The organism is Denitromonas halophila (assembly GCF_007625155.1).
GTDB lineage: Bacteria > Pseudomonadota > Gammaproteobacteria > Burkholderiales > Rhodocyclaceae > Nitrogeniibacter > Nitrogeniibacter halophilus.
This window is the reverse complement of the sequence record NZ_VMNK01000003.1, coordinates 330,905-388,052: the sequence shown is the minus strand read 5'-3', so window position 1 is coordinate 388,052 and position 57,148 is coordinate 330,905. Positions and strand designations below refer to the sequence as shown.

The window sequence follows — 57,148 nt, the reverse complement described above, 5'->3', positions numbered from 1 at the left end:
CGGCCTGCGGCTGGGCCATGGCGTATGGGATCTCGTCTTCCGACGTCGATAACACTGACCGACCCCGAGGATAGGCACGTATGTGGCGTTTTCTGACTGCACCGTTTCGTGGCGTCTGGCGATTGATCGACGGCCTGCGTCGATTGTTGGCCAATCTGATCCTGCTCTTGCTGGTCACCGCCATCGCGCTGGCCTGGTGGTTGAGCCGCGGGCCCGACATCGCCGATGGCAGCGTGCTCTTCCTCGCGCCAGAAGGCCGGCTGGTCGAAGCCGCCACGCCGCCGGCGCCTGCCGACCTGTTGCAAGGCGGGCGCGGTGTGGGTGAAGTGGTGCTCGACGATGTGCTGGTCGCCATCCGTCGCGCCGCGACCGATTCGCGCATCCGCGCGCTGGTGATCGAAACCGACCGCCTCGGCCCGGCGCCGATCACCAAGCTGGCCGCGATACGCGACGAGATCGCCACCTTCAAGGCCAGTGGCAAGCCGGTCGTTGCCCGTGCCCGCCGCTACAACCAGGCGCAGTACTACCTGGCCACGGCCGCCGACCGCATCGTGCTCGCCCCCGACGGCTATGTGCTGATGCAGGGCCTGGCACGCTATGGCACCTACTACAAGCGCGCGCTCGACCAGCTCGGCGTGAAAGTTCAGGTGTTTCGCGCCGGCAAATACAAATCCTTCGTCGAGCCCTACACACGCAGTGACATGTCGCCCGAAGATCGGGCCGTGACCCGCGAGTTGCTCGATACGGTGTGGAGTCAGTTGCGCAGTGATGTGTCCGCCGCGCGCAAGATCGCGCCGGCGGTGGTGGACGATTACGTGATCGACTATCGCCGCTTGATGGCCGCGGCCGGTGGCGACACCGCGCGGATGGCCAAGGCGCAGGGCCTGGTCGACGACCTGATGGACGACAACGCCTGGGCGCGTTTCCAGCACACCGAGCTCGGGCTGGATCCGGTGCAGATTGCGGCTGCGCGTGTTGATATCGACGGCTATCTCGCCGCGACCCAGGGCTGGACGCCCGATGAGGGCGAGGCGATTGCCGTGCTGACGGCCCAAGGCGCCATCGTTGACGGCGACGGCCCGCCGGGCACAGTCGGCGGCGACCCCACCGTGGCCATGCTCCATGCCCTGCGTGACGACCCGCGGGTGCGCGCTGTGGTGGTGCGCATCGACAGCCCGGGCGGCAGCGCCTTTGCGTCCGAACAGATTCGGCTCGCCATGCAGTCGCTGCGCGACGCGGGCAAACCGGTGGTGGCCTCGATGAGCTCGGTCGCCGCCTCCGGCGGTTACTGGATCGCAACCGGCGCCGATGAGATCTGGGCCGCGCCGATGACGCTCACTGGCTCGATCGGCGTCTTCGGCCTGTTCCCCGATGTGTCCGCGCCGCTGCAGCGCCTGGGTCTGGATGTGGATGGCGTCGCCACCGCACCGCTCGCTGGCGCGCTCGACCCGCGTCGCCCGCTGTCGGACGACGCGAGTGCCGCGCTGCAGATGGGGGTTGATCACACCTATGATCGCTTTTTGCAACGCGTGGCCGACGCGCGCAACATCAGCGTTGATGCCGCCGATGCGGTGGCGCAGGGCCGGGTGTGGATGGGGCGCGAGGCCAAGGCGCGCGGGTTGGTCGATCAGCTCGGTGGCCTGGATCAGGCCGTGGCCGCCGCGGCGCGTCTCGCCGGGCTGAGCAGCTATCACAGGGTCGAGGCCAGCATACCGCTGCCGCTGCGTCTTCAGTTGCTTCAACAGCTGGTGCCCGAGCTGTCACCGGCCTCTGGTGCGGTGGGCGGGCAATGGCTCGCGCAGCTTCGTCGCGATGCGTTCGAGATGCTGAGCTGGAACGACCCCGATCATCTTTACGCGCATTGCCAATGCGCGCCGCTCGCACCGTGAAGCGTTTTGTTGCAGTTTGCCGGCCGATCAGGGGGTACTCTGATCGGCCATATGACGAAAAAGAGGTTGGGGTAATGGCGGCGAAATGGCTGGCGATTCTGAGTGTGTCTGTGTGGCTGGCGGCGTGTAGTTCTGCGCCACCCGCGTCGGTGGTGGAAGCACCGCCGCCCGATCCGGTCACTGGCGAGCCTGGGCAGATGGAGTTTGTCCTGAGCAGTGGTCGCTATCGTTGCGACGCCGGGCAGAGCGTCGATGTCTTCCGCAGCGCCGAAGACCGCAACCGCATCAATGTCGGCTGGCATGGCGAGTTGGTCGCGCTTGCGCGCAATCCCTCGGCCTCGGGCCTGCCGCGCTACGAGAGCGCGAGCAGTGATCTGGTATGGATTGATCTGCCGTGGAAGAGCGTGCTGCTCGACGACCGCAAGGGCAAACCGCTGGCGAGTGACTGCAAGCCGGTCTGACGCGCATCGGCGGACGCAAGGCTTTTTGTCGACGGCTGATCTCGAGGTATGCGTGAAAATGCCAAGCGTATAGATTGGCGGCCGCTCGGTATTCGATAGTTTAGAACTTCGGCATACTTGTTGGTGACGTGGTAATGACGATATCATTTGCGCTCATTTTATTCGAGCCGCCGACGTCGTCCCATGGAACTACGCCTTCCCCCCTCCGCCGGCTGGACACAGCATCGGCGGTTGATGCGCCTGACGACGCCCGCGGGCAACGATGTGCTGCTCGCCGAAACGGCGACCATCCACGAAGCCATCGGCCCGCTGAGCGAGCACAGCGGCCTGCGTATCGCGCTCACGGCGGTCAGTGAAGATGCCCACCTGGCACTCGACGCCTTGCTCGGCCAGCCGGCCCGACTCGATCTGCAAACCGCGCTGTCCCGCGTCGAAGCCCGCCCCTTTCATGGCCACATCACCGCCATCTCCAGGCTAGGCGCCAATGGGGGCTTCAGCCGCTATCGACTCATCATTGAGCCCTGGCTGGCCTTTCTTGCTCATCGCCAGGACAGCTTTATCTTCCAGCAGCGCAGTGTCATCGAGATTGTCGATGCCGTGTTCTCCCGCTGGGTGGGGCAGGGCTGCCTGAACCCCGCCTGGCGCTGGGATCTCGCCGACCCCGCGCGCTACCCCAAGCGCGGCACCACCACGCAGTACCAGGAAAGCGATCTGGCTTTCGTGCGTCGTTTGCTGGCCGAAGAGGGCCTGTTCTGCTGGTTCGAACACGCCGTCGATGACACCTCCGCCTTCGGCCAGCATACCCTCGTCATCAGCGACCACAACGCGGCCTTCACCGACAACCCGCAACCCGTGTTCCGCTTCACCCAGCCCGGCGCCACGATGCGCGACGACAGCGTCGACCGCTGGCATGGCATTCGCCGGCTGGATACCGCCGTGCTCGCCGCCGGCAGCTGGGACTACCGCAGCCTCGACCCCCGCGATCAGCACGACGAAAGCCGCATCGACAACGGCCACAGCCCAAGGTTGGCGGCAACCGACGACCCTGGCCAATACGCCTGGCAAGACCGTGCCCACGGCGAACGCATGCTGCGCGCCCAGCGCGAAGCGATCGACGCGCGCGCCAAACAGTTCCTCGGCCAGGGCACCGTGCGCACCGCCGCGCCAGCCAGCGCCTTCACCCTCGTCGAGCACGCCGAACATGAGTTCGACCCGCCCGAGTCGCGCCACTTCGTCATTACCGACATCATCCACTGCGCCCGCAACAATCTGGACGAGCACATTCCCGGCGGCGCCAGTGCGACCACCGATTCGGTCCTTTCAGGTACCGATGGCGGGTTGAAGCCCGCCCTACAAAAGGCTGCCGCTGCCCCGCAAGGGCACAAATCCGTCGGGCCGGATTCATCCGGCCGCACCGCCTCCGAACACAGCACACCCCCCGTCGAGCTCTATCGCAACCACTTCCGTGCCATCCGCAGCCACATCCCCTGGCGCCCCTTGATGGCCGACGGCCACGGCCGCCACATTCACCCGCGCCCCACCGTCTACGGCGCCCTCACCGCCGTCGTCGTCGGCCCCGGCACCCCCACGCACACCGATCGCGACGGGCGCATTCTTGTCCAGTTTCCTTGGCAGCGTGGCAGCCACAGTGCCAATCGCTTCGACAGCGCCGAGCACGACAACGCCCCCGCCAGCGACGCCCTCGGCGCCTGGGTGCGCGTCATGAGCCCCGCGGCTGGCGCCAACTGGGGCGGTCACTGGACGCCGCGACCCGGCCAGGAAGTGCTCGTCGCCTTCGACCACGGCAACATCGACCGCCCGGTCATCATCGGCGCGCTTTACAACGGCCAAGGCAACGACGACGCCCCCGGCAACCGGCTCGGCGCCGCCACCATGGCCGCCAGTGCCAACGCCCCCGCCTTCTTCGCCGGGCGAGCCGCCGAACCCCATCGCCACAACGCCAGCCTCTCCGGCCTCAAGACCCAACAACTGAGCGCGAGCCGCCACGGCCAGGGTGGCGCCAACCACCTCATCTTCGACGACACCCCCGGCGAGCCGCGCATCAGCCTGGGCAGCACCGAATACGCCAGCACCCTGAACCTTGGCCATCTCAAACAACAACACGACAATGCCCGCCTCAAAGACCGCGGCCACGGTGCCGAGCTGACCACCCACGCCGCCGTCGCCGTGCGCGCCGGCAGCGGCCTGCTCATCAGCGCCGATGCACGGCCGGGGGCCAGCGGCACGCATCTGGATAGCCGTGAGGCCCTGTCGCAGCATGAGGACGGCAAATCGCTCACCATCGCGCTCGCCGACGTGGCGGCCAAACAAAACGCCGCATTGGCCGGCGACGCAGCGGCAGACCAGCTCCCGGTCAGCGAAGGGCTCAGCCGTGGCATCGACACCCTCGGCGCCACGGCCACGCGCGGCTCAAGCGCCAATGGCGGGTTGAAACCCGCCCTACAGCCGGCCGCCACCGCGCCAGGAGCATCCGCCCACACCGTCGCGCAAGGCCACCCTTCCGTCGGGCCGGACTCATCCGGCCAATCAAGGACCGGCCATGCCAGCTTCAAAACCGTTGCCGGCGGCGAAGGCACCGTCCCCGCCTGGTCCGCCCCGCGCCTGCAATACAGCGCCCCGGCCGGCATCGCCCAACTCACCCCGGCCAGTGCCATCCTCGTTGCCGGCAAAACCCTCAGCCTCGCCGGCCAGGACATCAACCTCGTCGCCCAAGGCAATCACAGCCTCGCCGTCAAGGACGGCATCGCCCTGTTTACCGTCGGCAAGGCCGGCGGCAACAAACCCAACACCGAGACCGGTATCGCCCTGCACGCGGCCAGCGGCAAAGTCAGCGTACAAGCGCAAAGCGGCCAACTACGCGCCGCCGCCAACAAAACCGTCACGCTCGCCAGCACCGGCGCCAACCTCAAGGCCAGCGCCAAAACCCACCTTCTGGCCACCGCGGGCGGCGCGTATCTCAAGCTCGAAGGCGGCAACATCAGCCTCCATGCACCGGGGCCGGTCAAGCTCAAGGCGAGCATGAAGAATCTGACTGGACCGAAGTCGAGCAGTGTGGGCGGAAGCCTGCCGAAGGCGGGGGATTTGCGGGTATGTGCGGCGGTCGCTGCGCAGGCGGGCGCGTCGGGCGCTACGGCCATATAACGACATGAACCACATCACCGATATCACCTCCGAATCATTGTCGGCAAAGCTGACGAGTCAACTGGATCCCGTCGTACCCACCTTCGTGCTCGTCGATCCAATGTTGGGCGAGCCCTTGCCTGAGCTTGTCGAGGCGGCGAATGAATGCGCTGGTCTTGACGAACTCAATGGCATGCGCTCGAAGGCATGGCAGGGGGCGGTGTTCGCTCTGGTGCTCGACGAGACGATCGAACTCGAAGCGCATCGACATCCGTATCTCGTGAGTGTTGATCCAGTGACACAGGCGCTGCCAAACTCGGCGCGAATCGCATTCGAAGAGCGCGCGCGGGCATTGACGCAGGGGGCGGCGCCGTACCGGATCGGTGGCTGGTTGCAAAGCGCCCGGGATCCGCAAGTGCTGTGTGGAGAAATTGCGCGCTTGTGCCGCCTGTGCACCCAGGGCGGTGTTGCCCGGCCGGCGCGTTACCTTCGCATGGCGGACCGTCGTGTCCTGGCACTGCTCAGACATGTATTGGGTGAGCAGTCGATCGGATCACGGTTGCCCTCGCTGAGCCAGTGGGTCTGGCTCGACGACGCAGGGGAGCTCGAACGGCTTTCAAGGACAGAGCCCACGACCGACAAGGCGCTCGTCATACCGCCGGTGGCATGGTCGCGCCTTGCGCTTGGCATGGACATCCACCCGGTTCGTGCGCGCTGGATCGGCATGGCGTCGGATGCACGCACTGATTTCGATCGTGTTGAACGTGCCTTGGCTCATGCCGGGACGATGAGCATAAAGTGGCCCGCCAGATTTCAGGACAGCGCCGACCGTCAGGCGTGGGCGCTGCTTTATCTGCTGTTTGGCGACCTGTCGGGACAGCGGAGCATCGAAATGCTGCTCCGGCAAGGCGACCCCGCGCATCCCGAAGGGCCGGGCGAGCCGGCCGAAGCATTTCATCTGTTATTTGACGCCGCATTCGACGTGGCAGTGCGAATGCGTCTCGAAGCATCGCATTCGCCCACGCTGGAAGAGAACTCATGAGCAAGAACCCGACGTGCGAGGTCTGCGCCAAGAGCGGACTGTCGATTGCCCTGTTCCGGCCGTCGCCGGTCGCCAAGGAAATTGCGGTCGCGCCGGTGGTGGCAGACATGCTGCGCGACGCCGCCACCTTGGTTTCCGGTCTGCACCCCGGCATCTCGCCCACCACCGCCCGCCCCGTGCTGCGCCTGCTGCGCAAGGGCTACTTGCATGTTTACTTCGAAAAGCCCCTGTCGGCCGGCAGGCATTGGCAGATCTACCATGTCACCGATCAGGCCGAGCTGATCCCGCTCGAGATGGCCGACATGATCAACACGGCCGGCGAGGTGGTGTGCCAGCGACAAGGCCACAGCCAGGCGACGCTGCGCAGTCTGCACATTCCCCAGGCCCACAAGACGGGCAAGGTGTGGCTCGCCTTCAGTGCCAACTTGTGGTCGGACGCGATCAAGCAGCAAAACAAGGCCGACCCGGCGGTGATGCAATGCATCGACGTGCCGGCCATTCTCGGTGGTGAGCGCCCCGCCAACAGCTTCGATGCCGATGCGCCGTCACTCAATGCCTACGTGGCCGAGTGCGCCATCCCCAGGTTCAAGACGGCCAGGGGCGGTGCGCTGAGCCGCTTCCCGTTCGTCGCGCTGACCGACGCGGCCGGCAACGGACCGTCGGCGCAGGTCTCCGACTGGGCGAGCGCACTGAACAACATCGCCGCCGCCCACCCCAAGACGTCCGGCAAGCAATTTGGCCTGGTGCTGGCCGACCCGGTGGGCTTCGCCATCGAGCTGAACGATCTGCGCCTGCGCCGCTACTCGCTCGCACTGACCGAACTGGAAAAGCCTGACAACATCCACGCGCTTAACAGTTCCAACGCCCTCATGGGCCTCAAGTCGGTGATGCTCGATGGCAATCTGGCGCGCGGTTGGGATACCGTCGCTCAGGTCATGAGCGGGGGGCAGTTCAAGGACATCATGCGCGTGCGGCCCAACCCGCGCGGCTGGCCCGAGGGCACGCGCTGGGAGCCCCTGCCCGACACTCGCGAGAACCGCCTCAAGTACGGTCACGGCCAAGGCCGGGTGGTCTTCCCCGACCACGAAGAGCGCGCCGAGGCCTGGGCCCGCCGCCAAACCGAAGCCACCTGGTCGCGCATGAGCAAGTACTACGATGAGGAAAAACGCGCCGCGTGGATCGACACATTCGACAAACGGCTCGAAACAACCCACTTCAAGCCACTCGAAGCCTACGAACTGGACTGGCTGGGCGCCCGCCAGAGCCCGGCCTTCAAGCGCGTCTTCGAGCGCCATTACGACCCATCCGACCCCAACAACCCGCGCATGGCCCACCGCCCCGGCCTCATCTACGCCGCCGAGGTCGACGCCGCGCTCACCCCGCAGCCCTACACGCGGGGCAAGGCGCTGACGCAGTGGGTGGCCGAACTGCAAAAAGAAGCGGCCAACCCCGACGCCTTGCTGCTGCGGGCGCTGGTCGGCAACCAGGCCGAGATCATCGCCGCCAGTGACCAGGTGTATGCGCTCAAGGACGGCGCCGCCATCGGAGAACACCTGCACGAGAACCGCAACGACAAGCTCCTCGACCTGGGCAAGGGCGTCGTCCAGCAAGCGGCCGAAGGCAAGATGGGCGCCACCGCCGCCGCGCTCACCAAACGTTTCGGCTGGCTCGGCGACGCATTGGGCGGCTACGCCACCAGCATCGCCATGAGCGTCACCGGTGCCGCAGCCGCGCTCATCGACCCCAAGACCGCCTCGGCCATCGCCGCCGGGGCCAGCGGCCTGGCGCACTTGCCGATGGACTCGGCTGCCGGCAAAGCCCTGCTGCGCAAGGTCCAATCGATCCACATGGTGCGCCAGACGCTGGACATGGCATTGCAAGGGGTGGTGCAAGGCGGCGGGCTCAGAACGCCGGTGCTCATCCACCGAAGCATGCCCATCGACGAAGCCATGGACCTGCTGCGCGGGCGCGCGGACGCCGACATGGGCGTTTCGCGCAACCAACTCAAGCGACTCAAACGCGGCGGCCAGAAGAACATCACCATGAGCGTGCTGACCGACACCAAGACCCTGGCCGAGATGGGTGGTGACACAAAGGCCTTGATCGAACACGGCAATGGCGAGATCAAGCTCGGCGGTGCCTCGCGGGCGCAACAGGCGGGTGCGGCAGCCGCCACGGTGGTGCTCTCCGAAGAGAAGTTCATTGAACTTTATCAGGCGCAATCGCGCGCCGTGGCGCGCGCCTCGGCCGGCATCGGCGAAGCGTTCAGCGGCGCCAAGGCGGCGATGCGCAGCCTGGACGGGCGCCTGGCGCTGGGGGTGATCATCATCAATGCTGCCGGGGTGATGAGCAATCTGAACAACCTCGAAAATGCCAAAGACGCTATCGAGGTTCGCAACGCCTGGTACGGCATGGCCGATGCCAGCGCCGGGGTGACGGGCGGTTTGCTCGAGTTGTCGGGGGTGGTGACCAAAGCGGCGATGGAGGCGCGCAGCCGGGCGCCGATTGTGGTGGCGGAGAGCACCCCGCTCACGACCCTGGCCGGCCTTGCCTACTTCCTGGGGGCGATTGCGGGGGTGGTGAATGGGGTGTCGGCTTGGGCGAAGGCGGGGGATGCGGAAGGGCGGGGGGATGCAGAAGTCGCGTCTATGTATCGTGCGTCGTTTGTCTCGTTTGTTGGTATGGGAGGGGCATACACACTTTTATCGGCCGGCGTTGTGGCAGATCGCATGGTCGCCAGGGGCGCGGGCGGCGCGGCAGTCCGGGCCATTGCGATGCGATTTGGCGCGGAAGGTACAGCGGCCCTGTTTGGGATCTCCGTCAGTGGATGGGGCCTGATCCTGCTCGGGGCCGGGCTGATCTTCGAGGTGGGCGCGATCCTCATGACTCCAACACCCTTGCAGAACTGGATTCGGCGCACCTATTTCGGCACCGGCGGCGGCGATGGCGACCCCTTCGCCAAGGGCGACTGGCCGGCGGAGTATTCGGCGCTGATGGAAACGCTGAACGTGGCGACCGAGGCGGACACCAAGGTCCAGGACGGTAGTGCGGCGACACCAAGCTTGGATCCTGCACTGGAGAATTCCATTAACATCGCGCCATGACGACATTGAGACTCTATCGGCACGGGGAGCACCCGGAGCAGCAGATCACGGATGAACTGCCTGCAACGCCTGCGCAGCCTAAGAATAGCGCCAATTTTTCGGGCGTGGCAAAGCGCTTCGACAAGCATACCCGTGCCCATGAAAATGGGATGTCGATGGGGTGGGTGAAGCGGACGTACGCCGATGCATTTGAGTGTACGCGGGCTGGGGATGGGGTCCGTGGGCTGTTGTTCTTCTGGGGGTGTGTTGGTTTTTTTGGATTTGGGTCGATCGGCGTTCTAACTGTCAGCGATTTCTTGCGTACTGACGGGGTGTTTGATGTTGTCCTGCTTGTAGCGTTCGTGGCGCTATTCGTTGGCATGTCAATAATCTTTCCCCTCTGGTGTATCCGCCTAGAACTCTTCGCCCCCGAAGACCTCCCTGTCATCTTCGACCGCAAGCACCGCAAGGTGTACCAGATCACGCGCTACACCCAGCCCGGTCTCAAGGGCTTGTTCAGGCCCTGGCCGGCGGTGGCGCTTGAGTACGACTGGGATCTGGTCGATGCCCAACTGAACGTACAGACCGCCGTAGGGCCGGGTATCGCCAAGCGGCAGCACTCGCTGTGGTTCATCGTGCGCCGCAGTGTGGATGACGACACGCCGATTGACGCCTTTACGCTGGGCAATCCCTTCGCGTTGAACGAAGGGCTGGCGTCGGCCTTCTATGAGCACATCCGGCGCTTCATGGAAGAAGGCGGGCGGCATGTGGTGCGGGGGGAGCCGCTGGCGAAGGTATTGCGCCCCAAGACCGTCCGCGAAGGGATCGCACAGGTGTCCCCCTTGCGAGGCCGCTCGTTCTTCCGCTGGGTGAGAGAGGAGCCGTTCTACGCGTTCGTGCTCGCAGTCGCTTCGCCAGCCTATTTGATCATGCTGCCGCTGTGGGGCATCGGCAACTACCTCGCCTACAAAACCTCTATGCCCGTGCAATGGCCCCTTGAAGTGCGTGACGCGGTGGGTGAGCCGCTGACGTGAGTTGCCGCAACTCGTTCCATGCGGATTTACTGCACCGCGCCGGTATTGGCGTCATGCGTTGTGTTTCCAAGCCTCGCATGCCGCGGTCCCAAGGGTGTGTTCGTCGGCTATTCGAGATTCTCTGATTCGATGTCGGGAAGCAAGCATAGGTCTTTGCTACGCAAAAAGTCGGCAGGGCGCGCACGGAAACGGTTTGCGGCCGAACAAGCGGCAGAACTCGCAAGGGTAAAGGTAGAGCGTGCCGAATATGATGCCGTGCTTCCGACCATGAATGTGATCCTGCTTTGGTTCTGCTTATTCTTGCTGCCTGGGCTGGTATTCATAGTTGCCGCGCCTGTCTTTGCCCTTATTGTCGACTATCAACCAACCGATGAGGTGGACTACATTCCCGTGGCGTGGCTGGTCGGCTACTTTTTGCTTCTCCTTCTGGGGCTTCTCGGATACGCATTTCGCACTACGCATCGTTCCTTGGTTGCCGAGGCTTTCGGGTTCGCGTTGGTTGGACTGGTTGGCTATTCCGTGCTTTTTGGATCGTTCGGGGATGGTTTCTTTTATCGTCTCAATCGTGTCTCAGGCAGCAGTCCCGTTAAAGTGACCGTAAGAGCCACCACCGTGCGCGCACTGGGTTACAGTGCTTCAAAAGCGGGTGTCCTGTATCGTTATGAGGCGGAATTTGTTGCTGATACGGGGCGATTTCGTCGCTTCAAGGCGAGCGCATGGTCGAATCTGGTACAGCAAACATCAAGCTCGCGACCTCCGTGGAACGTTCGCCCTCCCTGGCGAGCAGACACAACGTACTGCACGACATCCTACAGAGGCTTGTTTGGCAAGCCCTGGATGACACGGCCGCATGTTTGCGATGATCTCGACCGGGATTTGCCGTGGTTTACCGGATGACATCCCGTGTCGTGCGTGGTCATGGACTTCAACGAGCGGCCAGCAGACTCGCCACCGGGCACTGCACGATTGCCTCCAGATCTGGGGGAGGGCGGAAGTAAGGCCGGCCTACCTATTGCCGGAACTGCGGCGATGGTAAGCCCTTTGCCAAGGGCGACTGGCCGGCGGAGTACTCGGCGCTGATGGAGACGCTGAATGTGGTGACCGAGGCGGATACCAAGGTCCAGGACGGCAGCGCGACGACACCAAGCTTGAATCCTGCTCTGGAGAAACCCATTAACATCGCGCCATGACGACATTGAGACTCTATCGGCACGGGGAGCACCACGAGCAGCAGGTGAGCGCGGATCTCCCTGAACCCGAAGCCCCGCCCAAGGAAGCCGCCAATTTCTCTGGCGTGGTCAAGCGCTTCGACAAACGCACCCGTGCGCACGAGAACGGGATGTCGATGGGGTGGGTAAAGCGGACGTATGCGGATGCGGTTGAGTACACGCGGACCGGGACGGGCGCGCGGGGGTTGGCGTTCTTTTGGGTGTGTGTGTCGGCGTTGATGTTGGGGGCTTTCTGCGTATATGGGCTGATTACCGCAGCAGAATTTGACGTTTGGTTTGGGTACGTCGGCATAGTCGTGTTGCTCGGCATGATGTTTGTTTCGGTTGTGGTTATCCCCCTCTGGGGCATCCGCCTAGAACTCTTCGCCCCCGAAGACCTCCCCGTCATCTTCGACCGCAAACACCGCAAGGTGTACCGGATCACGCGCTACACCCAGTCGGGCCTCAAGGGCTTGTTCAAGCCCTGGCCGACGGTGGCGCTCGAATACGACTGGGATCTGGTCGACGCCGAGTTGCATGTTCAGACCGCCGTGGGCCCCAATGTCGCCAAGCGGCAGCATTCGCTATGGTTCGTCGTGCGCCGCAGTGCCGAGGACGACACCCCCATCGACGCCTTTACGCTGGGCAATTCTCTTGTATTCAACGAAGGACTGGCATCGGCCTTCTATGAACACATCCGGCGCTTCATGGAAGAAGGTGGGCAGCATGTGGTGCGGGGCGAGCCGCTGGCCGTCGTTGGACGCCCTGAAACCATGTGGGAAGGTGTCAAGCAGGCGGCGCACTACAAAGGCGGCGGGTTCCGGCAGTGGTTCCGCGATGGCTCGCTCATCCCGTGGATGGTCATCCTGCTGTTCCCCGTCTTCGGCCCGATGATCTTCCTGTCCGGCATCGGCAACTACCTCGCCTACAAGACCTCTATGCCCGTTCAATGGCCTCGGGAAGTGCTCGATGCGGTGGGCGAGCCGCTGGCGGGGCAGGCGTAAGGCTGGCGCTGCGGGTCATGCCCTGGCTGTGTTTACCGACGCCAGGACGCTTCAAGACGCGCGGGTGTTAATCAAACACCGGCTGGCCGGGACCCCGCCGCTGCGCCAAGCTCCCGTACAGCCTCAGTCGAGGAACATCTCCAGCAGATCGTTGAGGAAGCGTTGGCCCTTGAGCGTCGGGCGCAGCGTGTCGCCGCTGACCTCGAGCAGGCCGCGCTCGCGCGCGGCGATCAGCTTGGCCTCGATGACATCGAGCGCAATGCCGGTGCGCGCTTCCATCAGGTCGGTGGGGATGCCGTCGATCAGGCGCAGGCCGTTCATCATGAATTCGAAGGGCAGGTCGGCCACGCCGATGCCTTGCTCGGTCTGCACGAAATCGCCATGGCCGTGCGCCGCCAGGTAGGCACCCGGATGTTTGTGGCGCATCTGGCGGACGACGCCGGTGTGGCTGGAGAGCTTGCTGTGGGCGCCGGCGCCGATGCCGAGGTAGTCGCCGAAGGTCCAGTAGTTGAGGTTATGCCGGCAGCGCTTGCCGGGCTGGGCAAAGGCCGAGGTTTCGTAGTGCTGGTAGCCGGCCTCGGCGAGCATCGTTTCAACGAGTTGCTGCATGTCGGCGGCGAGGTCGCCATCGGGCAGTTTGGCCGGCGGGCTGTGGTGGAAGGGCGTGTTGGGTTCGAGCGTGAGGTGGTAGCAGGACAGGTGCTGCGGGGCGAGCGCGATGGCGGTGCGCAGGTCGGCGGCGAGGTGGTCCAGGCTCTGGCCGGGCAGGGCGTACATGAGGTCGAAGTTGACCGACTCGAAGTGGGTCAGCGCCAGCTCGGCGGCCTTGTGCGCTTCGGCGCCGGCATGGATGCGGCCGAGCGCGCGCAGGTAGCGGTCTTCAAAGCTTTGAATGCCCAGCGACAGGCGATTGACGCCGGCGGCGCGGTAGCCGGCAAAGCGTGCGGCCTCGACGGTGCCGGGGTTGGCCTCCAGCGTGATCTCGGCCATCGGGTCGAGCGGCAGCAGCATGCGCACGGCGGTGAGCAGGCGGTCGAGCCCTTCGGCGCTGATCAGACTGGGCGTGCCGCCGCCGATGAAGATGCTGAGCACACGCCGGCCCCACACGTCGGGCAGCGCGGCTTCGAGGTCGGCGATCAGGGCATCGACATAGGCCGACTCGGGGATGCCGTCCTGGTGCACCGCATGCGAGTTGAAGTCGCAGTAGGGGCACTTGCGCACGCACCACGGGAAATGGATGTAGAGCGACAGCGGCGGCGGGGCGCTCAGCTGTGGCGTGGCCGGCGGGGTGGGGCGTTGCGGGCGCAGCGGGATGATGCGGCGTTCACTCACGGTTGTGCCTGCAGGGCCTGGATGCGTTCGAGCAGGTGTCGGCAGGCGTTGCCGCGGTGGCTGAGCATGTTCTTGAGCGCCGGGTCGAGTTCGGCGGCGCTTTGTTGCAGGTCGTCGAGCCAGAACAGCGGGTCGTAGCCGAAGCCGTGCGTGCCGCGCGGCGCGTCGAGGATGCGGCCGTGCCACTCGCCCTCGGCGATGATCGGCTGTGGGTCGTCGGCGCTGCGCACCAGGGCCAGCACGCACACGAAACGGGCGCGGCGGTCGTCCTCGCCGGTCAGATCGGCGATCAGGCGGTCGATGTTGCGGGCGTCGGATTTTGGTTCGCCGGCATAGCGCGCCGAGTGGATGCCGGGGGCGCCGCCCAGCGCGTCGACGCACAGGCCGGAGTCATCCGCCAGCGCGGGCAGGCCGGTGTGCTGTGCGGCGTGGCGGGCCTTGCCGAGCGAATTTTCGACGAAGGTGGCATAGGGCTCGTCGGCTTCGGGCACATCGAAGTCGGACTGCGGGCGGACGGTGATGCCCAGTGGCGCCAGCAGGGCCGTGAATTCGCGCAGCTTGCCGGCGTTGCCGCTGGCCAGAACGACGGTGTCAAACATGCTTAATCCTGTGCCAGCGCGTCGCGCTGGAGCGCGTTGAGTTCGGCGATGCCGGTGGTGGCCAGGTCGAGCAGGGCGTTGAGTTCGGCGCGGGTGAAGGCGTGGCCTTCGGCGGTGCCCTGCACTTCAACGAAATGGCCGCTGGCGGTCATCACCACGTTCATGTCGGTGTCGCAGGCCGAGTCTTCAGGGTAGTCCAGATCGAGCACCGGCACACCGTCAACCATGCCGACCGACACCGCAGCGACGAGTTCGCGCATCGGGTTGGTGGTGAGCAGGCCGCGGCGCACCAGGCCATCGAGCGCTTCGTGCACCGCGACGCAGGCACCGGTGATGGCGGCTGTGCGCGTGCCGCCGTCGGCTTGCAGCACGTCACAGTCGATGATCACCTGACGCTCGCCGAGGGCGTTCATGTCCACCACCGCGCGCAGGCTGCGGCCGATCAGGCGCTGGATCTCTTGCGTGCGGCCGCTTTGCTTGCCCTTGGCCGCTTCGCGGGCGCCGCGGGTGTGGGTGGCGCGCGGCAGCATGCCGTATTCGGCGGTCAGCCAGCCGGTGCCCTTGCCGCGCAAAAAGCCGGGAACGGACTCTTCGACGCTGGCGGTGCACAGCACACGGGTGTCGCCGAATTCGATCAGCACCGAGCCTTCGGCGTGTTTGGTAAAGCCTCGGGTAATGCGGATGTCGCGGAGTTGGTGGGGCTGTCGCTGGCTGGGACGCATGGGGCAAATCCTGTGTGAAAGGGGTGAGACGGCCGACGGCGGCAGCGGCGCGCACGCCGGCTGCCGGTGGGAGGCGCGGGCCTCAGTCGGAGGTGAATTTCTTGATGGCGACGTTGATTTCGGAGATGGCCTGTTCGATCTCGTCGTCGGTCAGATCCTGGGCGCCGCTGCCGGCGGTGCGCTCGAAGCTTTCCATTTGTGTGGTGAAGCTGCTGATCGCCATGGTCTGGGTGGACACGGTGTCGGGCAGGGTTTCGGCAAAGTCCTGCAGCCACAGCAGGCCGATCATCGACAGGTTGTCGGCATGCGCGCCGCCGCGCTCTTCGGCTTCATCGAGCAGTTTGGGGATGCTCTTCATGAGCGGCCTGCCGTCGAGCAGCCGCGCTTTGAGCGGCTCGGTGCCGACCGGGCCCCACACGCCGTCGGTGCACAGCGCGAGGATGTCGCCTGAAAACAGCGGTGTCGGGCGCGAGAACTCGACCTGCGGTGAGTGATTGCCGCCCAGGCAGCTGTAAATGCGGTTGCGTCCGGGGTGCACCGCGGCCCCTTCGGCGTCGATCAGGCCCTGGTCGAGCATCAGCTGCACGCGGGAGTGATCGCGGGTCTGCATCTCGACCTCGCCCTTGCGCAGCAGGTACAGGCGCGAGTCGCCGGCATGGGCCCAGTAGGCCTGGCCGTTCTGGATGAGGCAGGCGACCACCGTGGTGCGTGGTGCTTCGGGCAGGTATTTGTCGAAGGCGTAGTCGAGGATGGCGTGGTGCGCGTTGGTCATCACGTGCGACAGGAACAGCACCGGATCGCCCACCAGTGGCTGGGCTTCGCGCTGGAAGGCCTGAGTGATGAACTGCACCGCGATCTGCGCCGCCACCTCGCCATGCAGGTGTCCGCCCATGCCGTCGGCGACAACCATCAACAAGGCGTCACGCGAGTAGCAATAGGCGATGCGATCCTGGTTGGAGGCGCGCTTGCCGATGCGGCTTTCTTGGTAGATGGTGAATTTCATGAGCGACCAATGAAGGTTTTGAGCCGGCTCCCCACGTCGGAAAACCACGAGGCCGGCATGGCCTCGTCGGGTCCGCGCTGGACCAGTGCTTTTTGTAAAGCGTAGACGCTTTGAGGGCGGGCGAGGGGGTCAAGATGGAGACACCAGTCGATGATGTCGAGTAGTTGCTCGCTGTGGCGACCGGCAAAAGCCTTGGCCGCGGGCGTGTAGGTGTCTTTGGTGGTGCGCTCGTCCGAGCGCGGCGGCGCACTGCCGGCCAGGCAGGCATACATGCTGGCGCCTACGCTGTAGATATCGCTCCACGGCCCGAGATGCTCGCGCCCGGCGAACTGCTCGGGCGACGCGAAACCCGGTGTGTACATGGGTTTGAGCATCGGCTGGCCGGTCATCAGGGTCTGGCGTGCCGCGCCGAAATCGAGCAGCACCGGCGTGCCGTCCAGACGCAGATAGATATTGGAGGGCTTGATATCCAAGTGTAGCAACTTGTGCGCATGCACTTCGCGCAGGCCGTTGAGCATGCGGGTGAACACGCCGCGCAGGAATCGTTCGCGCAGCACATCGCGGTGTTTGTTCACATACTCGTGCAGGGTCCGGCCGCGCTCGAACTGCATCACCATGTAGACGGTGTTGTTGGCGCGGAAGAAGTTGAGCACCCGCACCACGTTGGGGTGCATCAGCTTGGCCAGCGCGCGCCCTTCTTCAAAAAAGCACTTCATGCCGTAGCGAAAGGCCGGTTCATTCTCCGCCGATATCTTGGGCTCCACTTCGCCTTCACCGCGCAAGGCCAGCGAATTGGGCAGGTATTCCTTGATCGCAACGGGCGTTCCCTCGGCGTCATACGCGAGGTACACAATGGAGAACCCCCCCAGCGACAGTTGCCGCTCGATGCGGTACTGGTCCAGCTGAAAACCGGAAGGCAGTGCCTGATTAACTTGAGGGGGCATGAAGGGGCGGCTAAAATTCCGTTTTCACAGCATTTTCTTGTGTGCCGTGGGTGGTGTAAAGCACATCGACACCGGGCACCGGAGTCCCAGATGATACTCAGTATGACCGGCTTTGCGGTCCAACACCGCGAACTGGGCAGGGTCAGTCTTCATATTGAACTGCGCAGTGTCAATTCCCGCTTCCTCGATCTGGCCTTTCGCCTGGGCGATGATGTCCGGCTCGCCGAACCCGCGCTGCGCGAAATGCTCACTGCGCGCCTGAGTCGGGGCAAAGTCGAATGTCGTCTTTATTTGCAGAAGAATGATGCCGCAAGCGCGGCCGAGATGTCTCTCAACGGCGCTTTATTGCAACAACTGAAGGCCGCGCAGACCCAGGCGCAGGTGGTTTTTCCGCAGGCCAAGGCGCTGTCGGTGTCCGAACTGCTGCGCTGGCCGGGCATGATGGCCGACGACAGCGTCGGCTTTGATGAACTGATGCCGGTGATCCGCGAGATGGCCGAGGCGGCGATTGACGAGTTCCTCGCCAGCCGTCAGCGCGAAGGCGCCAAGCTGGCTGGCATCATTCGCGAGCGGGTCGACGGCATGCGTGAGCTGGTGCTGCGTGCCGCGCCGCAGATGCCGGTGCTGGTCGAGGCCTATCAGGCCAAGCTGACCGAGCGCCTGCGCGAGGCGGTGGCCACGCTCGATGAAGACCGCATCCGTCAGGAAGTGGCGCTGTTCGCCCAGCGCATCGATGTCGATGAAGAACTCGATCGCCTGCGCACCCACCTGGACGAGGTGACGCGCATTCTCAAGAAGGGCGGCATCTCAGGCAAGCGGCTGGACTTCCTGATGCAGGAACTCAACCGCGAGGCCAACACCCTGGCCTCCAAGAGCGCTGCGACCGATGTGACGGCGGTGGCAATGGAAATGAAGGTGCTGATCGAGCAGATGCGCGAGCAGGTACAGAACATCGAGTGATGTGTTGGATACGAAGAGAGAAAAGACCGCAGTGGATGCGGTCTTTTTTTGACCATTCTGCTGGGCCAGGGGGGCGATCGGCCGTGGCGGCGTCCTTGTGTCCTTGCCCCCCCGATGCGAAGTCACATGAGGCGGCCGAATGACGCTAAGGTAAGCGCTTGTCGGATCCGCGGCTGGGGGTGAGACTTCGCGGGTCGCGTTCAACTGGGAGCAGGAGGGTTCGATGGCGACATCCGTTTCCCCGCCGCACGCGGGGTCGCAGCGCATCTTCATCAGCTATCGCCGTGGTGACACGCAATGGGTGGCTGGCCGTCTCGGTGATTCGCTGGGGACCTACTTTGGTGACAAGCGGGTCTTTCGTGATGTCGAAGGGATCGCCGGTGGTGCAGATTTTGGCGAGGTCATTCGGCACACGCTGGGCAGCGCCGATGCCGTGGTGGTGCTGATCGGGCCCGACTGGCTGAACGCTAGCGATGACGAGGGCCGCCGGCGTCTCGAAGATGCGGACGATTGGGTCTCGCATGAAGTGTCCGCCGCGCTCGAGGCTGGCGTGCCGGTGTATCCGGTGCTGGTCGAGGGTACGCCGATGCCGCGCGCCGACGAGCTGCCCGCATCGCTCAGGGCGCTGACTCGCTTCAACGCGATCTCGATCAGCGACAGCCGCTGGCGCGAAGACGTGACCCGACTGGCGAAGATCATCGCGCTCGACATCCCCTCCGCCACCGAGCGCCAGTTGCATCAGGTGAACCTGGCGGTGTCGCTGTCGCTGGTGCTGGCGGTCGCCCTGACCGTCTTGACGGTGATCGGCAATCTGTTCGACGCCAGCAGCAGCCTGACCGGCCAGGATGGTGCGCCGGCGTGGTCGTTGAAGCAGTTGTTCGAGAGCGTGAGTGCCGTCGGTGCCCTAAACGAGGGGCGTTGTCTGAACCCGCCAGCGGGCTGGTTTGTGCCACTCAGCAAGGCCTGGTCGGGGGTGATCTTTCTGGTTGTCGTGCCGGCCAGCGCGCTGATGTTTGTGTTTGCGCGGCATGTCGATCCGGCGCGGCGCGGCTATTTTCTGGGCGCGGCCTGGACCGGAGCCATTGGGGCATTCACGGCGTTCATGTTGTTCAAGCCGGTCTGCGAGGAGTACGAGTCGGCGGTGCTCTTCACCGTCGGGGTGTTGGTTGCGACGCTCATGCTGGCCTTGATGAGCCTGTCGGGATTCCGCGAGCGCTAGTGGCAGGCGTGTTCTCGCTTTGCGCATATTAAAAAACCCGCTTGTGGCGGGTTTTTTATTAGGGTCGGGGGATGAGCTTACTGACCGGTGGCGCGAAGTTTCGCGAGCAGTTTCTCGGACCGTTTGGGGGGGCCGTAAACCAGGTCGAGCAGGAGTGCGATCGGAATCGGAAGCGGCCGTCCACTTTCGTAACGGCTGCCGGCCGACTGGGTTACGCCGATGGGTGCCCAGAACTCGGACTGACTCAGCTTGCGCTTCTTGCGCCAATCCAGCAGTTGCTCGGCGCTTGGGGATTGGGCTTTGTGTCGCTGTGGCATGGCTAATCCAAAAGTATTAGTTTTTGATGCGTAGCCGCACTTTAACCTTTTAGGTTGTATGGATCAATTCCCAATTGCGTCGCGGGATGCCGCAGACAAATCCTGTAACAATTATGACGTCGCAGTTTATGGCGTCGGAACACGGCTTGCGCGCTCATAGTTCCATTGAACTAGTGGTGTGTGGCGACGGTTTATGGCTGCCGCGAGACCGGACTTGATCTGAATCAAACGCCCCAGGTGACGGGTTTTTGTTCTTTTTGCGCCAGTTCAAGCAGCTCCAGCAGCGGCCAGGCGCGCTGGTAGAAGCTGACCGGCGCGGCCATGCCGCGCGGTGCGGCTTCTTCTGCGTCGGGGTCGTCCTTGGCGTGGGCGGCCCGATCAGCGGCGATGGCCTGCTTGAGCCGTGCGATGGCGTCGGGCAGTTGTTCGACGGTGACGATGCCGCTGGGGCTGTCGGGGTCTCTGCCCAGCGCCCTGAACATGGCCTGGGCGGTCGGGCCGAGCATGATGACGTCGGCGCCGGCGGGAGATTTGAAGATGGTCAGCATGAGCGTGTCCTCGTGGGGAATGCGTTCGATTGTAGTCCGAGCGGGCGGGTCGTTGCCCGGAGCGCGCGGGCGCAGCACAATGGACGCACAAGCATATCGACAATGACGGAGGCAAGCATGACGGCAGAGCATCCCGACGCGAGGCTGGGCGGACACATCGTGGCCGAGGCGCTGCGCATCAATGGCGTGAGCACGGTGTTCTGTGTGCCGGGCGAGAGTTACCTGCCCTTGCTCGACGGCTTGTACGAGCGCCGCGAGCAGATCCGCCTGATCACCTGCCGGCATGAGAGCGGCGCCGGTTTCATGGCTGATGCCTGGGGCAAGCTCACCGGCCGGCCCGGCGTGTGCCTGGTGACGCGCGGGCCGGGGGCTTGCAACGCCAGCATCGCGGTGCATAACGCGGCGCAGGATTCGTCGCCGATGATCTTGCTGGTCGGGCAGATTGGCGACGACTGCGTGGATCGCGAAGCCTTTCAGGAAGTCGACTACCGTCGCATGTTCGGCAGCATGGCCAAGTGGGTGACGCAGATCGACCGCATCGACCGCATTCCCGAGTACATGCACCGCGCCTTCCAGACGGCGATGTCGGGCCGGCCGGGGCCGGTGGTGCTGGCCTTGCCCGAGAACCTGTTGTTCGGCCGCGGCGTGGCGCGTGACGTGGGGCCGGCGCGGGCGGTGCAGGCCAGCCCGGCTGAGGACGACATGGCACACCTCAAGGCGCTGCTCGCCGCCGCCGACCGGCCGCTGGTGATCCTCGGCGGTGCCGGCTGGAGCGACACCGCCTGCATCGACATGCTCGGCTTTGTCGAAGCCAACCACCTGCCGGTGGCCTGTGCCTTTCGCTGGCAGGATCTGTTCGATCATCGTCACCCCAATTACATCGGCGACGCCGGTCTGGGCATCCGGCCCTCGCTGGTCAAACGCATCGACGCGGCCGACTTGCTGATCGTGGTCGGCGCGCGTCTGGGCGAGGCGACCAGCAGCGGCTATACGCTGATCGACGTGCCGCAGCCCCAGCAGACGCTGGTGCATGTGCATGCCGGCAATGACGAGCTGGGCAAGGTCTATCGCGCCGAGCTGCCGATCAATTCGGGCATGGCGGCCTTTGCCGAGGCGGCGGCCGACATCCGCGTCGATTCCTCCGCCTGGGCCGACAGCGTGGCCGACGATCGCGCCGAATATCTCGCCCACAGCACGCCGCCGACGGTGCCAGGCCTGCTGCAGATGGGCGAGATCATGACCTGGCTGAACGACACCCTGCCGGACGACGCCATCCTCACCAATGGCGCGGGCAACTACACCATCTGGCTGCATCGCTACTTCCGCTATCGTCGTTTCCATACGCAGCTGGCGCCCACCAGCGGCAGCATGGGTTACGGCGTGCCGGCCGCGGTGGCCGCCAAGCTGGCGCACCCGAACCGGCAGGTGATCGCCTGGAGCGGCGACGGCTGCTTCATGATGACCGGGCAGGAGCTGGCCACCGCCGTGCAGCACGAGCTGGCGATCATTTTCATCGTGGTGAACAACGGCATGTACGGCACCATCCGCATGCACCAGGAAAAACACTACCCCGGCCGAGTCGTCGCCACGAGCCTGAAGAATCCCGACTTTGTCGCGCTCGCGCAGGCCTATGGCGCGCATGGCGAGCGGGTGACCGAGACCGCCGAGTTTGCGCCCGCCTTTGCGCGCGCGCAGGCGGCCGGCAAGGCGGCGCTGATCGAGCTGGTGCTCGACCCCAATGTGCTGACGCCGACGCTGCGCCTGAGCTAACCCGGCGAACCAGGCCGGGATGGTTTGGTTTTGTTGGGGGCGTGCGTGGCCGGATGAATCCGGCCCTACCTGCGGCCGCGAAACTGTGTAGGGCCGGATTCATCCGGCCTTGCCGCTGGCGTCAGCAGCGCGGCCAGTACGGCGCGGTCGGTGTGGCGGTGGCGCCGGCTCATGTCCACCCAGTGCACTCGCCCACTGGCGTCGCCGAGGTCGGCCTCGGCGGTGCGGCGGTCGGTGTGCTCGTTGAACAGAATCACGATCTGCCGCAGGTGCGCGGCGCGCGATAGCTCGCCCAACTCAAAGCGGCAGCCACCGTTTTCGGCACGGAAGTCGCGCAGATCCATCAGCACCGCATGCGAGCCGGCGACCAGCGCGCGCAGCGCGCCCTGCCAGGTGGCGTCGCCGCAATAGCATTCGTTGATGCGGTAGCGGCCGTCGTGATCGGGCGTCAGGTCAAACTCCGCCAGGCGGCGCGGGATATCCTCCGGCTGCAGGATGAAGCGCTCGCGCAGGCGGCGGCTGAGGAAGACGAAGAGGTCGTCGGCGTCCAGCGTGCGGCTGACCAGATCGGTGCCGGCGATCAGCACCGTGTTGCCGGTGGCGCGCCAGCGCTCGGTGACGGCGTCGAACAGCGCCTCGACCGCCGCGTCGCGCCGGAACACCCGCAGCACCAGCAGCGTGGGCGGGGCGGGCGGCGGTGCCAGCCACCCCCGCGCCAGTGCAAAACCGACGGGCACCCACAGCCACACCAGCACGATGCCAAAGGCCGCCAGCCCCACCGAGTGGATGCTCGGCAGCGCCATGGCGATCAGCACCACCAGCCAGAACAGGCCGAAGAGGTAGGCGAGTTCCGAGAAACGTTTTTGGCGGTAGGCCGTCGCCAACGCCCGCAGCACGCCGATCACCGGCCAGATGCCGACCGCCCAGGGCGCGGCGATGAAGACCAGAATGGTCGGCATCGCGCCGATCGCGTCGAGCAGCGCGAGCAGGGTCGGTGGCGGGGTGTCGACCATCGACGCCGCCCAGGCCAAGCCAACCAGCGAGGCGCCGACCAGCACGACGGCGGCCGGAAACAGCAGGGGGGCGACGGCCCGGATGCGCCCCGAGGCGGCCAGACCGAGCAGGCTGATCATCGGCAGGGCGACCGTCGACGCCAGCCAGCCGGTGACCATGGTGAGGGTTTGCGCGGCGTTCGAGCCGAGCAGGATGACGGGGATCAGGCACAGCAGGTACGCCGCCACACCGCCGATCGTGCGCCCCACCGACCAGCGCCACAGCAGACCCAGCGCCGGCACCACCGGCCAGGTGTACACCGCGCCGAGGATGAGCCAGCGGTTCAGGCCGAAGCCGGGGTCGGTGTGCACCGCGAGCAGTTCGAAGGCGCTGGTGGACAGCCCGAGCACGATCGAGATGCCTGCCAGCACGGCTGCAAGCCGGCGGTTCTGGCGGCGGTTGATGGCCGCTTCGAAACGGGCTGGCGCGGCGGAGGCACCCACCACGGTGGTCATGGACGTCGCCACCGCCGTATCGCGCGGCGGCGTCGGCGTGCTCATCAGCCGCAGCATGGCCTTGCGATAGCGCCCGGCCAGCCACCAGGCCACGATGGCGGCGATGACCAGCGACACCAGCAGACCAAAGAGCAGCTGTCCGTCGAGATTGGCCATGGTCGCCGCGCGTGAGCGAAGGGCTTATTTGACGGTGATCGTGATCGTGCGGCTCATGTCCGGCCCATAGGACTGATGCAGACCGTCGGCAAATTGCAGGGTCAGCGTGTGTTGCCCGGGCATGAGCTTGAGCGTGGTCTCGGTCTGGCCCTTGCCGAAATGCAGGTGGGTGTCGTCGGCCGGCACGGCCACGCCGGCGGCGACCGGCTTGCCATTGATGATCAGATGGTGGTGGCCGGTGCCCTCCATCAGCGCGCCGGCGGGCTGCACCTTGATGCCCTCCACGCCCATCTTGACGGTAAATTCCTGCGCTACGGAGGCGCCATCAACGGGTTCGACGAAATGCACGCTGCCGCCGGCCATGGCCAGCGACGAGAGGGCGGTGGCGCACGCCGCAACGATAAGGGAATGAATTTTTGTCATGGGTCTCTCCTGGGGTGGGCGCCAGTACGGCGTCATTTCAATCTATGTATGAAACGCTCAAAACGCCAGACTTGCAATGTATCCCCTCGTTAGCAGCGCTCTATACTCTGCCCGCTCAACCGGACGAGACTTGCGATGGAACACTTCACCGCCGACGATGGCGAACGCCTGCACCTGAAGATCTCGGGCGAGGGCCCGCCGCTGATTCTGCTGCATGGCTGGACCGCCTCGCACCGCGACTGGAACCCCTTCATGGCGGATTTCGACGCCCACCACCGGGTGATCCGCTGGGATGCGCGCGGCCATGGCGGCCACCCGCTGCGCACCGCCACCGTGCCGACCGTGCAGCGTATGGCGCAGGACCTGGCGGCGGTGATCGACCACTACCAACTCGACGGCGCAACGGTGGTCGGTCACTCGATGGGGGCGCTGACGCTGTGGCAATACCTGCGCGACTTCGGCTCGGCGCGCTTGTCGCGGCTGGTGTTTATCGACCAGTCGCCGCGTCTGGTGACCGGGCCGGGTTGGCGCTGCGGCATTTATGGCGATTTCGATGCCGAGCGCAACGTGGCCTTCATGCGTGATCTGCGCGCCGACTTTGCCGAGGCCGTACTGCGCCTGGTGGCGCACGGTCACAACGCCGCGGCGCGGGCGCGGTATGAAGAAAACGGCGAGGGCATGCAGTCGGCCCGGCGGCGTCTGGCCAGCGTGGCGGCCGGGCCGCTGATCGACTGCTGGGCCAGTCTGACCGCGGCCGACTACCGCGATGTGCTCAAACACATCCCGCTGCCGACCTTGCTGGTGTATGGCGGTGCGAGCAATTTCTACAGCACCGAGCTCGCCCACTATGTGCGTGACAGCATCCCCAATGCGCTGCTGCACATCTACGAGGATGTCGACCATGCGCCGCACCTGTGGCAGCGCGAGCGCTTCGTGAGCGACGTGCTGCGCTTTGTGGCCGAGGCCTCAGGCCAGTAGGGCCACGGCCGCCGAAAAGGTAAAGAAGGACACCGCGGTGGACACCAGAATCACCCGCGCGATGCGGCCGTTGTCGGCGCCGAAACGCTCGGCCAGCAGCGACACATTGCTGGCGCTGGGCAGCGCCGCGGCCAGCACGATGACGGTGAGCGCGAAGGGGTCGAGCGGCAGGCCGAGATGGATGGCGATGCCGCCAATGATGAGCACCAGCACCGGGTGCAGCAGCAACTTCTTGAAAGCCACCGGCACATAGTCGATCAGCGGCGTCGGGTCGGTGCTGGTCATCTGCGAGCGCGCCAGCACCGCGCCGATGGTGAACAGCGCCACCGGCGAGGCCGAGTCGGCGAGCAGGCTGATGGTCTTGTCCAGCGGGCCGTAAAGCGTCAGGCCGGCGGCCGAGCTGATGCCGCCGAGCACGATCGCCCAGGGCATGGGGTTGCCGGCCACGCCGCGCAGCGCCTTGCCGGCGGCCGCCCGCGCGTTGCCGGCGCCATGGCCGTCGAGCCGCGACAGGGCAATGCACAGCGAGGAGGTGACCAGCAGATCAACCAGGATGGTGACAATCACCGGCCCCGCCGCGCGCGCGCCGAGCAGCGCCACCAGCAGCGGCACGCCCATGAAGCCGGTGTTGGGAAAGGCCGCGGTGAGCGCGCCGAAGGCGGCGTTGTTCCAGTCGATGCGCCCGCCCAGGGTGAGCGCCACGGTGGTGCCGACCATGATCAGCGCGCACAGCAGATAGACGCCGATCACGCTCGGGTCGAGCAGCTCGGCGATCGGCGTGCTGGCGCCGAAGCGGTACAGCAGGCAGGGCAGGGCGAAATACAGCACGAAGCCATTCAGGCCCGGAATCGCCGGCATGGGCAAGGCGCCGCGGCGTACGGCGAGATAGCCGCACAGCACCAGGGCAAAGAAGGGAAAGGTGACGGCGAGGACGGACAGCACGCGTGGGTTTCCGCTGGACGGTGGATGAGCGTTATCGTCGCATGCTTTGGCCTTGTGGCGTTCGTTTGAAGCGATCGGGCGTACGGGCGGCTCAAGATTGGTGGTCAGCTGCCGACAATGGCAAGTAGACGACGCCGCATGGATGGGCGCTGCAATGCGCCGCCGGGTATCACGGCGGTCGCACATCGGATGGAGTGGCATGCACGACGTAGAAACAATGCTGCGACGGATTGGCTTTGATCGCGCTCAGCGTGGGCGGGACCAGGCACGCCGCCAACCGAGCCGGTGGACCCGGCGGCTGGCCGCCGTGGTGTTGGCGGCATGGCTGTTGCCGGCCAGTGCGCAGTCGATTCGTGTGGTGACCGAGGAGTACCCGCCCTACAACTTCACCAAGGACGGTGTGGTGAGCGGCGTGAGCACCGCCGTGGTACGTGCCGTGCTCGCCGAGGCCGGGCTTGATGCCCAGATTCAGCTGATGCCCTGGGCGCGCGCCTACGAGTTGGCGCTGCACACCGAGAATGTGCTGATCTACTCGATCGCCCGCTCGCCGGCGCGCGAAGACCTCTTCAAGTGGGTGGCTCAGGTGGCGCCGTCGGCGTGGTTTCTGTATTCCTATCGTGGCCGTGACGTCCCTCTGAAAACACTTGAGGATGCCAAGCGCTATCGGATTGCGACGGTGTATCAGGATGTCGGTGAGCAGTTTTTGCTGGGGAATGGCTTCGACCGTGAGCACAGCATCCAGTCGAGCAATCGGTATGCCTACAACTACGAGAAACTCAAGCAGGGGCGGGTGGATCTGTGGATTGTTAACGGCGTGGTCGCCGACTATCTGGTGCGCGAGGCGGGTGATGACCCGGACACGCAGCTCAAGGCCGAGTTGAAGCTCGATGAGATTGCCAGCAACGGTCTGTATATGGCCTTCAGCCTCGCGACGCCGGACGCTGTCGTCGAGCGCTGTCGCCAGGCGTTTGAGCGTTTGCGCCGCACCGGCCGTTTGCCGGGCCAGAAACCGGGCAGCTCGTGAATACTGTTGTCATGCCACCGCATTCGGCGGCGCCCGGCGGGCGCAGCCGAATCGGTGTGCGCCTGCTGCTGGTCACGGTGATGGCCGGGCTGGTGTTCTCCGTGCTCAGCACTCTGGTGCGCGGCGCGCTGGCGTACATGGATGAGCGCGATGCACTCGTCGATGAGCTGGCCCAGGTCGAGGACATCATTCAGCCCGCCTTGGCCAAGGCGATCTGGGAGCTCGATCGTGCCAGCGTCAAGGTGCATCTGGACAGCGCCGCCCGGCTCCCGGCGCTCGGCCAGATTGTGGTGACGATCGTGATGGCCGATGCCGAGCCCGAAGTTCACGCCCGGAGGCGCCCGGGCTGGTCACCCGATGCCTCATTGCCGGTGCTGCGGCGGTCGCTGGTGTACTCGCCCTATGCCGACTCGCGGGAAGTGGTGGGTGAATTGACCGTCTTAGCCAACGGCGGGGAGCTCAAGCGACGCCTGTACCGCGAGCTTCGCATCATTTTTGCCACCCAGCTGATCCAGTCGCTGCTGCTCGCGGGTTTTGTGATGTGGATGTTCAACCGCTCGGTGACCCGCCATGTGCGCGATGTGGCGGCACACCTTGACGCCTTGTCGCCCGAGACGCTGTCGCGCAAGCTCGTTCTGCGCGACAAGATGAAACAGAACGACGAGCTCGATCAGCTCGCCGGCGGCGTCAACGAGTTGCAGCACCGTCTGGGTGGGCACCTGGCGCAGCAGGCGCAGTACGAGGGTGAGCTGTCGCGCCATCGTGACAATCTGGCCGAGCTGGTGGGCGAGCGCACGCGCGAGCTCGAAGCGGCCAATCTCAAGCTCGATCAGCTGTCGCGCAGCGACGCCCTCACCGGCGTGTCGAACCGACGGCATTTCGATGAATGCAAGGAAGTGGAGTTCCGTCGCGCGCAGCGCACCCAGCAGCCGCTGTCGCTGGTGATCTGCGACATCGACTACTTCAAGCACTTCAACGATACCTATGGCCATATGGCCGGCGATGATTGCCTGCGCCGTGTGGCGGTGGCGCTGGCCGAGTGCTGCCGCCGGGCCGGCGATGTGGTGGCGCGGGTGGGGGGCGAGGAGTTCGTGATCCTGTTGCCGGGGCAGGATAGGGCCGAGGCGCAGCAGTGTGCAGAGCGCTTGCGCGCGGCGGTGCAGGCGCTGGGTATTGCCCACACGGCCTCCGAGGTCGCGCCCAGCATCACGATCAGCGTCGGCGTCGCCGGGCTGGATCTGAAAAAAATGGAAAGTGTCGACGCGTTCTATCACTGCGCAGACCAGGCGCTGTATCGCGCCAAGGCGGGTGGCCGCAACCGGGTGGTGTGCTGGGAAGGAGAGGCTTGATGCGAATCGTGTTGGCGCTGATCGTGCTGTTGGCCGTGAGCGTGGCTCAGGCACAAGAAATACAGGTGGTGACCGAGGACACGGCCTATACCTATCTTGAAAAAGGGCGCGTCGTCGGGCCGGCGACACAACATGTCCGCGCGGCGCTGGCGCGGAGCGGATTTTCCGATGTGCGCGTCGATCTGTACCCCTGGGCGCGCGCCTACGCGATGGCCTTGAGCCAGCCCAATGTCCTGATCTACCTGATTGCCCGCACGCCCGAGCGGGAGGACCGCTTCAAGTGGGCGGGCGAGTTGATGCGCATCCAATACCATCTGTACAAACTCGCCGCGCGTGAGGACATCGTGGTCGACAGTCTCGACGCCGCGCGGCCCTACCGTGTGGGTGTGATGCGCTCGGATGTGCGCCAACACTATCTCCAGCGAAACGGCTTCGCGCAACTGGTGGAGTCGTCGGGCAATGAGGAAAACTTCCAGAAGCTGCTGGCCGGGCGGGTGGATCTGGTGCCCCTGCCGCGGGGCGACGTGGCTCGGCTGTGCGCCAGGTTCGAGGTTGATTGCCGCTCCGTGACGCCGGTGCTCACGCTCGACGCGCTGACGGTCGACTTGTATATGGCTTTCAGCCTCGCCACCGACGACGCAGTCGTTGAGCGGCTTCGTCTGGGCTACGCGGCGCTCAAGGCCGAGGGGCGTCTGGTCGCGATCGACTAGCGCCGCCCCGCGCCGAGGGCGGCCACTGGCCGCGCGGCGAACACGGCAGGACTCATCCCGCAGGCAATCGTGGCGATCTCCCGCATCGTCGGTGGGGCCGGGGTTCGGCCGTCTACGGTGCGTGGCGTGATCCGTGCGCCCCCTGTCGGTGACTGAAAGCTGATCGAAAGCGCGTCGGCCTATCGTTCGCTGCACGTGCCGGAATGCAGATTCCGCACTGCAATCAACACAGAACGGAGGAGACCCGACATGATCAAGAAAGCCCTGTTTGCCCTGGCCGCCACGGTTGCGATGAGCGCAACCCAAGCCGCACCGGACAAAACCGAATGCATCGCCCCGGCCAAACCCGGTGGTGGATTCGACCTGACCTGCAAACTGGCCCAAGGCGGCCTGCAAGGCGGAAATTTCATCGACTCACCGATGCGCGTGACCTACATGCCGGGCGGCATTGGTGCGGTGGCCTACAACACCGTGATCGCTCAGCGTCCCGATGAGGCCGGCACGATTGTGGCATTTTCGGGTGGTTCGCTGCTGAACCTGGCCATCGGGAAGTTCGGCCGCTATGGCGTGAATGACGTGAAATGGCTGGGCACGGCGGGCGCCGATTATGGCGCGATCATCGTTCGCGCCGACTCGCCGTTTCAGAGCCTGAAGGATTTGATGGCGGCGCTTAAAGCCGATCCGACATCGGTGGTGTTTGGTGCGGGTGGCTCGGTTGGCAGCCAGGACTGGATGAAGTCGGCCTTGGTCGCCAAGGCGGCCGGGGTGGATTTCAAGGCCATGCGCTATGTCGCCTTCGAAGGCGGTGGCGAGGCCATGACGGCGCTGCAGGGCGGTCACGTCAAGGTTTACTCGGGCGACGCATCGGAAGTCGCCGCCCACCTCAAGGGCGGCCGGGTGCGGGTGCTGGGTATTTTGTCGGCCGACCGCTTGCCGGGTGAGTTGAGCGCGATCCCGACCGCCAAGGAGCAGGGCTATGACGTCCAGTGGCCGATCATCCGCGGTTTCTACGTCGGCCCGAAAGTCGCTGATGCTGACTACGCCTGGTGGGTGGCGACCTTTGACAAGATGCTGGTCTCGCCGGAGTTCGCCAAGCTGCGCGAAGCCCAGGGACTGTTTCCCTTCGACATGACCGGCGCCAAGCTGGACGCCTATGTGAAGGAGCGGGTCAAGCATTACGCCGAACTCGCCAAAGAGTTCGGGATGGTTGCTCAGTAAGTCTGCCTGACCTGATTTTGTCGCGATCGCGACCGCCACCGTAAGACGGTGTCGGTCGCCTAGCCACGCCAACGTGCGACTGGAGAACCCCATGAGCGAGCGTATTTTCGGCGCTTTCCTGCTGCTGCTGTCGGTGGGAGGCATCTTTGTTGGATGGGACCTGAAGGCCCCGATTTCTTATGAGCCGGTCGGGCCGCGTGCTTTCCCGCTCCTGGTGTTTTCCTTGCTGGGCGTCTGTGCGCTGGGGCTGATTCTCACCCGGCGCGAGGCCACCGAGTGGGCGCCATCGCCAGTATTGCTGCGTGTTGGCGCGATGTTCCTCACGGTGCTGGCCTACGCCTTGCTGTTCGACAAGCTCGGCTTCGTGATCTCGACCGCCTTGATGAGTGTGCCCCTGGCCCGCTTCTTTGGCGGCACCTGGCGGCAGGCCATGTTGGCGGGCGCCGGGCTCGGCGTGTTGCTCTTTCTGTTCTTTGATCGACTGCTCGACGTCGTCCTGCCGGTCGGTTACTGGCTCAAGCCATTGTTGGGGTAAGCCATGGAAATCCTCTCTCATCTTCTTGACGGTTTTGCCGTCGCAGGTACGCCGACCAATCTGTTGATCTGCCTGATCGGCGCTTTTCTGGGCACCATCATCGGCATGCTGCCGGGCCTGGGTCCGATCAACGGTGTGGCCATTCTCTTGCCCATCGCCTATGCGATGCGCCTGCCGCCCGAATCGGCGCTGATCTTGCTCGCCGCGGTCTATTCCGGGTGCGAGTTTGGCGGACGGATCTCCGCTATCCTGATCAACGTGCCGGGCGACGCGGGCGCGGTGATGACCACGCTCGACGGGTATCCGATGGCCAAGAACGGACTGGCCGGACCGGCCCTGTCGATTTCGGCGGTGGCGTCGTTCACCGGTGCCATCGTGGCTACCGTGGGTATCGTGGCATTTGCGCCCTTGTTGGCCAACTGGGCGTTGGCCTTTGGCCCGGCGGAGTACTTCGCGCTGATGGTGCTGGCCTTGTCATGTCTGGGCGGGCTGGTGGGCGACTCCCTGCTCAAAGCCATGGTCGGCGTGCTGATCGGGCTGATGATCGCCTGCGTCGGCATCGATGCGAACAGCGGCGTCTATCGTTTCACCTTCGATCTGCTTCACCTGTCCGATGGCATTCCCTTCATCGTGGTGGTGATCGGCTTGTTCGCAGTGAGCGAGCTGATGCTGATGTTGCAAAGTCATCACGGCAGCACCACACCGGTCGAAGTGACCGGGCGCACGATGTTCAACATGCAGGAGTTCGCGCTGGCGAAATGGACGATCCTGCGCTCGTCGGTGGTTGGTTTCTTTGTGGGCGTGCTGCCGGGCGCCGGGGCCTCGATCGCATCGGCCATGACGTACTCGATGGAGCGTCGCATGGCCGGCAAGGATCACTGCTTCGGTGAAGGCGATGTGCGTGGTGTCGCGGCACCTGAAGCGGCGAACAACGCGTCGGCTTACGGCTCGCTGATTCCGATGCTGACGCTGGGCGTGCCGGGGTCGGGAACCACCGCGGTGATGATTGGCGCGCTGACGCTCTACAACATCACGCCGGGGCCCACCTTGTTCCAGGATCAGCCCGGCATCGTGTGGGGCTTGATTGCCTCGCTGGCGATCTGCAGCGTGATGCTGGTGCTGATGAACATTCCGTTGGTCAAGCTCTTCGTCAAGTTCCTGCAGATCCCGAACTGGGTGCTGGTGCCGGGCGTCGCGGCCGTGTCCATGGTGGGGGTGTATGCCGTGCATGGCACGACCTTCGACCTCATCGTCGGCACCTTGCTTGGCGGCTTCGGTTACCTGCTGCGTGTCATGAACTTCCCGATGGCACCGTTCATTCTGGGTTTCGTCCTGGGTGACATGATGGAGCAGAACCTGCGTCGGGCCTTGTCGATCAGCAACGGCGAACTCAACATCTTGTTCTCCAGCCCGATCTCGATCGGCCTGTGGGTCGCGGCGATTGCCATGTTGCTGGGGCCGCGGCTGGCCAAGGCCCTCGAGGCGCGGCGTCAGGGGCCGGCGGTGATCTAAGCGACGTCGGCGTGGCGCACCCGTCAGGGGTGCTGCGCCGTGTGCCGGGTTTTCTGCGTCAGACGCGTCACGCGGCAGGGGGCGCACTCGGGGACATCTCGAGTGCGCCCCCTGTTTTTATCTGCCTGAGATGCGGGCGTGCGCCGGCCGTGTGAATCAGCGCGGCGCGCCCGGGCGATGTTGCGCAAACTCGACCAGAATCGTCAGGCCGCCAGCGGCCGATGTCTGGTCAAGTGTGATCTGTCCGCCGTGAGACGAGACGATCTCCTGGACGATGGCGAGCCCCAGCCCGCTGCCAGGCGCCGTGCCTTGCCCGAGGATCCGGTAGAAGCGCTGAAAGACCTTATCGCGTTCGGCGGGGGGGATGCCGGGCCCCTCGTCGCCGACCGACAGCGCCACGACGCCGTTCAGGCAGCCGGTGGCGACAACAACCTGTGTCTCGGGCGGGCTGTAGCGGATGGCATTGTCGAGGAGGTTGGAGATCAGCTCGCGCAGCATTTGCGCATTGCCTCGCACCGGGGCTTCGCCATCGCCTTCGAAGGCCAGCTCAATGCGTTTTTGAAGCGCCAGGGGGGCTTGTTCGAGGCAAACCTCTTTGGCCAGCTGGTGCATGTCCACCGCGGTGCGATCTCGCGGTGACTGTTCAAGGGACTCGGCATGCGACAGCGCCAGCAGTTGGTCCGCCATGCGGCGGGTGCTGTGGATCGTGCCAAGCAGACTCTTGAACGTATGCTGGATCTCCGCCGGCTCGCTCTGACGCTGACCATACTCAATCTGCGTGCTGAGCACGGCCAAGGGGGTCCGGATCTGATGCGCGGCATCGGCAAGCAGGCGGCGTCGCGCGGCCATCATGGTCGACAGCCGGTCGGTGTGGTGGTTGATGGCGTCAATCAGCGGCCGGACTTCGGAGGGGACATCGGTGTGGGCGATCGGCGTCAGGTCGGCTTCATCGCGCTCGCGAATGGCGTCGCGCAGCTTGAGCAAGGGCTTGAATGCCGTGGTGAGCGCAAAGGCGAGGATGACGGTGCCGAAGATCACCAGCAGAACCTGGCGCTGCAGACTGTCGGCAAACAGCACGCGTGCCAGCGCCAGACGGGATTCGGTGGTCTCGGCAAAAATGATGGTGGCTGCATCTCCGCCGGTCAGGGCGGGATCGTAGAGCCGCTTTTTCATGGCCCCGATGCGGACATCTTCATTCTGGAACTGGCCGTCGATGATCCGGGGCGGGCCGTCGGGGATCAGCCCGCCGGGGGGGGTCAATGCTTCGTAGCCGGTGATCAGCGCACCGTCCGGGCCGATCACGGCATAGAAAATACGCTCCTGTACGCCGCCTTCAAACGCGTCGAAGGCGGAATAGGGCACATCAACGGCGATGTTGCCCTCGAGCGAGTGAACGCGCTCGGCAATCGATTTGATCGATGCCGTGAGTGAACGGTCATACGCGCGATTGACCGCGTCCAGTGCACCGAGATAGGACAGTGCCGCGTTGATCAGCAGCAGCAGCAAGAGCGAGGGGAGCAGCCAGATGGCCACCCGGCGGCGCAAACTGACAGAATGCTTCACGCGCACCGGGCCTCAGGGTTCATCAACGGGGTGGATCAGATAGCCGAGTCCGCGCATGGTGACCACCGCTGCACCCGAGCCTTCGAGCTTCTTGCGCAGGCGATGGACATAGATTTCGATGGCCTCCGGCCGCGCGTCGTCATCAAAGTTGAATACTTTCTCGAAGAGTGTTTCCCGGGTAACCGGGCGCCCCTGACGGTTGATCAGCGCTTCGAATACCGCCAGTTCTCGTGGCGTCAGGCCCAGGGGGGCGCCGGCGATGCTGACCAGGCGAGAATTCGTGTCGAAGGAGAGCTTGCCAATGTGCACCGTGGGCGCCAGGTTGCCGGAACGCCGCAACAGCGCTTTGATGCGCGCTTCAAGCTCCGCCAGATCGAAGGGCTTGGGCAGGTAGTCATCGGCGCCGAGATTGAGCCCGCGCACCTTGTCTTCGGTACTGCCGCGCGCGGTCAAGACCAGCACCGGTGTTTGCGCCGTGTTCTCGCGGCTGCGCATCCGCTTGAGCACCTCCAGTCCGTCCAGGCCGGGCAGGGACAGGTCGAGAATCACGGCGTCGTAAGGTTGGGTGAGCAGCGCGTGGTCGGCATGATCACCCCGGTTCATGACGTCAAGCGCGTAGCCTGCCTGAGTCAGCGCCTTCGACACCCATTCGGCCAGTTCGACATGGTCTTCAACGAGGAGCAGGCGCATGAGTTTGAAAGTCATTCGAAAGCTTGATGAACGATCATACTGACTCAAAAAAGCCCTTGCGCAAAGCCTTGGGCGGGAAGGAGAGGCATCCCGTGTTTCGACGCCAACATTCGTTCCGCGTAGTGGTCGTGCTGGTCTGGGCGCTGCTTTTTGGCGCGCCTTCGGTGCTGGCCCAGACCGCCCCCGACCAGCGCTATGCCGCCGCGCGTAAAGAAGGTGTGGTGGTGATTTACGCGGCGACGGATGAAAGCCTGGCGCGTGAATTGATACAGGACTTCATGCTGCAGTATCCGGGTGTGCGCGTCGATTACCACGACATGAGCTCTGGCGTTCTGTACACCCGCTTCGTGGCGGAGACGGACCGGGGTGGGGTGGCCGACGTGGTCTGGAGCTCGGCCATGGATCTGCAGGTCAAGCTGGTGAACGACGGCCACGCCCAGGCGCACCGCTCGCCCGAGACGGCGGCGCTGCCCGAGTGGGCCGTGTGGAAGGATGAGGCTTTCGGCACCAGTTTCGAGCCCGTTGTCTTCGTCTACAACCGCCGGTTGCTGTCAGAGGACGAGGTGCCGAGCAGCCATGCCGAATTGTTGCGCCTGCTGGCGCGGGCGCCGGAGCCATTCCGGGGGCGTCTGACCACTTACGACCCGGCACGCTCGGGGGTCGGGTACTTGCTTCACAGTCAGGACGTGCTCGCCAATCCGGTGGTGTTCTGGCGTCTTGCCGAGGGCTTTGGCCGCATCGGCGTCCAGACCATGCCGGCCACCTCGGACATGCTCGACCATGTCGCCTCGGGGAAGGCCCTGATCGGTTACAACATGCTCGGCTCCTACGCCATGATCCGGGCCGCCAGCGACCCGAACCTGGGCGTGGTGTTGCCGCGGGACTACACCCTGGTGATGAGCCGGGTGGCCTTCATCGCGCGCCAGGCGCGCCACCCCAACGCAGCGCGGCTGTGGCTCGACTATCTGCTCTCGCCCCGCGGACAAGGGCTGCTATCGAAGAATCCCGGCTTCTATTCGGTGCGTACCGATGTGCCCGCCGACGAAGTGGCCGAGGAGTTGCGCCAGCGGCTGGGCGGCGCGTTCAGGCCGATTGCCATTGGCGCCGGTTTGTTGACCTATCTGGACCAGCTCAAGCGCCGGGACTTCCTGCGCCAATGGAATGATTCCGTCGCGCCGCTGCCCTGAGCGCGGTCGCCGCGACAAGTTGTTGGCTTCATGTCATTCAAGAATAGCTGCACGACCTTCGGCCTGATGGCATCGACCCTGGCGCTGGCGGGCCTCGCAGGCCTTGCCGCGTCGGCGGTGCACAGCCCGCTACCCTGGATGCTCGGCCCGCTGTTTGGTGTCGCGGCGCTGCGCACGCTCGGCCTGCCCTTGCTGCCGCCGCCCGGTGGGCGTCAGGCCGGCCAGTGGGCGATTGGCGCCAGCCTGGGCCTGTACTTTACCGCGCAGGTACTCGATCTGTTGCGCGCCAATTTTCTGTTGGTGAGCGTGCTTGCCCTCTCGGCCTTGTTGATCGGCTTGCTGTGCGCCTTGTTGACCCTGCGTCTGGCGGCCAGCGATCGCCCCACCGCGTTCTTTGCATCACTGCCCGGTGGTGCGTCGGAAATGGCGGTGATCGCCGAGCGCTTCGGCGGTGCGGTCGACCGAATTGCGGCGGCGCATGCGCTACGGGTCATGCTGGTGGTGGCCCTGGTGCCGTTCGGGCTGAGCTGGTTTGGCGCGCACGGCAGTGATGTCTACTTGCCGTTGGTGACGACGCTTGAGCCGGCCCGGCTCCCGTGGCTGCTGGCGTCGAGTCTGTGCGGCGTTGGCGTGTTGGCTGCCCTGCGCGTCGGCAACGCCTGGGTGCTCGGACCCTTGCTCGGGGTGGGTCTGGCGACGGCGTTTGGCGTTGAGTTGTCGGCGCTGCCGGTGTGGGTGGTCAATGGCGGGCAGTTGCTGATCGGTTGTGCGCTGGGTTGCCGTTTTTCACCTGAATTCTTTCATGCCGCGCCGCGCTTTCTGGTAGCGGCGGCCATGTCGGCATTGCTCGCCGTTGGCCTTGGCTGCGGGCTCGCGGCCATGGTCTCTGCCGCGTCCGGCGTGCCGCTGGCCACGCTGGTGTTGGCCGCGGCACCGGGCGGTGTCGCTGAAATGTGTATCACGGCCAAGGTCTTGCAGCTCGGTGTGCCACTGGTGACGGTGTGCCATGTGTTGCGGGTGATTGTGCTGACCGTGGGGGCACCGGGGCTGTATCGACTGTTTCTGCGCATGACGCGTTGAACCCTGCTTTGACGCGCATTGTCCGTGGTGCCCCATGCGCGTGAACGCCAGGCGGCCGCACCCGTGATTGCGGTGCGGCCGCCGGTTCTTCGCCGCGAGGCGCGGCGTCTGAGCGGGGCTTAAGCGACAAACCTCACTTGCGATTGCGGCGTGCGGGTGTCCATGTTGCGGCCGCGATTGAGGTGGTCATCGATCTCGCCCGCACAGCCAATCATGCGTCCGTAGAGGAAGGCGGTGAACGCCGCCGTCTCCAGTTGTGCCGTGGACAGGCGGCCTTCGCGCAGCGGCTGCCACATCATTTTCAGCAAGAGCGTGGCGATCAGCGCATCGACGTTGACGCAGAACACGTTGCGAGTCACGCCCCGATCGAACAGCGCCTGGGCGAGTTGGCGGTAGTAGTCATGGAAGATGTTGTATTCGCCGCGTGCGGTGAACAGCTCGCGGACGAATTTCTCGCGCGGGTCGATGTTGATCGCCTTGCCCTTGAACACCGGATGGTTGAGGCAGGGCAGGTTGCGACTGCCGGTGCCGGTCTCCTTGCCGGCGGACCGTTCGGCGGCGTAGTCGTCGATGAAGGCGTTGATCATCGCGGCAAGGTCCAGTCCGTGGTCCGGATTGGCCGGGTCCGTCAGGTCCTGCCCGGCGAATCGCTCCAGCAAAAAGGCAACGCCTTCAAAGCCGTTGCCGCCATGGGCGAAGCCGGTGTGGGTCAGAAAGCCGACGACGGCCTTGTTGAGTTGCACGCGCGATGGGGTCTCCGGGCCATCGGCCGACACGGCGCCTTTCGCGCCTTGCGCCGAAATCGCCCCCGGCCCATTGGTGAGCAGCAGCCCCGTCAGCGTCTGGAAGGCAAACAGGTCATTGCCGCCGAGCGGTCGTCCGGTCAGGGCCAGGGCGGCCACCTCGGTGATTGAGCGCGCGCCCAGGAGCTCGGACTGCGCGATGCCGCAGACACTGTCTGCCGTGTGTTGCGTGGCATCGACGGAGGCGCCCAGCAGGGTGCCGATCAGGCGCATCCACCACGGGAGGGTTTCAACGCTCAGCCGGGAGACACGCTTGCGCCGGAGCGGGCCCCAGCCCAGCGTGGTGGTCAACGCGGCGAGCACAGCGTCGGCGCTCGGATGGCCCGCCTGGGCGATTAGCCAGGTGAGCGGCACCGAACGGATGCCACGGGTGTGCGCCGCGTCGATCATCGCGCTGGCGAGCGGGTCGGGTTCGTCAACCAGCAGCAGCGCGCGGGCGGCGGGGGTGAGCGCAATGCTGGTGCTGTCGAATGTCTGGTCGCACGCGTCATCCAGTCCGGCCGCCGAAAACAGATCAATCAGCAGCGCGGCCGCTTGCCGTGCTGGTTCGGCGGTGCGCGGTCCGACAATGCTGGCCGCCGCGGCGAGGACCGAGTTGGGGGCGTTGCCGGCCTCACGTGCGGCCTGCGCGGCGGTCAGCATGGGAGTGCCGTGCAGCCTGGTCAATGCCAATACCGACAGGTTGACCAGCGCGTGGTCGTTCGGCCCGCCCGCGTCGCGCAAGAGGGCGAGGGCGAGATTCGCTTCGAGCGGCTTTTGTGCGGCATCCAGCATGGAGACGCCGTGCAGGCTGGAGACCTGGGTGCGGGGGTCCATCTGGGAGGCGCCCGAGGCGTCTTTCAGGTTCTGCCGCGCAAACACCGTTCCGACCGATCGGGCCAGCTCGGCGATGTGAGCGTTGTGGGGTGCCGCGGCTTCAACCACCGGCGGATCCAGCGCGACCGGCAGCTGGATGCCCTGGTTGGCGCCGAACCATGGCTTGAGCTCCATCGTCCCTTCCGGCGCAAAGTCGGGCAGCGTGGCGTTGGCGCGCATCACCGCGGTGAGCGCGGCGGGAATATGGGCAATATTGGTGACGACCGCGCCTTTGGCGGAGAACACCGGATTGTCGGGCGTGTAGAGGGCGTCGACGCCGAACTTCTCCATGAACCAGCGCTCCTTGCTGAGCGCGTCGTCGTGGCCGCCGGCCATCGCACCGGCATGCCCCACCGCGCGGGTCAGCTTGGCTTTCCAGCGTCCGACGACGCAGGCCACCACGGGTTTGGTGAAATCGGCGTCGCGCTCGTAATAGCCGCCGGGCTCGCAGTACAGCACGGCCGCCTTGCTGCGTGCATCGTTGGCCAGGGCAAAGGCGAACTCGGGCGCAGCATAGTGGATGTAGATGTCTTTGCCGCTTGAGACCAGCGTGGTGGTGCCCCAGCCGGCCATGCGCAGATACTGCGCAATGGTGGTGGTGAAGCCGCCCGAGTTGGAGAGAATGGCGATCGAGCCGCGCTTGAGTGTGTCGCCCGGACTGTCGCCGCCGAGTGCGCCGCCGATGCGGACCTGGTTCCATGCGTCCGCCACGCCCAGACAGTTGGCACCGAAGATGTCGATGCCGGCTTGCTGGCCCATGGCGCGGATTTCACGTGCGTCGTGGACGGCGATCTTCTCGGTGATGATGAAGATCTTCTTCAGCTCCGGATTCACCCGGATCAGCTCGGCAACGCCGTCGCGCGCGGCGGTGGGCGGCAGATACACCACGCCGCAGTTGAAACGGTGGCCGGCTTCAAGGCCTTCGCGCACGCTGTTGAATACCGGAATGGGACCGCACGGGGTGTCCAGGGTTTGCCCCCGGCGCCCTGGCGATGTGCCAAAAACCACATTGCCGCCTGACCAGGCATGGCCGACCGGGGTGACCTCGGACGACTCGCCGCCCAGGATGTTCAGTACGCAAACCTTGTCTTGCGCAGTGGCGATCTGGGACAGGGAACTGATCCCCACGTAGTACTGGAAGTCACCTACACCTTGCTGATGCATGTTGCTCTCCTGGAGTCTGTGTTGTTGTCGCTGGCGCGTGCGAAGCCACGTCAGACGTGATGTCTCAAGCGGCCTCGGACTGAGTGCTGACACCCAGCCTGGCCGCGATCTCGGCGCGGCCGCCGGCCTTCATCCACTCATTGACTTCGCGGGCGTAGTCGACGACTTCGCTCATCGCGGTGTCGTAGCCAAAGAAGCGGTAGGGCAGGCCCAGGGCTTCGCAGGTGTCGCGGAAGGCGGCCATGCCCCGCACCAGATTCGGGCCGCCGCGGCCAATGACCACGAACAGCGGCGTGGGGCCATGCTTGCTGATGTGTTCGCGCAAGGCGTCGGCCATGGCGCGGAAGGTTTCGAAGATATCGGTGTTGTTGGATTTGCCGCCGATGATGAACAGCACATTGGACTGCGCGAGCCAGTGCCGGAAGCAGATCGACGCGACCGACTTCATCTTCTCGTAAGGGGGATTGCCACCGAAGTCGGAGGAAATGATGGCGTCGTCGCCCAGCATCTCGGTGACCAATGAGTTGGCGCCGCCACCAAAAGTCGGGGCAAGGATGGTGCCTTTGTCGTTGATGACGTAGACGTCGCTCTGGCCCTGGTGCGTGCGCAGCTGGTTGATCTCTTGCTCGAAATCCGAGTAGTCGGCGGCAAACAGATGCGTCGGCAGATTGAGCCGGTGCCAGCGGGTGTCGTCGCGGTCAAAGCCGCACTTGAAGTCGCAGGCAACGGGGGTGAGGCGGCCGCGTCGATCAGGGCGCATGCGGATCGGGTTGAGCTCGAGCACGGTCATGCCGAAGTTGTGATACAGCTCCCACAGTTTCGGGAGCTGTTGCACCAGCGGCGAGATGATCTCGCTCGGGGCGCCGATGTCGGCCAGCGCATTGGCCACCACGAAGGCCTTCATGCCGGTCAGTGCATCAAAGGGCACGCGGGCGATCAGCTTGGGGTCCAGCTCTTCAATGTCCACGCCGCCGCAGTGCGTGATGGTCAGTGTGGGCGCGCGAAATTCGGTTGAGACCGACAGCGAGAAATAGATTTCATGCTCGGCGGGGACGGCGCCTTCAAAGGTGACGCCGTTGGCCTTGGCAGACTGGTTGCCGTGGTGGTGCTCGACAAAGTAGAGGCGCTCCTTCTCGGCCAGTGCGGTTTTGAGGTCCTTGGCGCGACCGAGCAGACCGGCCTTGCCCTTCTTGCCGACGCCGCCTTTGAAAACGGGTTTAACGAACACCGATCCGTGGCGCTCGATCATGGCCTTGATGGCCTCTTCGCTGGCGTCCGGCCCGAGGACTTCAGCACTCGGGAATCCGACGAACTCGAGCAGTTTGCTACCGTGAAGCATGCCGGTGATCTGCATGGCTTTCTCCTGGATGTTGCGGGAATAGGTGACGAAAAATGGCGCCTGCTGTGGGCGACGACTTCATCCGGGGTACGGCGTGTCATGTCGACCGCGTGAAAAATGGACCCCGACTGTTCTCCTGCTCCCCCAGTCGGGGTCCGACGACGATTGACGTGCGAACGACCGCCGTCGCGAAGCGAGGGCTCAGAAGCGGTGACGGATACCGGCCATCACCACACTCGGGTCATCGCCAGCGGCCGGGGTCGTGTTCCAGGCGTAGTTGGCGTTGCCCTTGTTGCTGATGTGCGAAAACGCGGTGTACAGCGTGGTGCGCTTCGACAGGTTGTGCATGTAGTACAGCGACCAGCCGCTGGCGTCTTCCGCGCCGGCTTCGTTGCTTTCGTCGCGCGCTCCATAGCTGATGGCGACCGTGCCGGCGGCACTGACCGGAATTTCTGCGCCGAGCGCGTAGCTGCGTGCCTTGCCCGTGCCCTGACTGCCGCTTTCACGATCCTGGCTATAGAGCAGGTAGGCTTTGGCGACGGTGAAGTCGTAGGCGCCGGCAATGCCGTGGGTGCTCGCCTGACCGCCGGTGCTGTTGGTGTAATACGTCTGTGTCGTGATCGCCGCGGCGAAGGGGCCGTTTTTGTACATGCCGGTGATGCCGTAGCCGCGGCCTTGCTTGCGGGTGTCTTCATCCGGGCCGGTGTTCTCGGCGCCGGTCCAGTAGCCGACGTCAGCCGAGAAGCCGCCAAAGCTCGGTGAGCGGTACTTGATCATGTTGTCGAAGCGGGTTTCATAGCCGCGCGCAACCGATCCGGTTTTGCGATGGAGCAGGCCGGCCGTGCGGTCTGCGCCGCCGGTGGCTTCAAACGGATCCAGTGCAACGAAGGCGGGCGAATACTGGCGGCCCAGCATCACCTTGCCCCAGCTCCCCTCAAGACCGACGAACGATTGGCGACCGAACTGGCGTCCGCCCTGACCGGTGGCGCCGGTGTCGGGGTCGAAGCCGGTTTCGAGCACAAACAGCGCTTTCAGCCCGTTGCCCAGATCTTCGGTGCCCTTGAAGCCAATCCGGCTGCCGTTGAGCTCGCTGCTGGCCACGCCGGTGTATTTCTGGTTGCCGGCTTTCTCGTAGCTGAGATTCAGATCGATCAGACCGTAGATGGTGACCTTGGTTTCGGCGTGTACGAGGCCCGGCAGCCCCAGGGCGGTGGTGGCCAGGATGGCCGCGATTTTGTTGAGTTTCATTGACTCCTCCTTGTGTGGTCGCTTGTCTGTGCCGCGAAACTGTTGTCCGGCGGTCAGCGCATTTCACGACAAGGGGCTTTCAGTCCGCTTTCGCACCCCGGCAGCGCGCCAGGGGGTCGGCTATGGTGTCTGTATCAAGGCTGGTGTTGCCGGCCCGGGAGGAGCGTCATGTTCGTGGTGATCTATTGGTGGCGGGTTACGCCGGGCAAGGAGGCGCAGTTTCGCGAGGCCTGGCGGCGGGGTACGCAGCAGATCGTGCAGATATACGGCGGGCTGGGTTCGCGCCTGCATCAGGAGCGCGATGGGCGCTTTGTGGCCATGGCCGAATGGCCGGACGAGGCGACCTGGCAGCGCGCCTTCGATGCGCGCATGGTCTATCCCGACAAGGCCGTGCGGGCGGCGTTTGTTGATGCTATTGCCGAGGTGCCACCCGATAACAAGCCGGCCTTCACCATGACGGTGACGGACGATTTGCTGGTGCGCAGTGGCGGCTTGCCGGGAGAGACACCCGATGCCGAGTAAAGACGTGTATCAGGAGCTAAAGCTTTGCCGCGCGCTGCCGTTGTCCGGCCCATGAAGAAAAAGCGACGCAAGCTCCTGCCGCTCGGGATCAAGAAGCGGACCACCACCGAACTGCCGGCGCTGATTGCGCTTGAGGCGATCGGTCAGCCGTGGTTTTGCGAGGCGCATCTGACCGATCTGATGGCTTTGTCGATGGTCTGCCAGGTGGCGAGCGAGGCGGGTTCGGAGGTGAACACGGTCGCGCTTGAGTTGCTGGATCTGCTCGGCAAGGAGCCGCTCGATGGCGCCGTCATCGAACCCCTGGTGGTGTTTGCCAATGATTGGATGCAGCGTCAGCCCAATGGCCGCATTCAGGATGCGATTGATCGGCTGTTGATCGTCAGCAAGGTGCCAGCCGATGCCGCCGAGGGCGACGCCCCTGTCGCCTGAAGCCATGATCGCGAAGCCCTAGAAAACGAGGCTCTGCCCCTCTGCCGGGATCTCGCATTTCCTCTGATTTTCTGTCCACAACTTGTGCGACAGGGTGTCCAGTGCTTTGGGTTCGCCGTGTACCAGAACGACACGGGGGCTCCCCTCGAAATGCCCGATCCAGCGCATCAGTTCCGATTGATCGGCATGGGCCGAGAATCCGCCCAGCGTCTCGATGCGCGCCTTGACCACATAGTCTTCTTGAAACAACTTGATGTGTCTGGCGCCATCGACCAGTTGCCGGCCCAGCGTGTTGCGCGCCTGAAAACCGATGAACAGCAAGGTGTTGCGGGCGTTCCAGATGCGTTGCTTGAAGTGGTGGCGAATCCGCCCGCCGGTGCACATGCCGCTGCCGGCAATGATGATGGCGCCGGCCTTGACGCGGTTGATGGCCATTGACTCGTCGGTGGAGACGGCGCAGTTAAGATTGGGCAGGAAATCCACCAACGCATTGTGATGGCTACGCCGGATGTGTTTGACGTCGTTGTGGTCGAGCAGCTTGAACCAGCGGTCGTACAGCCGCGTCGCCTTGATCGCCATCGGGCTGTCGAGAAAGATCTGCCAGTTGTCGAGTGCGCCTTGCTGATGCAGGCGCCCGAGATGAAACAGGATCTCCTGCGTACGGCCGACTGCAAACGACGGAATCATCACATTGCCACCTCGTGCCCAGGTGTCGGTGAGAATCTCGCCCAGTTGCGCCAGCGTGTTGTCCATTGAGCGGTGATTGCGGTCGCCATAGGTGCCTTCCATCATCACCAGGTCGGCGTGGGTGAGCGGCGTCGGATCGTTCATCAGCACCGCGTCGCTCTTGCCCAGGTCGCCCGAAAACACCAGCGTTTTGCGCTGGGTCTTTTCCGTCAGTGTGATCTCGACGATGGCCGAGCCCAGAATATGGCCGGCGTCATGGAAGCACACCGTGGCCTCCGGCCCGAGCGACCAGGTGTCGCCGTAGGCATGTGGCTGGCACAGCTTGAGTGCCTTGTGCACATCGGTGCGGCTGTAGTCGGCCTTGCGCAGCGGCTTGCCGCGCCGGCGGTTGCGCAGGTTGCTGCGCTCCAGATCGCGCAGATACAGGCCGGCGGCGTCTTCGAGCATCAACTCGAGCAGATCGACCGTGGCCTCGGTGCAGTGGATGGGGCCGTCAAAACCGCGATTGACCAGCAGCGGCAGGCGGCCCGAGTGGTCGAGGTGGGCGTGGGACAGCACCACCGCGTCGATCGCGTGCGGATCAAAGGGGAGCGTTTCTTCATGCAGACGCTCCACGGCATCGCCCCCTTGGTGCAGGCCGCAGTCGAGCAGCACTCGACCGAGCGCTGGTGATTCAAGCAAGTGGCATGAACCGGTGACTTCCTGAGCGGCGCCATGGAAAGTAATTGTGGCCATGTGTGTCTCCGTGGGTTTTTCAGCGTCAGCAACGTGCAAGCGATCTTCAGCGTCATGAGAAAGTGTCGTATAGCAATTTACCGTCAAGGTGCCATCGCGGTACGCCGTGCCCTTTCATTAACCTCAGCGTGTATCCAGCCATGATAAGGAAAATCGAAGCGCAGCAACTGAGTGCCGGGATGTACGTGCACAAGCTTGGTGTGTCATGGCTGAAACACCCATTTCTGACCAGCCGTTTTCTGATTGATGACCCCAAGGACATCGCTGTCATCATGGCGGCCGGGATTCAGGAGGTGTGGATCGACACTGACAAGGGCGTGGATGTGGGGTCGCGTCCCGAGACCCCGCCGCCAGTGCCCGAGCAGACAGTTTCGGAGACCGAATCACCGCCCGCGGCACGGCCCGCCGCGCGAGGTGCTGCGCGTACGTCGATGCGTGTCGAACTGGCGCAGGCAAAAAAGTTGTGCGAGGCCGGCAAGGCGCAGGTGGCTTCGATGTTCAGCGACGTTCGCTTGGGAAAGGTTGTCAGCACGGCGGAGGCTCTGCCACTGATCGAAGAAATTTCCGCCTCGGTGTTGCGGAATCCGGGTGCGCTGATCAGCGTCGCGCGCATCAAGACACATGATGAATACACCTACCTGCATTCGGTGGCGGTGTGTGCGCTGATGGTGGCGACCGCGCGACGGATGGGGTTGGACGAGCAGCAGGTAAGGCAGGCAGGTGCAGCTGGTCTGATGCACGACCTGGGCAAGGCGATGATGCCGCTGGAGGTGCTCAACAAGCCGGGCAAGCTGACCGACGCCGAATTCATGATCATGAAGTCTCACCCCGAGGCGGGGTGGAAGGCGCTTGTCGAGGCCGGTGAGAAGGATGCGGCAGTGCTGGATGTCGTTTTGCATCACCATGAAAAGTTCGATGGCAGCGGTTATCCGCATCAGCTCCAGGGCGAGCAGATCAGTCTGATGGCGCGTATTGGCGCGGTTTGTGATGTATACGACGCCATAACGTCCAACCGGCCATACAAATCCGGTTGGTGTCCTGCCGAATCGATTCAGCGCATGGCAAGCTGGCGTGGGCATTTTGATGAGGAGGTCTTCAAGGCCTTTGTGCGCAGTGTCGGCATTTACCCGGTCGGCGCACTGGTGCGCACGCACACCGACAAGCTGGCGGTGGTGCTAGAGCAGGGAGAGTCTTCCATGCTGAAGCCGACGATCAGGGTCTTCTTCTCGGTGCGGTCCAACGCGCCGATTGCCCCGCAGATCGTCGATCTCGCCGCGCCGGGATGTCGTGAAAAGATTGCGGGGATCGAAAATGCGAGTCAGTGGGGGTTTGAGAATCTCGAGCGCTTCTGGATGGTTTGATGCTGTCGTGCGTGGTCGACACCGGTCGTCAAAGCCCGTAAAATCCGCGTCTTGCTGAGGAGCGCTGCGACCCGTGGGGTGTTTCCGGGGCCAGGCTCAGCAACGAATAACGGCGCTCGCAAACCTTTAGCCGGTTTGCCGCGCCGTTTTTCTTTGGGTGGTCCCGGCTATGATTGAAACAGCACGCCCGAGGACCGACCCATGCAAGCCGATCGCACGACCGAACTCCAGACCCTGCTGGCCCAGCGCATCCTGATTCTGGATGGCGCCATGGGGACCATGGTTCAGCAATACAAGCTGGGCGAGGCCGACTATCGGGGCGAGCGCTTCGCCGAGCACCCGCGTGACCTCAAAGGCAACAACGACCTGCTGGTGCTGACCCGGCCGGATGTGATCACCGCCATCCATCGTGCGTACCTCGACGCGGGTGCCGACATCATCGAGACCAGCACCTTCAACGCCAACGAGGTGTCGCAGGCCGAATACGGGCTGGCCGAGCTGGCCTACGAGATCAACGTGGCCGGCGCGCGGCTGGTGCGCGAGCTGTGCGATGAATACACCGCCAAAAATCCCGCCAAGCCGCGTTATTGTGCCGGCGTGCTCGGACCGACCTCGCGCACCTTGTCGATCTCGCCGGACGTGAACGATCCGGGCTTTCGCAACATCAGCTTCGACGCGTTGGTGGCCGATTACAGCAAGGCGGCGCGCGGCCTGATCGAAGGCGGCGCCGATCTGCTGCTGATCGAGACCATCTTCGACACGCTCAATGCCAAGGCCGCGGTGTTCGCCGTCGAGCAGGTGTTTGCCGAGCTCGGCCAGCGGCTGCCGATCATGATCTCCGGCACCATCACCGACGCTTCGGGTCGCACCCTGTCGGGCCAGACCGCCGAGGCCTTCTGGAATTCGCTGTCGCACGCCAAGCCGCTCAGTTTCGGCCTCAACTGCGCGCTGGGTGCGGCCGAGCTGCGCCAGTATGTGGACGAGCTGTCCACCGTCTGCGACTGCTTCGTGTCGGCCCACCCCAACGCCGGCCTGCCCAATCCGCTCTCGCCCACCGGTTACGATGAAACCCCCGAGGCGCTGGCCGGCGCGGTCGCCGAATGGGCGCAGTCGGGCCTGGTGAATATCATCGGCGGCTGCTGTGGCACCACGCCGGCGCATATTGCGGCGATTGCCCAGGCCGTTGAAGCCACCGCGCCGCGCGCCCTGCCGACACTGGAGAAGAAGTTGCGCCTGTCGGGCCTGGAGCCGTTCAACGTCGGTGCCGACGCGCTGTTTGTGAACGTCGGCGAGCGCACCAACGTGACCGGCTCGAAAGCCTTCGCGCGCATGATTCTCGAAGGCCGTTTTGACGATGCGCTGGCGGTGGCCCGTCAGCAGGTGGAAAACGGCGCCCAGGTGATCGACATCAACATGGACGAGGCGATGCTCGATTCGCTCGCGGCCATGGAAAAATTCCTCAAGCTGATCGCCTCCGAGCCGGACATCTCAAAAGTGCCGATCATGCTCGACTCGTCCAAGTGGAGCGTGATCGAGGCCGGCCTGAAGTGCATCCAGGGCAAGGGCGTGGTGAACTCGATCTCGATGAAGGAAGGCGAGGAAGAGTTTTTGCGTCAGGCGCGCCTGTGCCGGCAGTACGGCGCGGCGGTGATCGTCATGGCCTTCGATGAAACCGGTCAGGCCGACACCTACGCGCGCAAGACGCAGATCTGCAAGCGCGCTTATGACTTGCTGCTGGGTATCGGCTTTCCGCCCGAAGACATCATCTTCGACCCCAACATCTTCGCCATTGCCACTGGCATCGCCGAGCACGATAACTACGCGGTCGACTTCATCGAGGCGGTGCACTGGATCCATGCCAATCTGCCGCACGCAAAAACCTCCGGCGGCGTGTCGAACGTGAGTTTCAGCTTCCGCGGCAATGACGCGGTGCGCGAGGCGATTCACACCGTGTTCCTCTACCACGCCATCAAGGCCGGCATGAGCATGGGCATCGTCAATGCCGGCATGCTCGGTGTGTACGATGATCTCGATCCGGTGCTGCGCGAGAAGGCCGAGGATGTGGTGCTCAATCGCCACCCCGGCGCAGGCGAGGCGCTGGTCGACTTTGCGGTGACGGTGAAAGAAGGCAAGGCCAAGAACACCGGGCCGGATCTGAGTTGGCGTGAAGCGACGGTCGAAGAGCGGCTCAAGCATGCGCTGGTCAAGGGCATCACCGACTTCGTGGTGGCCGATACCGAAGAGGTGCGCGCCACCCTGGCTGCCGCCGGCAAGCCGCCGCTGGCGGTGATCGAGGGGCCACTGATGGCCGGCATGGATGTGGTCGGCGATCTGTTTGGCGCCGGCAAGATGTTCCTGCCGCAGGTGGTCAAGTCGGCGCGGGTGATGAAGCAGGCGGTGGCCCATCTGCTGCCCTTCATCGAGGCCGAAAAGCTGCGTACCGGCTCGGCCAGCAAGGGCAAGATCATCATGGCCACAGTCAAAGGCGATGTGCACGACATCGGCAAGAATATCGTGGGCGTGGTGCTCGGCTGTAATGGCTACGAGGTGGTCGACCTCGGCGTGATGGTGTCGACCGAAAAGATTCTGCATGCCGCCAAGGAGCATGGCGCCCAAGCCATCGGTCTGTCCGGGCTGATCACCCCATCGCTGGAGGAGATGAGCCATGTCGCCGGCGAGATGCAGCGCCAGGGCTTTGACGTGCCGCTGCTCATCGGCGGCGCCACCACCAGTCGCGCTCACACGGCGATCAAGATCGCGCCGCACTACAAGCAACCGGTGGTGTATGTGCCCGACGCCTCGCGCGCGGTCGGCGTGGTGACCGCGCTGCTGTCCGAAGGCGGCGCCGAAGACTTCAAGACCCAGCTGGCCGCCGACTACGACAAGATCCGCACCCAGCACGCCAACAAGAAAGGCGTCACGCTGGTCAGCCTGGAGGCGGCGCGGGCCAATGCCTTCCGCACCGACTGGGCGTCCGAGCCGGTGGCTGCTTGCAGCAATTCGCACCAGGCCGGCTACCAGCCCTACACCCCGCCCGAGCCCAACACCACCGGCGTGATGGCCATCGACGTGGATCTCGACGACCTGCGCGAGTACATCGACTGGGGCCCGTTCTTCCAGACCTGGGATCTGGCCGGCAAGTTTCCGCAGATTCTCGACGACAAAGTGGTCGGCGAGACGGCGCGCAACGTGTTTGCCGACGCCAAGGAAATGCTCGAGATGATCATCGCCCAGGAATGGGTGCAGGCCAAGGCGGTGTTCGGCCTATTCCCGGCCAACCGGGTTGGCGACGACATCGAGTTCTACACCGACGAAGCACGCACCACGCCGATGATGAGCTGGTACGGTCTGCGTCAGCAGCACGAGCGCCCCAGCGGCAAGCCGCACTGGTGTCTGGCCGACTTCATCGCGCCGAAAGACTCGGGCGTCAAGGACTGGTGCGGCGCCTTTGCGGTCACCGCCGGCCTCGGCATCGAGCTAAAGCTGGCTGAGTTCGAGGCCAACCATGACGACTACCGCGCGATCATGCTCAAGTCGCTGGCCGACCGTCTCGCCGAGGCCACCGCCGAGTGGCTGCATGCGCGGGTGCGCAAGGAATTCTGGGGCTACGCCGCCGACGAGACGTTGGGCAATGAAGCACTGATCAAGGAGCAATACCGCGGCATTCGCCCGGCGCCGGGCTATCCGGCCTGCCCGGATCACACCGTCAAGGCCGCGCTGTTCGAGCTGCTCGATGCGCCGGTCAACGCCGGCATGGGCATCACCGAATCCATGGCCATGACGCCGGCCGCCTCGGTCAGTGGTTTCTACTTCTCGCACCCCGAGAGCCACTATTTTGCCGTCAGCAAGATTGGCGAAGACCAGCTGACCGACTGGGCGCGACGCACTGGCCTGAGCGTGGATGCCGCCCGCCGCTGGCTGGCCCCCTTGCTGTAAGCCGGAGATCCGTCATGCACGCCCCGGACGCGCTGATCGCCCTCGGCCGCCTCGATACCGCGCGCTGCGACGTGACCGTCGTCACGCGCGAACCCGGGGCGGCGCCGGTGCACACCCACACGGAGACCTTGCATGTGCTGGTCACCGAAGGCTGCCTGTGGCTGAGCATGGACGGCGCCGAACGCCCCGTCCGCCCAGGTGAATGGTGCTGCGTGCCGGCCGGCACCGAACACACCGAGCGCTACGCCGAGCCCACCTCGGCGGTGGTGTTCTGGCTGCGCGAGGCCGGCTGACACCAATCCGGCCTTGACCTCGACGATCAGGTGGCCATACTGAAAGCCGCAGGACGCTCGCGTATGGCGTCGGCATTTCCGTCATTTATCGAGGCCGTTCTCATGTTTTTTGCTCGCCGCGCCACCTTGCCCCTGGCGCTGATTGCGCTGTGCCTGACCTCTGTCGCTCACGCAGCCGGCACCGCCGTGCGCGGGCCGTCCACCGCGGCGGCCGATGCGTCCGAGGTGGTGACCCAGTATTCAGGCTTCATCGATCTGAACCCCGCGCGCAGCGCGGTCAGCACGGTGCATGGCTACGATTCGGTCACCAGCATCAGCGTCGATACCGACAACGGCATTATCAAGGGCTATGCCGAGTTCGACCTGCCGACCGATTCGACCCTGCCGCTGAGCGCGACGGTGGGCTCGGCGGTGCAGGGGTCGCTGAGTTCGCCATTGACCTTTTTCGGCGGGACCGGCCCGCAGACCGTCACAGCCGAACTGCGCTTCGATGGCAGCTTCGACGCGCTGCGCGGGTTGCCCACGTTCAGCCTGACCGGCAATATCACCGCGACCAGTTTCACCGCGATCCCCTTTACCCAGTCGCTTTATCAATCGCAATTGACGTTCCTGATGAGCGCCGTGACGCCGACTTACGTGCCACAGGTGCTCACGCTGGGCCATGAAAGCCAGACTGCGGGCGGGGTCACCACCGATACCCCGTTCTATGCCGGGGCGACGCAAGTGGCGGTGGATGCATCGGCCACTTCGCTCGACGCCATCGTGCGCCTCAGCTTCGATGTGATGCCCGGCCAGGCCTACAACATCAGCAGCTTCGTCAATGGCCTCGTCACCGCCGAGCCGGGCAGCAACCAGACCGCCACCCATGGCGATCTGTTGTCCTCCGCTGGCGTGCTCGACTTCTCGCATACCGCGCAGCTCGCCTTGTATGTGCCACAGGGCGTGACCGTGGTGGGCGACCCGCTGATCCACCAGATTGTCGTCACCGCCGTGCCCGAACCGCAGGCCGCCGGCATGCTGCTGGCCGGGCTGGTGCTGGTCGCGGGTATCGCACGCCGCCGGAGGGTGCGCGGGTGAGCGGCGCGGGGCGCGATTTTCCGGCCGATGCGCGCGCGGCACTCGAGGCCGGGCAGTTGATCGAAGCGATCAAGATCGTGCGGCAGACGCATGGTCTGGATCTGGCCGAGGCCAAGGACTGGGTCGAGCGTGAGCGTGATGCGCCCGGTGCGCCAGCGCCGGCCGCCGATCATGACGGCGACCACGATCTGCCATCGGCCGCCGAGGCGGCGCTGGCGGGCGGGCGCATGATCGACGCGATCAAGATCGTACGCGCCGAGCGCGGGCTGGGCCTGAAAGAAGCCAAGGCGCTGGTGGATCGGCATATCGCGCAAAGCGACACGCCGTTTGGCCATGCGGCGCCGGGCAAGCTGCCCGGCATACTCGCGTGGGTGGTGCTGATTGTGGTGCTCGTCGCCGGCGGGGCATGGGTCGTCTTCGGCGCTTGATGCCAGTTGGCCAGACGTCAAGCCACACTGTGTGATTCCGGCGAGTCATCCAGGACGACCGCCTGCTCACCGTAAGGGATCAGTTGCCCGCCGTGTTCCGCCTGCCAGGCGCGGGCGGCGGCGTGGTCTGAAAACCAGTGGTTCGGGTACGGCAGATCGGCCGCGCGCAGACGCCAGCGCAAGGTCGCCTCGGGTGGCATCGTGCCGCAATGGGTAAGGACGGACGGCCAGTCGTCGAAGCCGCTTTCGCGGGCGACTGCGCTCAGGCAATGCTTGAGCTGCACCGATGCCCGTTGTCGATAGAGCGTGTTCAGGCTGTGTTTGTCGAACAGCTTTGCCGCGAGCAGGCGCCGAAGGGCGGGCAAGGCATCTGTCAGGGCGTCCGAGCGGGCGGCCTTGCACAGGCGTCGCGCCTCGCGGCGGGCGATGTGGGCAAAGTGAAGGTGGTGGTTGGGCGATGTGGGCATACCGGTCTCCATGAGCGCGGCTTCTCGCAAGGCTGGCGCGGAGGGTCGGTAAGAACAGGTGGTGATGCCAGCGGATGCGTGAGCTTTCGCGAGACGGGGCGCTCCGCCAGCGCAACCCGGCGCGCAGCGTAGCACGTCAGCTGCGCCGACTCAACAGCCCAGATACCGCCCTCGGCGGTGATTGACCCCGATCACCATGTTCAGCGCGGCCGAGGCCAGCACCGACAAGGCGGCCGCGTGCAGACCGATGATCCAGGCCGCGGCGCCCAGAATGACCAGGTCCATCAGCATTTGAATGGTGCCGGCGCGCCAGCCGCGCGTTTCCTGCAAATACACGGCCAGTACCCCGAGCCCACCCAGACTGGCGCGATGGCGGATCAGCACCAGCAGTCCGTTGCCGACCAGCAGACCGCCCACGATGGCGGCGAACACCGGGTTGATATGGTCGAGATGGATCAGTGTCGGCAACCACTCGCTCAAAACCGACAGTGAAGCGACCGCGGCAAAGGTCTTGATCGTGAACGCCCGCCCCATGCCGCGCCAGGCGAGCACATAGAAGGGCAGGTTGATGACGAAGAACAGGGTGCCAAAGTTGAGCCCCGAGGCGTAGTGCGCCAGATAGGCCACGCCGACCGTGCCGCCCATGGGGATGTCGGCGCTGCGAAACAGCAACACGCCGACGGCGACATGGATGCTGCCGATGAGGATGGCGAGCACGTCTTCGTAGAGATGGTGGGGCGGGCTGGGCTGGGTCATGAGTGCGGCGTGGCGGGAAAGAGCGACATGATACCGGCTCCGGTCGCTCTCGCCTGTCAGGGCAAATCCGGCTATGGTGAAACCAGAATCGGAACATCGTGAATGCATTGGGGCCGTGCATGAAAGGGATTTTCGTCAGCTACCGACGCCAGGACAGCCAGAGTGCCGCCGGCCGTCTGAGTGATCATTTGCGCGATCACTTGTCGGGCGTACCGATCTTCCGGGATGTCGAAACCATTGAGCCGGGCGTCGATTTCGTCGAAGCCATCGAGCGGGCGCTGGCCAGTTGCGGCGTGCTGGTCGCGGTGATCGGGCCGCGCTGGTTGACGGTCAGCAATGACAATGGTCAGCGCCGCCTGGACGACCCCGACGATTACACCCGCATCGAGATTGCCACTGCCCTGAAGCGCGACGGAGTGCGTGTCATCCCGGTGCTGGTCGAGGGCGCGCAGATGCCTGGCTCGGATGCGCTGCCTGACGATCTGGCGTCGCTGGCGCGGCGCAACGCGATGGAGCTGACAGATCGCCGCTGGGACTACGATGTGTCGCAGCTGGTCGATACCCTGCGCAAGGTGCTGGATCTCGCGGCGCCCGAGCCGGAACCGCCTCCCGCGCCGGTAGTGGCGGCCAGGGGGGGGGGGTCAAATGGACGGTCATCGGGGTGCTGGGGCTGGGCGTGATCGGCTGGCTGGCCGAAGCGCCGGGCGACTATGTGATCCGGTCGGGACCCGGCCAGTCGACGGACCTGGCGATACGCCCCGCCGCCGAGGTCGCAGACCGCATGGTGCCGGTCGATCTGACCGGTTTCTGGCGCGATGAAGACGGCGGTGAGTTGCAGGTGGTGCAGCACGGCGGCGCGTTTCAGGTGCGCGGCATGAGCGCTGATGGCGTCGTTGAGGGCCACGGGACGGTCAACGGGCTGCGTGGCCAGACCGTGTATTGGCTCAACGGTGTCGAACTGCGCGCCAGCTTCGCGATCTCCAGCGACGGCAACCGGATCGACGCGACCGTGGTCGACCCGCGAAGCGGTGCGCGGGAGCGCTCGGTGCTCGTGCGAATGCGTTGAGGCCCGGGCCAAAAGATTCCTCAATCCACGCCGTTAGCAATAGGGTCGCGAGGCCGCGCCTGGGGTCTGACGGCGCGGCAGCGGGGGGATTGAGGAGATGGGTTTGACGGTGTTGGTACTTGCTTTTCTGTTTTTCGCGCTGGGCGTGGCGGCGTTGGTCCTGGCGGCCTGCCGGCGCCATGAACTGAACGCGCTGCGGGCGACGTGCACCCAGTACGAGGCCGTGCTCAATCACCTGCCTGCCGGGATCACCCTGGTGGATGCCTCGCTCAACGTCACCGTGCATAACGCCGCCTTGCTCGAGGTGATGGATCTGCCGGCCGACCTGTTTGCGCATGGCACGACATCGCTTGAAACCTTGGTGCGCTACAACGCTCAGCGCGGCGAATACGGCGAAGGGCCGCTGGACGACGTGGTTGGCGACGTCATGGCCCGGGTGCGTCAGCCCGAGCCCTATCGCTACGAGCGAACACGGCCCAATGGCAGCGTGCTGGCCGTGCATGGCGCGCCCTTGCCCGATGGCGGCTTCGTTACCATCTGTACCGACGTCACCGAGCGCCACAAGGCCGAGGCCGCGCTGGCGCGTGAGAGCTTTGACTTGCAGACCATTCTCGAGCACCTGCCGCAAGGCATTTCGGTGTTTGATGACCAACTCCGGCTGCGTCGCTGGAACCGCATCTTGCTGGAGGTGCTCGAACTGCCCGAGTCGGCGGTTTACGAAGGCGTGCCGTTTGAAGAGCTGATCATGTTCCCGGCGCTGAGGGGCGAATACGGACCCGGCGACCCGGTGGAACTGGTCAAGGCGCGCAAAGCGCTGGCGCTCCAGTTTCAGCCCCACCGCTTCGAGCGGACCCGCCCCAATGGGCGCACCCATCTGGTCGAAGGCACGCCCATGGTGCGCGAGGGCAAGGTCTCGGGCTTTGTGGCCAGCTACACCGACATGTCGGATCGCAAGCGCGCCGAAGAGGTGCTGCAGGCCAAGCATGACGTGTTGCAGACGCTGCTCGACAACATCCCCAGCGGGGTCACGGTTTTCGATGCCAATCTGAACATGGTGCTGCACAACGACGAAGTGCTGAAGCTGGTCGACTTTCCCAAGGCGCTGGCCGAGACGCAGCCGCATTTCTCCGAGGTGATCCGCTACAACGCCGCGCACGGTGAATATGGCGAGGTGGACGTCGAGGCCAAGGTGGCCGAGATGGTGGCCCTGGCGCGCCACCCGACGCGTCACGTCATGGAGCGCACCCGGGCCAACGGACAGGTCTTGCTGGTGCGGGGTGCGCCGCTGCCGGGCGGGGGCTTTGTCAGCGTCTATTCGGATGTGACCGAGCGCCGCCGCATGGAAAGCGCCCTTCAACGGCGCAGTGCCTACCTGCAGGCGATTCTCGATCAGCTGCCGCAGGGGATCTCGGTCTTTGACGAACAGTTGCGCCTCAAGCACTGGAATCACAAGCTGATCGAGGTGCTGGAGCTGCCGCCGGCGGCGGTCTATCCCGAGGTGCCGTTCGACGATCTGATCCGGGTGCCGGCCGAACGCGGCGAATACGGCCCGGACGATCCGGAACACTATGTGCGCCAGCGCCGTGAGCAGGCCCTGCGCTTCGAGCACCATCGTTTTACCCGCAGCCGGCCCAACGGGCGGACACATCTGGTTGAAGGTCAGCCCATGACCATCGACGGTGCGGTGGTCGGTTTCATCACCACCTACACCGACATCACCGATCACATGCAGGTCGAGCGGGAGTTGCGCACCCGCAACGAGATTTTCCGCACCCTGATCGACAATATTCCCGGCGGCGTGTCGTTGTTCGACGGAGAGTTCAAGCTGCTCGCGGCCAACGAGAAATTCAAACAGCTGCTCGACTTTCCCGACGAGCTGTTCACGCAGACGCCGGTGACGCTCGAATCCCTCTTCCGCTTCAACGCCCGGCGTGGCGAGTACGGCCCCTGCGATGTCGAAGAAAAGGTCCAGGCCTTGATGGAGCGCGCGGCGTGGCGCGAACCGCATCTGTTCGAGCGGACCCGACCCAATGGCACGGTGCTCGAGATTCGCGGCCTGCCGTTGCCGGGCGAGGGCTTTGTCACCATCTACACCGACGTGACCGAGCACAAGCGGGCCATGGAGGCGGTGGCACGGCTCGCCCATCAGGACGCGCTCACCGGCCTGGACAACCGCTACACGCTCGAATCGCGTCTCGATCAGTCGGTTGCCGATGCGCGGCGCAACGGCAAGAAGTTGGCGCTGCTGTTCATCGACATGGACAACTTCAAGGCCATCAACGATTCGCTCGGGCATGCGGTCGGGGATGAGTTCCTGATCGCCGTCGCTCGTCGGCTGCGCGAGAACGCACGTGAGAGCGACATCGTGGCGCGGCCCGGCGGCGACGAGTTCGTGCTGGCGATCACCAATATTCAGGCGGTGTCGGCGGCAGTGCGTGTGGTCACCGACCTGTTCGAGTCGCTGGCTGAGCCGGTGACGCTCGGCGCGCAGCAGATCATCCCGTCCGCTTCGGTCGGCATTGCCGTCTTTCCGGACGATGGTGAAGACCGCACCACCCTCATGAAGCACGCCGACGTCGCCATGTACTCCGCCAAAAGCGCGGGCCGCAATGGCTACCGGTTTTTCGATGCCGCCATGACCGTGGCGGCCGATGAACGCCTGCGCTTGGAGGCCGACCTGCGCCGCGCGCTCACGAACGGCGAGTTCGTGCTCCACTACCAACCCAAGATCGGAGCGGCCAGCCGTCGCTTGCTCGGTTTTGAAGCCCTGATCCGCTGGCAGCAGCGCGATGGTTCATTGGTGGCTCCGGCGCGCTTCATTCCGCTGGCCG

49 protein-coding genes and 1 riboswitch (2 of these 50 cut by a window edge) are annotated in these 57,148 nt (G+C 64.8%); of the genes, 31 read left to right on the top strand and 18 right to left on the bottom strand.

Translation table 11 applies throughout. From position 1 onward, the window contains the following. The 9 genes from trmB to FHP91_RS03890 all read left to right on the top strand — a co-directional run. A protein-coding gene (gene trmB, locus FHP91_RS03930) for a tRNA (guanosine(46)-N7)-methyltransferase TrmB (protein WP_144308344.1) crosses the window boundary here: on the top strand, positions 1–52 show its 3' portion. 665 nt of this gene lie to the left of the window's left edge; only the last 52 of its 717 coding nucleotides appear in the window; the start codon falls outside the window, past its left edge; the stop codon is at positions 50–52. Between the two features lie 28 nt (positions 53–80). Then, the gene (gene sppA, locus FHP91_RS03925; RefSeq protein ID WP_144308343.1) at positions 81–1,889 is read left to right on the top strand and encodes a signal peptide peptidase SppA; all 1,809 of its coding nucleotides are present in this window, start codon (positions 81–83) and stop codon (positions 1,887–1,889) included. 74 nt (positions 1,890–1,963) lie between these two features. Then, positions 1,964–2,350 carry an MliC family protein gene (locus FHP91_RS03920; protein ID WP_144308342.1) on the top strand — a complete coding sequence of 129 codons (387 nt, stop codon included), beginning with the start codon at positions 1,964–1,966 and terminating at the stop codon, positions 2,348–2,350. Positions 2,351–2,533: 183 nt separating this feature from the next. Further along, positions 2,534–5,512 (top strand): type VI secretion system Vgr family protein, encoded by a 2,979-nt coding sequence (locus tag FHP91_RS03915; protein ID WP_222105098.1) that lies wholly within the window; start codon positions 2,534–2,536, stop codon positions 5,510–5,512. A gap of 4 nt (positions 5,513–5,516) precedes the next feature. Next, on the top strand, positions 5,517–6,533 hold the full coding sequence (locus FHP91_RS03910) for a hypothetical protein (RefSeq protein WP_144308341.1): 1,017 nt from the start codon (positions 5,517–5,519) through the stop codon (positions 6,531–6,533). Next, positions 6,530–9,637, top strand: coding sequence for a T6SS effector BTH_I2691 family protein (locus FHP91_RS03905; protein WP_144308340.1), 3,108 nt, complete (start codon positions 6,530–6,532; stop codon positions 9,635–9,637). The genes FHP91_RS03910 and FHP91_RS03905 overlap by 4 nt, the downstream gene beginning before the upstream one ends. Further along, a complete protein-coding gene (locus tag FHP91_RS03900; protein WP_144308339.1) occupies positions 9,634–10,650 on the top strand; it encodes a DUF6708 domain-containing protein in 1,017 nt (338 codons plus the stop codon). The genes FHP91_RS03905 and FHP91_RS03900 overlap by 4 nt, the downstream gene beginning before the upstream one ends. 153 nt (positions 10,651–10,803) lie before the next feature. Further along, on the top strand, positions 10,804–11,547 hold the full coding sequence (locus FHP91_RS03895; protein WP_144308338.1) for a hypothetical protein: 744 nt from the start codon (positions 10,804–10,806) through the stop codon (positions 11,545–11,547). A gap of 337 nt (positions 11,548–11,884) precedes the next feature. Continuing rightward, positions 11,885–12,862: a DUF6708 domain-containing protein gene (locus tag FHP91_RS03890; RefSeq protein WP_144308337.1), complete on the top strand. Its 978-nt coding sequence runs from the start codon at positions 11,885–11,887 to the stop codon at positions 12,860–12,862. Between the two features lie 123 nt (positions 12,863–12,985). On the opposite strand, the gene hemW is transcribed toward FHP91_RS03890, so the two are convergent. The 5 genes from hemW to FHP91_RS03865 form a co-directional block, all read right to left on the bottom strand. Further along, positions 12,986–14,194, bottom strand: coding sequence for a radical SAM family heme chaperone HemW (gene hemW, locus FHP91_RS03885; protein WP_144308336.1), 1,209 nt, complete (start codon positions 14,192–14,194; stop codon positions 12,986–12,988). After that, positions 14,191–14,793 (bottom strand): RdgB/HAM1 family non-canonical purine NTP pyrophosphatase, encoded by a 603-nt coding sequence (rdgB, locus tag FHP91_RS03880; protein ID WP_144308335.1) that lies wholly within the window; start codon positions 14,791–14,793, stop codon positions 14,191–14,193. The genes hemW and rdgB overlap by 4 nt, the downstream gene beginning before the upstream one ends. Positions 14,794–14,795: 2 nt before the next feature. Beyond that, positions 14,796–15,515 carry a ribonuclease PH gene (rph, locus tag FHP91_RS03875; RefSeq protein ID WP_144308334.1) on the bottom strand — a complete coding sequence of 240 codons (720 nt, stop codon included), beginning with the start codon at positions 15,513–15,515 and terminating at the stop codon, positions 14,796–14,798. A gap of 82 nt (positions 15,516–15,597) precedes the next feature. After that, complete coding sequence (locus FHP91_RS03870) at positions 15,598–16,518, bottom strand: PP2C family protein-serine/threonine phosphatase (RefSeq protein WP_144308333.1); 921 nt, start codon at positions 16,516–16,518, stop codon at positions 15,598–15,600. Beyond that, positions 16,515–17,462, bottom strand: coding sequence for a serine/threonine protein kinase (locus FHP91_RS03865; protein ID WP_144308332.1), 948 nt, complete (start codon positions 17,460–17,462; stop codon positions 16,515–16,517). Before FHP91_RS03865 ends, FHP91_RS03870 begins: the two co-directional genes overlap by 4 nt. Before the next feature lie 90 nt (positions 17,463–17,552). On the opposite strand from FHP91_RS03865, the gene FHP91_RS03860 reads away from it, so the two are divergent. Together FHP91_RS03860 and FHP91_RS03855 are read left to right on the top strand one after the other, a co-directional pair. Next, the gene (locus tag FHP91_RS03860) at positions 17,553–18,422 is read left to right on the top strand and encodes a YicC/YloC family endoribonuclease (protein ID WP_144308331.1); all 870 of its coding nucleotides are present in this window, start codon (positions 17,553–17,555) and stop codon (positions 18,420–18,422) included. 223 nt (positions 18,423–18,645) lie between these two features. Further along, positions 18,646–19,641: a toll/interleukin-1 receptor domain-containing protein gene (locus FHP91_RS03855; protein ID WP_144308330.1), complete on the top strand. Its 996-nt coding sequence runs from the start codon at positions 18,646–18,648 to the stop codon at positions 19,639–19,641. Between the two features lie 77 nt (positions 19,642–19,718). Here the strand turns inward: FHP91_RS03855 and FHP91_RS03850 are convergent, their stop codons facing one another. After that, positions 19,719–19,958: a helix-turn-helix domain-containing protein gene (locus FHP91_RS03850; protein ID WP_144174392.1), complete on the bottom strand. Its 240-nt coding sequence runs from the start codon at positions 19,956–19,958 to the stop codon at positions 19,719–19,721. A 224-nt stretch (positions 19,959–20,182) separates the two neighbouring features. After that, a complete protein-coding gene (locus FHP91_RS03845) occupies positions 20,183–20,506 on the bottom strand; it encodes a DUF1840 domain-containing protein (protein WP_144308329.1) in 324 nt (107 codons plus the stop codon). Positions 20,507–20,623: 117 nt separating this feature from the next. On the opposite strand from FHP91_RS03845, the gene FHP91_RS03840 reads away from it, so the two are divergent. Further along, on the top strand, positions 20,624–22,276 hold the full coding sequence (locus FHP91_RS03840) for a thiamine pyrophosphate-binding protein (protein ID WP_144308328.1): 1,653 nt from the start codon (positions 20,624–20,626) through the stop codon (positions 22,274–22,276). A gap of 65 nt (positions 22,277–22,341) precedes the next feature. Here the strand turns inward: FHP91_RS03840 and FHP91_RS03835 are convergent, their stop codons facing one another. Both FHP91_RS03835 and FHP91_RS03830 read right to left on the bottom strand, forming a co-directional pair. Further along, positions 22,342–23,940: a hypothetical protein gene (locus FHP91_RS03835; RefSeq protein WP_144308327.1), complete on the bottom strand. Its 1,599-nt coding sequence runs from the start codon at positions 23,938–23,940 to the stop codon at positions 22,342–22,344. Positions 23,941–23,964: 24 nt separating this feature from the next. Continuing rightward, positions 23,965–24,363, bottom strand: coding sequence for a DUF4399 domain-containing protein (locus FHP91_RS03830; RefSeq protein ID WP_222105097.1), 399 nt, complete (start codon positions 24,361–24,363; stop codon positions 23,965–23,967). A 135-nt stretch (positions 24,364–24,498) separates the two neighbouring features. On the opposite strand from FHP91_RS03830, the gene FHP91_RS03825 reads away from it, so the two are divergent. Then, positions 24,499–25,341, top strand: a complete 843-nt coding sequence (locus FHP91_RS03825; RefSeq protein ID WP_144308325.1) for an alpha/beta fold hydrolase — start codon at positions 24,499–24,501, stop codon at positions 25,339–25,341. On the opposite strand, the gene FHP91_RS03820 is transcribed toward FHP91_RS03825, so the two are convergent. Beyond that, complete coding sequence (locus FHP91_RS03820; RefSeq protein ID WP_144308324.1) at positions 25,330–26,283, bottom strand: AEC family transporter; 954 nt, start codon at positions 26,281–26,283, stop codon at positions 25,330–25,332. The two genes, FHP91_RS03825 and FHP91_RS03820, sit on opposite strands and share 12 nt — an antisense overlap. Before the next feature lie 199 nt (positions 26,284–26,482). Here FHP91_RS03820 and FHP91_RS03815 point away from each other — a divergent pair, with 199 nt between their 5' ends. From FHP91_RS03815 to FHP91_RS03790, 6 genes are all read left to right on the top strand, one after another. Beyond that, positions 26,483–27,307 carry a substrate-binding periplasmic protein gene (locus tag FHP91_RS03815; protein WP_186301433.1) on the top strand — a complete coding sequence of 275 codons (825 nt, stop codon included), beginning with the start codon at positions 26,483–26,485 and terminating at the stop codon, positions 27,305–27,307. 11 nt (positions 27,308–27,318) lie between these two features. After that, positions 27,319–28,656, top strand: a complete 1,338-nt coding sequence (locus tag FHP91_RS03810; protein WP_144308322.1) for a GGDEF domain-containing protein — start codon at positions 27,319–27,321, stop codon at positions 28,654–28,656. After that, a complete protein-coding gene (locus FHP91_RS03805; RefSeq protein ID WP_144308321.1) occupies positions 28,656–29,366 on the top strand; it encodes a substrate-binding periplasmic protein in 711 nt (236 codons plus the stop codon). Before FHP91_RS03810 ends, FHP91_RS03805 begins: the two co-directional genes overlap by 1 nt. 249 nt (positions 29,367–29,615) lie before the next feature. Beyond that, complete coding sequence (locus FHP91_RS03800) at positions 29,616–30,584, top strand: Bug family tripartite tricarboxylate transporter substrate binding protein (RefSeq protein ID WP_144308320.1); 969 nt, start codon at positions 29,616–29,618, stop codon at positions 30,582–30,584. Positions 30,585–30,675: 91 nt separating this feature from the next. Further along, complete coding sequence (locus FHP91_RS03795) at positions 30,676–31,119, top strand: tripartite tricarboxylate transporter TctB family protein (protein ID WP_144308319.1); 444 nt, start codon at positions 30,676–30,678, stop codon at positions 31,117–31,119. Between the two features lie 3 nt (positions 31,120–31,122). Then, entirely contained in the window at positions 31,123–32,631 is a 1,509-nt protein-coding gene (locus tag FHP91_RS03790) for a tripartite tricarboxylate transporter permease (protein WP_144308318.1), read from the top strand. Between the two features lie 156 nt (positions 32,632–32,787). Here the strand turns inward: FHP91_RS03790 and FHP91_RS03785 are convergent, their stop codons facing one another. Beyond that, positions 32,788–34,194 carry a sensor histidine kinase gene (locus tag FHP91_RS03785; RefSeq protein WP_144308317.1) on the bottom strand — a complete coding sequence of 469 codons (1,407 nt, stop codon included), beginning with the start codon at positions 34,192–34,194 and terminating at the stop codon, positions 32,788–32,790. Positions 34,195–34,206: 12 nt separating this feature from the next. Further along, the gene (locus FHP91_RS03780; RefSeq protein WP_449240237.1) at positions 34,207–34,899 is read right to left on the bottom strand and encodes a response regulator; all 693 of its coding nucleotides are present in this window, start codon (positions 34,897–34,899) and stop codon (positions 34,207–34,209) included. A 77-nt stretch (positions 34,900–34,976) separates the two neighbouring features. Between FHP91_RS03780 and FHP91_RS03775 the strand changes: the two genes are divergently transcribed. Together FHP91_RS03775 and FHP91_RS03770 are read left to right on the top strand one after the other, a co-directional pair. Then, complete coding sequence (locus FHP91_RS03775; protein WP_246116210.1) at positions 34,977–36,071, top strand: ABC transporter substrate-binding protein; 1,095 nt, start codon at positions 34,977–34,979, stop codon at positions 36,069–36,071. A gap of 30 nt (positions 36,072–36,101) precedes the next feature. Next, positions 36,102–37,151 carry an AbrB family transcriptional regulator gene (locus FHP91_RS03770; protein ID WP_144308315.1) on the top strand — a complete coding sequence of 350 codons (1,050 nt, stop codon included), beginning with the start codon at positions 36,102–36,104 and terminating at the stop codon, positions 37,149–37,151. 119 nt (positions 37,152–37,270) lie between these two features. Here the strand turns inward: FHP91_RS03770 and FHP91_RS03765 are convergent, their stop codons facing one another. The 3 genes from FHP91_RS03765 to FHP91_RS03755 all read right to left on the bottom strand — a co-directional run bounded on the left by FHP91_RS03765 (position 37,271) and on the right by FHP91_RS03755 (position 42,560). Next, complete coding sequence (locus FHP91_RS03765; RefSeq protein WP_144308314.1) at positions 37,271–39,973, bottom strand: CoA-binding protein; 2,703 nt, start codon at positions 39,971–39,973, stop codon at positions 37,271–37,273. A gap of 64 nt (positions 39,974–40,037) precedes the next feature. Then, on the bottom strand, positions 40,038–41,327 hold the full coding sequence (locus FHP91_RS03760; RefSeq protein ID WP_144308313.1) for an ATP citrate lyase citrate-binding domain-containing protein: 1,290 nt from the start codon (positions 41,325–41,327) through the stop codon (positions 40,038–40,040). A 186-nt stretch (positions 41,328–41,513) separates the two neighbouring features. Then, a complete protein-coding gene (locus FHP91_RS03755) occupies positions 41,514–42,560 on the bottom strand; it encodes a porin (protein ID WP_144308312.1) in 1,047 nt (348 codons plus the stop codon). A gap of 168 nt (positions 42,561–42,728) precedes the next feature. Between FHP91_RS03755 and FHP91_RS03750 the strand changes: the two genes are divergently transcribed. Beyond that, positions 42,729–43,082: an antibiotic biosynthesis monooxygenase family protein gene (locus tag FHP91_RS03750; protein ID WP_144308311.1), complete on the top strand. Its 354-nt coding sequence runs from the start codon at positions 42,729–42,731 to the stop codon at positions 43,080–43,082. 51 nt (positions 43,083–43,133) lie between these two features. Beyond that, on the top strand, positions 43,134–43,511 hold the full coding sequence (locus FHP91_RS03745; RefSeq protein ID WP_144308310.1) for a hypothetical protein: 378 nt from the start codon (positions 43,134–43,136) through the stop codon (positions 43,509–43,511). Positions 43,512–43,529: 18 nt separating this feature from the next. Here the strand turns inward: FHP91_RS03745 and FHP91_RS03740 are convergent, their stop codons facing one another. Next, complete coding sequence (locus FHP91_RS03740; protein WP_144308309.1) at positions 43,530–44,933, bottom strand: MBL fold metallo-hydrolase RNA specificity domain-containing protein; 1,404 nt, start codon at positions 44,931–44,933, stop codon at positions 43,530–43,532. Between the two features lie 140 nt (positions 44,934–45,073). Between FHP91_RS03740 and FHP91_RS03735 the strand changes: the two genes are divergently transcribed. The 5 genes from FHP91_RS03735 (at position 45,074) to FHP91_RS03715 (ending at position 52,028) form a co-directional block, all read left to right on the top strand. After that, on the top strand, positions 45,074–46,294 hold the full coding sequence (locus tag FHP91_RS03735) for an HD-GYP domain-containing protein (protein WP_144308308.1): 1,221 nt from the start codon (positions 45,074–45,076) through the stop codon (positions 46,292–46,294). Between the two features lie 50 nt (positions 46,295–46,344). Then, positions 46,345–46,419, top strand: a riboswitch (S-adenosyl-L-homocysteine riboswitch). A 76-nt stretch (positions 46,420–46,495) separates the two neighbouring features. Continuing rightward, positions 46,496–50,230: a methionine synthase gene (gene metH / locus FHP91_RS03730; RefSeq protein ID WP_144308307.1), complete on the top strand. Its 3,735-nt coding sequence runs from the start codon at positions 46,496–46,498 to the stop codon at positions 50,228–50,230. Positions 50,231–50,244: 14 nt separating this feature from the next. Then, positions 50,245–50,523: a cupin domain-containing protein gene (locus FHP91_RS03725; protein WP_144308306.1), complete on the top strand. Its 279-nt coding sequence runs from the start codon at positions 50,245–50,247 to the stop codon at positions 50,521–50,523. Between the two features lie 102 nt (positions 50,524–50,625). Continuing rightward, positions 50,626–51,600, top strand: a complete 975-nt coding sequence (locus FHP91_RS03720; protein ID WP_144308305.1) for a PEP-CTERM sorting domain-containing protein — start codon at positions 50,626–50,628, stop codon at positions 51,598–51,600. Next, on the top strand, positions 51,597–52,028 hold the full coding sequence (locus FHP91_RS03715; RefSeq protein ID WP_144308304.1) for a ribosomal protein L7/L12: 432 nt from the start codon (positions 51,597–51,599) through the stop codon (positions 52,026–52,028). The genes FHP91_RS03720 and FHP91_RS03715 overlap by 4 nt, the downstream gene beginning before the upstream one ends. Positions 52,029–52,045: 17 nt before the next feature. Here FHP91_RS03715 and FHP91_RS03710 read toward each other — a convergent pair whose 3' ends face one another. Then, positions 52,046–52,495, bottom strand: coding sequence for a hypothetical protein (locus FHP91_RS03710; protein ID WP_144308303.1), 450 nt, complete (start codon positions 52,493–52,495; stop codon positions 52,046–52,048). A 150-nt stretch (positions 52,496–52,645) separates the two neighbouring features. Continuing rightward, entirely contained in the window at positions 52,646–53,251 is a 606-nt protein-coding gene (locus FHP91_RS03705; RefSeq protein ID WP_144308302.1) for a YitT family protein, read from the bottom strand. Between the two features lie 119 nt (positions 53,252–53,370). On the opposite strand from FHP91_RS03705, the gene FHP91_RS03700 reads away from it, so the two are divergent. The 3 genes from FHP91_RS03700 to FHP91_RS03690 all read left to right on the top strand — a co-directional run. Beyond that, on the top strand, positions 53,371–53,931 hold the full coding sequence (locus FHP91_RS03700) for a toll/interleukin-1 receptor domain-containing protein (protein WP_144308301.1): 561 nt from the start codon (positions 53,371–53,373) through the stop codon (positions 53,929–53,931). Next, positions 53,928–54,317 carry a hypothetical protein gene (locus tag FHP91_RS03695; protein ID WP_144308300.1) on the top strand — a complete coding sequence of 130 codons (390 nt, stop codon included), beginning with the start codon at positions 53,928–53,930 and terminating at the stop codon, positions 54,315–54,317. Before FHP91_RS03700 ends, FHP91_RS03695 begins: the two co-directional genes overlap by 4 nt. 109 nt (positions 54,318–54,426) lie before the next feature. After that, positions 54,427–57,148: the 5' portion of a PAS-domain containing protein gene (locus tag FHP91_RS03690; protein WP_246116226.1), read on the top strand. 614 nt of this gene lie beyond the right edge of the window; only the first 2,722 of its 3,336 coding nucleotides appear in the window; its start codon is at positions 54,427–54,429; its stop codon lies beyond the right edge, outside the window.

What these genes read in the sequence shown, in the direction of transcription:
- sppA (WP_144308343.1), top strand. Translation starts at nt 81, where the DNA reads ATGTGGCGTTTTCTGACTGCACCGTTTCGTGGCGTCTGGCGATTGATC.
- FHP91_RS03920 (WP_144308342.1), top strand. Translation starts at nt 1,964, where the DNA reads ATGGCGGCGAAATGGCTGGCGATTCTGAGTGTGTCTGTGTGGCTGGCG.
- FHP91_RS03915 (WP_222105098.1), top strand. Translation starts at nt 2,534, where the DNA reads ATGGAACTACGCCTTCCCCCCTCCGCCGGCTGGACACAGCATCGGCGG.
- FHP91_RS03910 (WP_144308341.1), top strand. Translation starts at nt 5,517, where the DNA reads ATGAACCACATCACCGATATCACCTCCGAATCATTGTCGGCAAAGCTG.
- FHP91_RS03905 (WP_144308340.1), top strand. Translation starts at nt 6,530, where the DNA reads ATGAGCAAGAACCCGACGTGCGAGGTCTGCGCCAAGAGCGGACTGTCG.
- FHP91_RS03900 (WP_144308339.1), top strand. Translation starts at nt 9,634, where the DNA reads ATGACGACATTGAGACTCTATCGGCACGGGGAGCACCCGGAGCAGCAG.
- rdgB (WP_144308335.1), bottom strand. Translation starts at nt 14,793, where the DNA reads ATGTTTGACACCGTCGTTCTGGCCAGCGGCAACGCCGGCAAGCTGCGC.
- rph (WP_144308334.1), bottom strand. Translation starts at nt 15,515, where the DNA reads ATGCGTCCCAGCCAGCGACAGCCCCACCAACTCCGCGACATCCGCATT.
- FHP91_RS03870 (WP_144308333.1), bottom strand. Translation starts at nt 16,518, where the DNA reads ATGAAATTCACCATCTACCAAGAAAGCCGCATCGGCAAGCGCGCCTCC.
- FHP91_RS03865 (WP_144308332.1), bottom strand. Translation starts at nt 17,462, where the DNA reads ATGCCCCCTCAAGTTAATCAGGCACTGCCTTCCGGTTTTCAGCTGGAC.
- FHP91_RS03860 (WP_144308331.1), top strand. Translation starts at nt 17,553, where the DNA reads ATGATACTCAGTATGACCGGCTTTGCGGTCCAACACCGCGAACTGGGC.
- FHP91_RS03855 (WP_144308330.1), top strand. Translation starts at nt 18,646, where the DNA reads ATGGCGACATCCGTTTCCCCGCCGCACGCGGGGTCGCAGCGCATCTTC.
- FHP91_RS03850 (WP_144174392.1), bottom strand. Translation starts at nt 19,958, where the DNA reads ATGCCACAGCGACACAAAGCCCAATCCCCAAGCGCCGAGCAACTGCTG.
- FHP91_RS03845 (WP_144308329.1), bottom strand. Translation starts at nt 20,506, where the DNA reads ATGCTGACCATCTTCAAATCTCCCGCCGGCGCCGACGTCATCATGCTC.
- FHP91_RS03840 (WP_144308328.1), top strand. Translation starts at nt 20,624, where the DNA reads ATGACGGCAGAGCATCCCGACGCGAGGCTGGGCGGACACATCGTGGCC.
- FHP91_RS03835 (WP_144308327.1), bottom strand. Translation starts at nt 23,940, where the DNA reads ATGGCCAATCTCGACGGACAGCTGCTCTTTGGTCTGCTGGTGTCGCTG.
- FHP91_RS03830 (WP_222105097.1), bottom strand. Translation starts at nt 24,363, where the DNA reads ATGACAAAAATTCATTCCCTTATCGTTGCGGCGTGCGCCACCGCCCTC.
- FHP91_RS03825 (WP_144308325.1), top strand. Translation starts at nt 24,499, where the DNA reads ATGGAACACTTCACCGCCGACGATGGCGAACGCCTGCACCTGAAGATC.
- FHP91_RS03815 (WP_186301433.1), top strand. Translation starts at nt 26,483, where the DNA reads ATGCACGACGTAGAAACAATGCTGCGACGGATTGGCTTTGATCGCGCT.
- FHP91_RS03810 (WP_144308322.1), top strand. Translation starts at nt 27,319, where the DNA reads ATGCCACCGCATTCGGCGGCGCCCGGCGGGCGCAGCCGAATCGGTGTG.
- FHP91_RS03805 (WP_144308321.1), top strand. Translation starts at nt 28,656, where the DNA reads ATGCGAATCGTGTTGGCGCTGATCGTGCTGTTGGCCGTGAGCGTGGCT.
- FHP91_RS03800 (WP_144308320.1), top strand. Translation starts at nt 29,616, where the DNA reads ATGATCAAGAAAGCCCTGTTTGCCCTGGCCGCCACGGTTGCGATGAGC.
- FHP91_RS03795 (WP_144308319.1), top strand. Translation starts at nt 30,676, where the DNA reads ATGAGCGAGCGTATTTTCGGCGCTTTCCTGCTGCTGCTGTCGGTGGGA.
- FHP91_RS03790 (WP_144308318.1), top strand. Translation starts at nt 31,123, where the DNA reads ATGGAAATCCTCTCTCATCTTCTTGACGGTTTTGCCGTCGCAGGTACG.
- FHP91_RS03780 (WP_449240237.1), bottom strand. Translation starts at nt 34,899, where the DNA reads ATGACTTTCAAACTCATGCGCCTGCTCCTCGTTGAAGACCATGTCGAA.
- FHP91_RS03770 (WP_144308315.1), top strand. Translation starts at nt 36,102, where the DNA reads ATGTCATTCAAGAATAGCTGCACGACCTTCGGCCTGATGGCATCGACC.
- FHP91_RS03765 (WP_144308314.1), bottom strand. Translation starts at nt 39,973, where the DNA reads ATGCATCAGCAAGGTGTAGGTGACTTCCAGTACTACGTGGGGATCAGT.
- FHP91_RS03760 (WP_144308313.1), bottom strand. Translation starts at nt 41,327, where the DNA reads ATGCAGATCACCGGCATGCTTCACGGTAGCAAACTGCTCGAGTTCGTC.
- FHP91_RS03755 (WP_144308312.1), bottom strand. Translation starts at nt 42,560, where the DNA reads ATGAAACTCAACAAAATCGCGGCCATCCTGGCCACCACCGCCCTGGGG.
- FHP91_RS03750 (WP_144308311.1), top strand. Translation starts at nt 42,729, where the DNA reads ATGTTCGTGGTGATCTATTGGTGGCGGGTTACGCCGGGCAAGGAGGCG.
- FHP91_RS03745 (WP_144308310.1), top strand. Translation starts at nt 43,134, where the DNA reads ATGAAGAAAAAGCGACGCAAGCTCCTGCCGCTCGGGATCAAGAAGCGG.
- FHP91_RS03740 (WP_144308309.1), bottom strand. Translation starts at nt 44,933, where the DNA reads ATGGCCACAATTACTTTCCATGGCGCCGCTCAGGAAGTCACCGGTTCA.
- FHP91_RS03735 (WP_144308308.1), top strand. Translation starts at nt 45,074, where the DNA reads ATGATAAGGAAAATCGAAGCGCAGCAACTGAGTGCCGGGATGTACGTG.
- metH (WP_144308307.1), top strand. Translation starts at nt 46,496, where the DNA reads ATGCAAGCCGATCGCACGACCGAACTCCAGACCCTGCTGGCCCAGCGC.
- FHP91_RS03725 (WP_144308306.1), top strand. Translation starts at nt 50,245, where the DNA reads ATGCACGCCCCGGACGCGCTGATCGCCCTCGGCCGCCTCGATACCGCG.
- FHP91_RS03720 (WP_144308305.1), top strand. Translation starts at nt 50,626, where the DNA reads ATGTTTTTTGCTCGCCGCGCCACCTTGCCCCTGGCGCTGATTGCGCTG.
- FHP91_RS03710 (WP_144308303.1), bottom strand. Translation starts at nt 52,495, where the DNA reads ATGCCCACATCGCCCAACCACCACCTTCACTTTGCCCACATCGCCCGC.
- FHP91_RS03705 (WP_144308302.1), bottom strand. Translation starts at nt 53,251, where the DNA reads ATGACCCAGCCCAGCCCGCCCCACCATCTCTACGAAGACGTGCTCGCC.
- FHP91_RS03700 (WP_144308301.1), top strand. Translation starts at nt 53,371, where the DNA reads ATGAAAGGGATTTTCGTCAGCTACCGACGCCAGGACAGCCAGAGTGCC.